The sequence below is a fragment of the Acinetobacter bouvetii DSM 14964 = CIP 107468 genome (assembly GCF_000368865.1).
GTDB lineage: Bacteria > Pseudomonadota > Gammaproteobacteria > Pseudomonadales > Moraxellaceae > Acinetobacter > Acinetobacter bouvetii.
Genome location: NZ_KB849725.1, coordinates 1 through 48727, shown reverse-complemented (window position 1 = coordinate 48727; position 48727 = coordinate 1). Strand labels below are relative to the sequence as shown.

At 45.5% G+C, this 48727-nt stretch carries 43 protein-coding genes and 1 pseudogene; 20 read left to right on the top strand and 24 right to left on the bottom strand.

The genetic code is table 11. The features are described from left to right. Positions 1-1763: 1763 nt before the first annotated feature. Together F941_RS16655 and tyrS are read right to left on the bottom strand one after the other, a co-directional pair. A pseudogene (locus F941_RS16655) lies at positions 1764-1953 on the bottom strand (tyrosine--tRNA ligase); the annotation flags it as partial. A gap of 32 nt (positions 1954-1985) precedes the next feature. Then, positions 1986-3422, bottom strand: coding sequence for a tyrosine--tRNA ligase (tyrS, locus tag F941_RS00225; protein WP_005006529.1), 1437 nt, complete (start codon positions 3420-3422; stop codon positions 1986-1988). Positions 3423-3485: 63 nt separating this feature from the next. Here tyrS and F941_RS00220 point away from each other — a divergent pair, with 63 nt between their 5' ends. Further along, positions 3486-4613 (top strand): anhydro-N-acetylmuramic acid kinase, encoded by a 1128-nt coding sequence (locus F941_RS00220; RefSeq protein ID WP_005006528.1) that lies wholly within the window; start codon positions 3486-3488, stop codon positions 4611-4613. A gap of 74 nt (positions 4614-4687) precedes the next feature. Here the strand turns inward: F941_RS00220 and F941_RS00215 are convergent, their stop codons facing one another. From F941_RS00215 to F941_RS00195, 4 genes are all read right to left on the bottom strand, one after another. Further along, positions 4688-5971 (bottom strand): lytic murein transglycosylase, encoded by a 1284-nt coding sequence (locus F941_RS00215; protein WP_005006527.1) that lies wholly within the window; start codon positions 5969-5971, stop codon positions 4688-4690. Between the two features lie 793 nt (positions 5972-6764). Continuing rightward, positions 6765-7886 (bottom strand): 5-(carboxyamino)imidazole ribonucleotide synthase, encoded by a 1122-nt coding sequence (locus F941_RS00210; protein ID WP_005006526.1) that lies wholly within the window; start codon positions 7884-7886, stop codon positions 6765-6767. 15 nt (positions 7887-7901) lie between these two features. Next, positions 7902-8414, bottom strand: coding sequence for a 5-(carboxyamino)imidazole ribonucleotide mutase (gene purE / locus F941_RS00205; RefSeq protein ID WP_018572700.1), 513 nt, complete (start codon positions 8412-8414; stop codon positions 7902-7904). A 295-nt stretch (positions 8415-8709) separates the two neighbouring features. Further along, positions 8710-9048: a DMT family protein gene (locus tag F941_RS00195; protein ID WP_005006524.1), complete on the bottom strand. Its 339-nt coding sequence runs from the start codon at positions 9046-9048 to the stop codon at positions 8710-8712. 253 nt (positions 9049-9301) lie between these two features. On the opposite strand from F941_RS00195, the gene mpl reads away from it, so the two are divergent. Continuing rightward, entirely contained in the window at positions 9302-10669 is a 1368-nt protein-coding gene (gene mpl / locus F941_RS00190; RefSeq protein WP_005006522.1) for a UDP-N-acetylmuramate:L-alanyl-gamma-D-glutamyl-meso-diaminopimelate ligase, read from the top strand. Between the two features lie 59 nt (positions 10670-10728). Here mpl and F941_RS00185 read toward each other — a convergent pair whose 3' ends face one another. From F941_RS00185 to F941_RS00175, 3 genes are all read right to left on the bottom strand, one after another. Further along, on the bottom strand, positions 10729-11085 hold the full coding sequence (locus F941_RS00185) for a hypothetical protein (protein WP_005006520.1): 357 nt from the start codon (positions 11083-11085) through the stop codon (positions 10729-10731). 111 nt (positions 11086-11196) lie between these two features. Then, positions 11197-11481: a GNAT family N-acetyltransferase gene (locus F941_RS00180; protein ID WP_005006517.1), complete on the bottom strand. Its 285-nt coding sequence runs from the start codon at positions 11479-11481 to the stop codon at positions 11197-11199. Between the two features lie 344 nt (positions 11482-11825). Continuing rightward, the gene (locus tag F941_RS00175; RefSeq protein WP_005006515.1) at positions 11826-12107 is read right to left on the bottom strand and encodes a GNAT family N-acetyltransferase; all 282 of its coding nucleotides are present in this window, start codon (positions 12105-12107) and stop codon (positions 11826-11828) included. Positions 12108-12236: 129 nt separating this feature from the next. On the opposite strand from F941_RS00175, the gene F941_RS00170 reads away from it, so the two are divergent. Both F941_RS00170 and F941_RS00165 read left to right on the top strand, forming a co-directional pair. After that, positions 12237-13445: a sugar transporter gene (locus F941_RS00170; protein ID WP_005006513.1), complete on the top strand. Its 1209-nt coding sequence runs from the start codon at positions 12237-12239 to the stop codon at positions 13443-13445. Positions 13446-13759: 314 nt separating this feature from the next. Further along, a complete protein-coding gene (locus F941_RS00165) occupies positions 13760-14725 on the top strand; it encodes a TerC family protein (RefSeq protein WP_005006510.1) in 966 nt (321 codons plus the stop codon). 78 nt (positions 14726-14803) lie between these two features. On the opposite strand, the gene F941_RS00160 is transcribed toward F941_RS00165, so the two are convergent. Then, positions 14804-15388 carry a nucleotidyltransferase family protein gene (locus tag F941_RS00160; RefSeq protein WP_005006508.1) on the bottom strand — a complete coding sequence of 195 codons (585 nt, stop codon included), beginning with the start codon at positions 15386-15388 and terminating at the stop codon, positions 14804-14806. Between the two features lie 103 nt (positions 15389-15491). Here F941_RS00160 and guaD point away from each other — a divergent pair, with 103 nt between their 5' ends. The 3 genes from guaD to F941_RS00145 all read left to right on the top strand — a co-directional run bounded on the left by guaD (position 15492) and on the right by F941_RS00145 (position 18000). Then, positions 15492-16817, top strand: a complete 1326-nt coding sequence (guaD, locus tag F941_RS00155) for a guanine deaminase (RefSeq protein WP_005006505.1) — start codon at positions 15492-15494, stop codon at positions 16815-16817. Positions 16818-17035: 218 nt separating this feature from the next. Further along, a complete protein-coding gene (gene hpt, locus F941_RS00150; RefSeq protein WP_005006503.1) occupies positions 17036-17563 on the top strand; it encodes a hypoxanthine phosphoribosyltransferase in 528 nt (175 codons plus the stop codon). A 179-nt stretch (positions 17564-17742) separates the two neighbouring features. Continuing rightward, positions 17743-18000, top strand: a complete 258-nt coding sequence (locus tag F941_RS00145) for a GlsB/YeaQ/YmgE family stress response membrane protein (protein WP_005006500.1) — start codon at positions 17743-17745, stop codon at positions 17998-18000. A 94-nt stretch (positions 18001-18094) separates the two neighbouring features. Here the strand turns inward: F941_RS00145 and F941_RS00140 are convergent, their stop codons facing one another. Then, positions 18095-18796 carry a DsbC family protein gene (locus tag F941_RS00140; RefSeq protein ID WP_026253375.1) on the bottom strand — a complete coding sequence of 234 codons (702 nt, stop codon included), beginning with the start codon at positions 18794-18796 and terminating at the stop codon, positions 18095-18097. 126 nt (positions 18797-18922) lie between these two features. Continuing rightward, positions 18923-19912 carry a CDF family Co(II)/Ni(II) efflux transporter DmeF gene (gene dmeF / locus F941_RS00135; RefSeq protein ID WP_005006496.1) on the bottom strand — a complete coding sequence of 330 codons (990 nt, stop codon included), beginning with the start codon at positions 19910-19912 and terminating at the stop codon, positions 18923-18925. 54 nt (positions 19913-19966) lie between these two features. Here dmeF and F941_RS00130 point away from each other — a divergent pair, with 54 nt between their 5' ends. Both F941_RS00130 and F941_RS00125 read left to right on the top strand, forming a co-directional pair. Further along, positions 19967-20233: a metal/formaldehyde-sensitive transcriptional repressor gene (locus F941_RS00130; RefSeq protein WP_005006494.1), complete on the top strand. Its 267-nt coding sequence runs from the start codon at positions 19967-19969 to the stop codon at positions 20231-20233. Positions 20234-20357: 124 nt separating this feature from the next. Then, entirely contained in the window at positions 20358-21539 is a 1182-nt protein-coding gene (locus F941_RS00125) for an MFS transporter (RefSeq protein WP_026253374.1), read from the top strand. A 57-nt stretch (positions 21540-21596) separates the two neighbouring features. On the opposite strand, the gene mnmE is transcribed toward F941_RS00125, so the two are convergent. From mnmE to rpmH, 5 genes are all read right to left on the bottom strand, one after another. Then, complete coding sequence (mnmE, locus tag F941_RS00120; protein ID WP_005006489.1) at positions 21597-22952, bottom strand: tRNA uridine-5-carboxymethylaminomethyl(34) synthesis GTPase MnmE; 1356 nt, start codon at positions 22950-22952, stop codon at positions 21597-21599. Between the two features lie 103 nt (positions 22953-23055). Continuing rightward, positions 23056-24819 carry a membrane protein insertase YidC gene (yidC, locus tag F941_RS00115; protein ID WP_005006486.1) on the bottom strand — a complete coding sequence of 588 codons (1764 nt, stop codon included), beginning with the start codon at positions 24817-24819 and terminating at the stop codon, positions 23056-23058. A 2-nt stretch (positions 24820-24821) separates the two neighbouring features. Beyond that, positions 24822-25148, bottom strand: coding sequence for a membrane protein insertion efficiency factor YidD (gene yidD, locus F941_RS00110; protein WP_005006484.1), 327 nt, complete (start codon positions 25146-25148; stop codon positions 24822-24824). 9 nt (positions 25149-25157) lie between these two features. Then, a complete protein-coding gene (gene rnpA / locus F941_RS00105) occupies positions 25158-25550 on the bottom strand; it encodes a ribonuclease P protein component (RefSeq protein WP_005006481.1) in 393 nt (130 codons plus the stop codon). Between the two features lie 34 nt (positions 25551-25584). After that, positions 25585-25719 (bottom strand): 50S ribosomal protein L34, encoded by a 135-nt coding sequence (rpmH, locus tag F941_RS00100; protein ID WP_000831329.1) that lies wholly within the window; start codon positions 25717-25719, stop codon positions 25585-25587. A 649-nt stretch (positions 25720-26368) separates the two neighbouring features. On the opposite strand from rpmH, the gene dnaA reads away from it, so the two are divergent. The 5 genes from dnaA (at position 26369) to F941_RS00075 (ending at position 33168) form a co-directional block, all read left to right on the top strand. After that, positions 26369-27748 (top strand): chromosomal replication initiator protein DnaA, encoded by a 1380-nt coding sequence (gene dnaA, locus F941_RS00095; protein ID WP_005006478.1) that lies wholly within the window; start codon positions 26369-26371, stop codon positions 27746-27748. A 111-nt stretch (positions 27749-27859) separates the two neighbouring features. Then, on the top strand, positions 27860-29008 hold the full coding sequence (dnaN, locus tag F941_RS00090) for a DNA polymerase III subunit beta (protein ID WP_005006477.1): 1149 nt from the start codon (positions 27860-27862) through the stop codon (positions 29006-29008). Positions 29009-29025: 17 nt separating this feature from the next. Next, positions 29026-30108, top strand: coding sequence for a DNA replication/repair protein RecF (gene recF, locus F941_RS00085; RefSeq protein ID WP_005006475.1), 1083 nt, complete (start codon positions 29026-29028; stop codon positions 30106-30108). Between the two features lie 53 nt (positions 30109-30161). Then, positions 30162-32633: a DNA topoisomerase (ATP-hydrolyzing) subunit B gene (gyrB, locus tag F941_RS00080; protein WP_005006472.1), complete on the top strand. Its 2472-nt coding sequence runs from the start codon at positions 30162-30164 to the stop codon at positions 32631-32633. Between the two features lie 166 nt (positions 32634-32799). Then, positions 32800-33168, top strand: coding sequence for a hypothetical protein (locus F941_RS00075; protein WP_018572694.1), 369 nt, complete (start codon positions 32800-32802; stop codon positions 33166-33168). A 679-nt stretch (positions 33169-33847) separates the two neighbouring features. On the opposite strand, the gene F941_RS00065 is transcribed toward F941_RS00075, so the two are convergent. Beyond that, positions 33848-35782, bottom strand: a complete 1935-nt coding sequence (locus F941_RS00065; protein WP_018572692.1) for an ATP-binding cassette domain-containing protein — start codon at positions 35780-35782, stop codon at positions 33848-33850. 223 nt (positions 35783-36005) lie between these two features. Between F941_RS00065 and F941_RS00060 the strand changes: the two genes are divergently transcribed. The 4 genes from F941_RS00060 (at position 36006) to erpA (ending at position 39979) form a co-directional block, all read left to right on the top strand. Then, the gene (locus F941_RS00060; RefSeq protein ID WP_005006468.1) at positions 36006-37013 is read left to right on the top strand and encodes a putative solute-binding protein; all 1008 of its coding nucleotides are present in this window, start codon (positions 36006-36008) and stop codon (positions 37011-37013) included. Positions 37014-37271: 258 nt separating this feature from the next. Continuing rightward, complete coding sequence (locus tag F941_RS00055; protein ID WP_005006466.1) at positions 37272-38282, top strand: putative solute-binding protein; 1011 nt, start codon at positions 37272-37274, stop codon at positions 38280-38282. Positions 38283-38530: 248 nt separating this feature from the next. Then, positions 38531-39532 carry a putative solute-binding protein gene (locus F941_RS00050; RefSeq protein WP_167571623.1) on the top strand — a complete coding sequence of 334 codons (1002 nt, stop codon included), beginning with the start codon at positions 38531-38533 and terminating at the stop codon, positions 39530-39532. A 111-nt stretch (positions 39533-39643) separates the two neighbouring features. Further along, positions 39644-39979 (top strand): iron-sulfur cluster insertion protein ErpA, encoded by a 336-nt coding sequence (gene erpA, locus F941_RS00045; protein ID WP_005006462.1) that lies wholly within the window; start codon positions 39644-39646, stop codon positions 39977-39979. A gap of 89 nt (positions 39980-40068) precedes the next feature. Here erpA and F941_RS00040 read toward each other — a convergent pair whose 3' ends face one another. The 5 genes from F941_RS00040 to F941_RS00020 form a co-directional block, all read right to left on the bottom strand. Next, positions 40069-40452: a hypothetical protein gene (locus F941_RS00040; protein WP_171065485.1), complete on the bottom strand. Its 384-nt coding sequence runs from the start codon at positions 40450-40452 to the stop codon at positions 40069-40071. Positions 40453-40566: 114 nt separating this feature from the next. Continuing rightward, positions 40567-41481, bottom strand: a complete 915-nt coding sequence (locus F941_RS00035) for a matrixin family metalloprotease (protein WP_005006458.1) — start codon at positions 41479-41481, stop codon at positions 40567-40569. A 133-nt stretch (positions 41482-41614) separates the two neighbouring features. Continuing rightward, positions 41615-43555, bottom strand: coding sequence for a molecular chaperone DnaK (gene dnaK / locus F941_RS00030; RefSeq protein WP_005006456.1), 1941 nt, complete (start codon positions 43553-43555; stop codon positions 41615-41617). Positions 43556-43676: 121 nt separating this feature from the next. After that, a complete protein-coding gene (gene grpE, locus F941_RS00025) occupies positions 43677-44219 on the bottom strand; it encodes a nucleotide exchange factor GrpE (protein WP_005006455.1) in 543 nt (180 codons plus the stop codon). 1042 nt (positions 44220-45261) lie between these two features. Further along, a complete protein-coding gene (locus tag F941_RS00020; protein WP_005006451.1) occupies positions 45262-45738 on the bottom strand; it encodes a cell envelope integrity TolA family protein in 477 nt (158 codons plus the stop codon). Positions 45739-45935: 197 nt separating this feature from the next. On the opposite strand from F941_RS00020, the gene F941_RS00015 reads away from it, so the two are divergent. Continuing rightward, on the top strand, positions 45936-47009 hold the full coding sequence (locus F941_RS00015; protein ID WP_005006447.1) for an alpha/beta hydrolase: 1074 nt from the start codon (positions 45936-45938) through the stop codon (positions 47007-47009). 33 nt (positions 47010-47042) lie between these two features. Here the strand turns inward: F941_RS00015 and F941_RS00010 are convergent, their stop codons facing one another. Beyond that, on the bottom strand, positions 47043-47714 hold the full coding sequence (locus F941_RS00010; protein ID WP_005006446.1) for an acetoacetate decarboxylase family protein: 672 nt from the start codon (positions 47712-47714) through the stop codon (positions 47043-47045). Positions 47715-47815: 101 nt separating this feature from the next. Between F941_RS00010 and F941_RS00005 the strand changes: the two genes are divergently transcribed. After that, positions 47816-48391, top strand: a complete 576-nt coding sequence (locus F941_RS00005; protein ID WP_005006444.1) for a peptidylprolyl isomerase — start codon at positions 47816-47818, stop codon at positions 48389-48391. The last annotated feature ends 336 nt before the right edge of the window (positions 48392-48727 follow it).

Sequence of the window (48727 nt, the reverse complement as noted above, 5' to 3'; positions counted from 1 at the left end):
GTAATTTCTACCATCAATCAATGAAAATAATTTCGATCAATCAACCAGTAAAAATCCACACAAGTTGTTCTTCATAATCTCTTAATGATCTTCTTAATACTTCGTCAGTATTAAGCGCTGGACTTCGATATACTCAACAACTCAGCGCTTCGCGCTTCGTTCGTTTCCGTCTATCTCGTCGGTATGGGGTGCATTCTAGAGCATTTCTGAATCTTTGCAAGCGCTAATTAACGATATTGTTCACGTGTGTCTTTTTTTTCTACAAATTTGGCAAAAAAATCGCTTTTTCACCTATTTTTTAATCATTTTAAGCAGATAAAGTTTATTTATTTGAAATTATTTTTATAAATTCTGCGATGGGTGCAAAAAAATTCCAAGGCTATTTCTTCAAAATAGCCTGAAATTTTTAAAGGCTTTGTTTAAAGGAGCATAAATGTCCGTGAATAAAAAAATGCACGCTGCTAAAATCGCATGACGCTAATCAGCACTTGCCTGCCTCGAGCATTTGCAGCAGGCAAAGATCAAAATCAATGACACAGCCGTGCCGTCAATACTTTAATTCTTATGGATTGCAAGCCAAGGCCTTATTTTCACGGTCACTGGCTTACAGTGCACAATGCTATTTTCTAAATATCATTTTTATTACAGCGCTGTTTTTATCCTTTAGGCGCATAGAGCGGCCATGCTCTTTCTCATACACTGCATTTTTGTTCCAAAACTTGACTGATATGCCTGCGCATTTTATTTCCCGCTTCGCACTGCTGATTTCTGACCTGGCACTGATGGCTTTTGGCGTGGTGCTGTCTATACATTCAAATTGAGGAACATCACCTGTTTCATCTATGCCTTACAGCTGCAGTTTTATTTTAGATAGATCGATCGGAACACTGACTGTTCTGATACATATTCTTATGAATGCGCTGCACATGATTTCGCTGGGAAAAAATTTTCAATAGCATCAATAATAGCTGCAGCTACCTGCAGGAATGGTCTTTGGCGCCCTGATAGACAGCCTGATGTATTACACAAGACTGGAACATTCATCACTATGCCCTGTAAATAGTAGCATGCCTATTCAGCGGCCTCATGACCGCTGCGGGCGTTTGCCTAATTATGAAAGTCAATTTGGTATTTTTAGCGGGTGAAGGCTTGTATGCGGCAGTGTCATAGCGATTTGATGCAGATTTCGGCAGCTGCAAAACCTATAGCGATATGGTCTTAGTCAGCATTGCTATGATTTCATCATAGCTTGCATTAGGAGACATTATCGGCATTCGTAAGGGATACAGCTCTGGTGAAGCAGCCGCTGCCCAAAGTCAGCTTTATTCGGTTCGCCACCAAATAATGCCTGCCTCAGCCATTTGCTGAAAGATCGGTTTGATAGATCCACTTATATATAAATGCAGGCAATAAAAAAGGAAGAGATCTCTCCCAAAATCTCTTCCTTGGAGTTGAATCTTTACTCGATCCATCGCTGTTATTATAGTTATTTTTAAAATTCACAAAAAAGAGTCCCTTGGGGAAGAGACTGAAAAACTTGTGGAGTTTTTTTGTTATTTCTACCCTCTAGATATGTTTTTATACACATTCTCTAGATGGATAAATCTTATACATAACCAAAATAAAATGCAAGCTGATTGGCAAAATTTAACTCTTGTTTTTATAAGGTTTTTTTTGAATTTACTTATTTGATTTATTAATATAATAATTTTAATAAAAAAACAGGCCGAAGCCTGCTTTTTTATCAATAACTTAAATAAAAACTAATCAACAAAAATAACTTTTGCAATCGCTTTTTTACTCGCCTGAACAATCAAAGTTTTATTTTCAGCAACTGAGAAACCGGCATCTACCTACTCCCAATCCACTTTAACCGCATCTTTCGCTTGTGCAGCATTTTTTCACAAGGCCCGCTGCCCGTAAAATAGAGACAATAAAATTTTTATCCGTAAAAAGCCTAAACGGTCAGGTGACGTAAACTAATTTTATTGAGGTCTACTTGTGAAACTGATCTGATCTTTCACCTTTTTATTAAACCATTTCCCTCTACTATCATCAGATAATAATTCATCAAACTCTAATTTTAAATTAGGAGAAATAATATATGTATAGATTAAATTTGATTTTTCAAAAATCACATCCAACTCGAAACACTCACCTACCTCAGAGACACTCATATGTTGAATAAAACTGGATTGTATAATGCGAACCTTTTTAATTGCTTTTTTCCCAACCTGAATAATATATTCATTACCATGAAGAAGCTCTATTTGAGGATTATTTACAACATCCCCATTAACCCTAACAGCACCACGTTTTAATGCATCTTTCGTTTGAGCTGAGCTTTTCGTTAACCTTGCTCTATTAATGACTGAAACTAAATAAGGAACATCCACGATAAAATTAACATCAACAGTCTCTATATCTTCAGGTATCTCACCCTCAATAATACGATTCCCTGCACCTTTATGTGCATTTTTTGCAGCTTCTGCACCGTGAAAACGCTCTACCAACTCAAGTGCTAGAATTTTCTTCACTTCTTGCGGGTTGCGGCCCTCTGCCACTTCTTTTAACAGCTGCTGAATCTCTTCAATTGATTTAAAGCTTAAAAGCTCAAAATAACGCTCAATCAAAGCATCCGGCATAGACAGCACTTTTTGGTACATTGCGCCTGGCGCATCAAATACCCCAATATAGTTACCTAAAGACTTAGACATTTTATTCACACCGTCTAAGCCCTCAAGGATGGGCACCGTAATGCAGACCTGCGCTTCCTGATCATAGCGGCCCTGAAGTGTACGCCCCATCAATAAGTTAAAGGTTTGGTCTGTGCCGCCCAACTCAACATCCGCCTCAAGGGCAATCGAGTCATAGCCTTGAACCAATGGATACAAAAACTCATGAATTGCAATCGGCTGATGGCTGTTATAACGCTTGGTGAAGTCATCGCGTTCCAGCATGCGCGCCACGGTCTGCTGAGATGCCAGCTGAATAAGGTCTGCCGCTGTTTTCTCTGCAAACCATTCAGAGTTAAAACGCACTTTGGTTTTATTCGGATCAAGAATTTTAAAGACCTGTTCTTGATAAGTTTTGGCATTTTCCAGCACCTGTTCACGCGACAAAGGCGGACGTGTCGCGCTCTTGCCTGTCGGGTCGCCGATCATTGCGGTATAGTCACCGATCAGGAAGGTCACATCATGACCTAAGTCTTGAAAAACTTTAAGTTTATTAATTAAAACTGTATGCCCCAAGTGCAAGTCAGGCGCAGTCGGGTCAAAGCCCGCTTTAATTTTTAAAGGACGATTTTCTTTTAATTTCTTCAGAAGATCTTCTTCAGAAATAATTTCATGCGTGCCTCGTTGAATGAGAGCAAGTTGTTCTTCAGCCGGCAGGAAATTTGACATCACAAAACCCAAACACATCAGTTATTCAATTTGTGCGATATACTAACACTTTTTCAGCACATTGCAGGCTTAAGAATAATCATGACCGCGATCTATATTGGCGTGATGACCGGCACCAGCATGGATGGTGTCGATATTGCCGCTGCTTCCTTTAACCCTTTGCAGCTTCATGCAACCCTCACGCTCGAATTTGATCCCGATCTGCGCGATGAACTGATGGCCTTGACCTTGCCTGGCGATAATGAAATTGACCGCATGGGGCAAGCCGATGTTGCACTGGCAAAAATGATTGGTGAAGGCATTAACCGCCTCATTAAAGAAAATCAGCTAGACCGCAGTCAAATCAAAGCGGTCGGTTCGCATGGTCAAACCATCCGCCACCGTCCGGAACATGGCTTTACCCTGCAAATTGGCGATCCGAATATCATTACTGAAATCACCCAAATCCCTGTGATTTCAGACTTCCGCCGCCGCGATATGGCTGCCGGCGGTCAAGGCGCGCCGCTGGTTCCTGCGTTTCACCAAGATATGTTCCAGCATGAAAGCATTCATCGCGTCATCTTGAACCTAGGCGGCATCGCCAATGTCAGCTTATTGCCAGCAGGCAATCCTGAAGGTGTTTACGGCTTTGACACAGGCCCTGCCAATATTTTGATGGATGCATGGTGCCACCGCTATACAGGCCAGCCTTATGATGAAAATGGCAATTGGGCCGCGTATGGCACCCCCATCCGCAGCTTATTAGACCGCCTGCAGGCGCATGAATTCTTCTCAAAAGAACCTCCGAAAAGCACCGGCCGTGAAGATTTCAATTTAGAATGGCTGGATGAACAGATTTTAGACTGGCATAACGACTCGGAATATGACGAGCTGGAAGATACGCCGGAAAACATTCAAGCGACCTTAATGAAGCTGACCACCCGCGCCATTAAAAAAGCCATTTACCGCTCAGGCATGCCAACCGGTGAAGTCTATGTCTGCGGCGGCGGCGCTTACAATTCACATTTGCTGGAGCAGCTGCGCTGGCGCCTGCGCAAACATCAATGGACCGTGCAAAGCACAGCAGATTTAGGCCTGAGCCCAACTTGGGTTGAAGCCGCGGCTTTTGCATGGCTGGCCATGCGTTTCATGCATCAGCTGGCGGGCAACTTGCCTGCCGTCACAGGCGCTGAAGGCTACCGCATCCTAGGAACCATCACTGCCGTCTAAGCACTATGGCAATTTAAAGCAAAAGGCCTGCTGTTCAGCAGGCCTTTTTCACACAAATCACTTTAACTTTATAATCAGTGCATCATTGTTCTGGCATTTTCGCTGCGGATCACACGCAGAATCTGCTGTCCGGCCCGCCCTGTTGGGCTTAAACCAAACTTTACCTGCTCTTGACGGATTGCCTGACGGGTTTTGTCGCCGATTAAGCCATCCACAGCGCCAATATCATAGCCTTTATTCAATAAATACTGCTGAATTTCACGGCGCTCTGCGCGTGAAGTGCCCGCATCATCCGTAGGCCATGGTGTACTGAAAGCGCCTTGCCCCTGTAAACGGTCAGATAAATGCGCAATCGCCAAGGCATAACTTTCCGCTGCGTTATAACTGTAGATCGCATCAAAATTTTTAAAGACTAGAAACAGCGGGCCATTGGCGCCTGCAGGCGCCATCAGCCCCGCTTGTGAGCTAGAGGATAAACCGCCTTGAATTAACGCTGAGCCATCTGTACGCACCAAGCCATTTTGCATCCAGTAAGACAGCGGCTTTTTATTGCGGCGGCTTTCACCGCTGAGAGAAGCCGCTTGCGGATTTTTCACTTCAAATCCCCACGGCTGTCCGGATTGCCAGCCGCGCTTTTTGAGGAAATTGGCAGTCGATGCCAAAGCATCAGCGGTGCTCGACACCAAATCACGGCGTCCATCGCCATCAAAATCTACCGCCAGCTCTTCATACGTCGATGGCATAAACTGGGTATGGCCAAACGCGCCTGCCCATGAGCCTTTGAGCTGTGATTCAGTTAAATCGCCACGCTGCAAAATGCGCATCGCAGCAAAAAACTCACCGCGGAAATAGCTTTGGCGGCGTCCTTCACAGCTCAACGTTCCCAAAGACTGCAGTAAAGGATAAGAACCTGAAATAGCGCCAAAATTGCTTTCCACACCCCATACCGCAACCACGGTTTCCGCAGGCACACCGTAAATTGATGCTACACGATTCAGCACTTCACGATGCTGCGCCAATTTTTGCTGACCCACTGCAACACGCTCATCATCCACCAAGCCTGACAAATAATCCCAAATCGGCGTGGAAAATTCCGGCTGGTAATTTAATTTTTCAATCACAGAATAATCAGGCGTTAAATTTTGCGTGTAGCGGTCATAAGTGGACGCAGACACGCCATTCGCCATCGCTTGGCTTTTTAAATTGGCAATACAGCCTTGAAATGAATTCTGAGGGCTATAATCGGAGGTTGCAACATTTGAACTGCCCGCAACTTTTTGACCATTAATAATGAGCTCAGCATTCGCCTGAGTCGCCGCTAAAAAAACTGAACCGAAAAGAAAAGCAAAACGGTGCATAAAATCCCTAATGATTCTTGATATCTAAACTATGCTTTTTACCTTAACACTTTCAATTCCGCTTTTCTGAATCAAAGCGTAAATGAATATTCATTCTGGTTTAAATTCAAAAGCATCTTTTAAATTTAAAACCACTTATCCACAGCGCTGCGCATTTCAGATTTTGAATTCAAAAAGCATCTCTGGCTCAGCAAACACTTTAAATTCAACAAAGCCCTTTTAAATTCATTTATCCACAATTGTTCTTTAGCTTTAACAATCAACGCCATATAAAATCACAAGCATCAAAACTCAAGCTCGGTATTTTTTAAATTCAAAACTTTGAATTCATTTATTTACCTTTAAATTTATTGTTTTTGAATTTAAATTCAAACGGCGCCAAAACTTTTAAATTCATTTTAAATTTAAACATCCGATTTAAATTTAAAATTGGCTTTTGAATTCAAACTTTTTACTTCTATTTTTAAATTCAAAACACGCCCAAAAAGATATCCACAGCCCAAGCTGACTGAGATCTCTGCTGTTTCAGTTTTTTTAGGTCAAAATCAGCGCCGCATTCAATTGCGGGCCATATTTTAAAAGTCGTATTCTTGCGAAAAATTCGCTTTATTTTGCTTTCCGTTTATTTTTCTATGCTCCGATTTTATCTAAACGGATAAAAAGCAGGCAATTTATTTTCATTCTGATCCGATTAACGGCCACTTTTTTGCAAAGTGGCGCCATCATGCCTGAATGAATCCAAATAAAAAAGCGACCACTCTTGTGATCGCTTTTTTTAACAGCAACTACAGCTTTAGATGGTCATATCTTCGCTCAGCGCCAATGGATTCGGCAGAATTTTCGCCAATTGGCGGCATAAAGCCGTTAATTCGGCACTGTCATTCGGCATCAGCGTAATGTGGCCAATTTTACGGCCTTCACGCTCAGACTTGTTATATAAATGCAAATGCGCGCCTTCCAAAGCCAGCACATCTGCAGTTTTTGGATGCAGTCCAATAATGTTCACCATTACTGTCGGGCGTACAACAGCTGTTGAGCCTAACGGCAAACCCGCCACGGCGCGGATGTGGTTTTCAAACTGTGAACAAACCGCGCCTTCAATCGACCAATGGCCGGAGTTATGCACGCGCGGCGCCATCTCATTGGCATAGAGACCTTTGTCTGTGACAAACAGTTCTAAAGTCAGCACACCGATATAATTCAAATGATTGAGCAGGCGGGTAATGTAGTCTTGCGCAACCGGCTGTAAATCTGCACTGTTGGGCGCAGGGACAATGGAATGCGACAAGATGCCATTATGATGATGGTTTTCAGCCAATGACCACGTTTTCACATCGCCGTTTTGACCGCGCACGGCAATAATCGACACTTCACGCGAGAAGGTCACAAAACTTTCTGCAATCAATTCGCCAGCAGGGCCGAGTTCAGCCCACGCCTGATCCATCTGATCTTCGCTGCGTAAAACAAACTGTCCTTTGCCGTCATAGCCGCCGCGAGAGGTTTTTAAAACCAGCGGCAAGCCTAATTCAGCGGCAGCGCTTTTCAGCTGCTCAAGTGAAGTCACGGCTTTATACGGCGCAACAGGAATCGCCAGCTCATCAAATAACGCTTTTTCTGACAAACGATGCTGCGCAATGGCTAAAGCCTGACGCGGCGGATGCAGCGTTTTGTTTTTAGTTAGCACATCGACATCAGCCAATGGCGTATTTTCAAATTCTAAGCTGAACACGTCTGCGCTTGCGATAAATTCGCTTAAGCCATTTTCCGCTTTGGCTGAATAGACTGGACCTAAAGCTGCCGAAGGGCAGTCTGTATTGGCTTCAAAGAAGGTGCATTGAATATTCAGCGGCAATGCTGCCTGCGCCATCATGCGGCCCAGCTGGCCGCCGCCAAAAATACCGATGGTTTTATCCATGATGTATGTCCCGTTTTAAGCTTGGCCCGGAATATTATTGCCGGCAACTTTTTCAGTTTGCGCAGCGCGGAAATCAGCCACATTTTTTGCAATGTCTGGACGCGTTAAACCTAAAATTTGCGCCGCCATGATGGCTGCATTGGTTGCGCCGGCAGGGCCAATGGCTAAAGTGCCTACTGCAATGCCTGCAGGCATCTGCACGATAGACAGCAATGAATCTACACCGTTTAAAATAGATGATTTGACTGGAACACCCAGTACAGGCAGGTCAGTCTTCGCTGCGCACATGCCCGGCAAATGCGCAGCGCCGCCTGCACCGGCAATAATCACCTGAATGCCGCGGTCACGCGCGGTTTCCGCATATTCAAATAAACGGTCTGGAGTACGGTGCGCTGACACAACCTCCGCTTCAAATGGAACGCCAAGCTGTTTCAGCATATTGGCAGTGTTTTCTAAAGTTGCCCAATCAGATTGAGAACCCATGATAATTCCAACGAGAGGAGTGTCTTGTGAAGCGGCCGCATTCATTGCAATGTTTCCAGAGATAATTAAGAGAGATAAATCTCGACTAGAGCCAAGCTTTAATAAGAGCCCCGTATTATAGACTGAATTTTCATCTCGCCAAAATTTTACCTTCACCATCAACACGCATTTTTATTCTTTTTTAATGAAATGAAGCCGAAATTCTGATGATTGGAATAATTGCCGGCTGTTTTGCAGATTGCACGGCGGCTTTTACAGCCTTGCATCCAATCTGAAGACCGCCTTGCGATCAGCGCTGACGGATTTTTTTCAGCCTTGCGCTTAAATGCTTCGTGCCCAGTCATTGGCTTCTGAACACAAAATAAATACAGCCTAAAAGGCAGCCGCCCGCCCATAAATAATCCAGCTTAAACGGCTGCTTAAACAGAAAAATCATAAAAGGCACAAACACCAGCAGCGTGACCGCTTCCTGCGTGATTTTCATCTGTCCCATCGACCAGCCGTGCTGCGCCAACAGGCGTGTCGCAGGAATCATAAAGCTGTATTCCAGCAGGGCAATCACCCAGCCAAATAAAATCGCTTGCCACAGCGGCGCGCCGTGCAGAAATTTTAAATGGCCATACCAAGCCAAGGTCATAAAGCAGTTTGAAATGATCAGCAATAAAAGGGGAAGGGCCATAATTAAGCATCCGAAATTACCGCCTCATAGTTTACGTTGTTCTGCCAAAAATGCATGCGTTTTACATGCAGCGCCAATGCGGAAAAACCGGTAGAAATGGCAGATTTAAAAATGCTTTTAAAAACGCCTGAATAGATACAAGAAAAACTATCTTTTCACTAAAACCCTTGCTATCGTTGCCTTCAAATCGAATTAATCACGACAACACCACAATAATGAAGTGATGTGTCTATAGAGCAGTGGAGTTAAGCATATGCATCTGCATATTTTGGGTATTTGCGGCACCTTTATGGGCTCGCTGGCACTTTTGGCGCGGGATTTAGGCCATAAAGTCACGGGTTCTGATGCGAATGTTTATCCGCCAATGTCTACCCAGCTTGAAAATGCAGGCATTACCTTAATGCAAGGCTACGACCGCAGCCATTTGCAGCCGCATCCGGATTTAGTCATTGTCGGCAACGCCATGAAACGCGGCATTGATGCCGTGGAATATATGCTGAATGAAGGCCTGCCTTACATTTCCGGCCCGCAGTTTTTGGCCGATCATGTGCTGCAAGGCAAGCATGTTTTAGGCGTTGCAGGCACGCATGGCAAAACCACCACCACCACCATGCTGGCCTGGGTGCTGGATCAAGCGGGCTTAAACCCAGGGTTCTTAATTGGCGGAGTGCCTTTAGGTTTCAGCGAAAGCGCACGCTTAGGCGGCGGCAAATACTTCTGTGTCGAAGCCGATGAATACGACTCTGCATTTTTTGATAAGCGTTCGAAATTCGTGCATTACCATCCTAAAACCGCGATTTTGAATAACCTTGAATTTGACCATGCCGATATTTTTGATGACTTGGCTGCCATCCAAAAACAATTCCATCATCTGGTGCGCACCATCCCAAGCGAAGGCCGGATTATTACGCCGATTACGGAAAGCAATATTGATGAAGTGCTGGAAATGGGCTGCTGGACACCTGTAGTGCGCACGTCGCTGGATGCCAATGACAAATCTGAACTGTATGCAGAACAGCTGTCTGCGGACGGTTCACACTTTAAAGTGCTGCAGCACGATGCCGTAAAAGGCGAAGTGAAATGGAATATGACCGGCCAGCACAGCGTGGCCAATGCTTTGGCGACGATTGCCGCAGCAGAACATGTGGGTGTATCGATTGAAACTGCCTGTGAAGCGCTGTCAAACTTTGGCGGCGTCAAGCGCCGTATGGAGCTTTTAGGCACGGTGCGTGGTGTTGAAGTGTATGATGACTTTGCCCATCACCCAACCGCAATTGATACTACGCTGGAAGGCGCACGCAAGCGTTTAGGCGAGCGTAAGTTGTGGGCGATTATTGAACCGCGTTCAAACACTATGCGCATGGGCAGCCACAAAGATAGTTTGGCGCATTCTGCCCGCTTGGCCGATGAAGTGATCTGGTACCAGCCTGAAGGTTTGGACTGGGACTTGCAGCCTGTGATTGAGGCTGCGCCAAACAAAGCTGTGGTCGCGCGCTCATTGGATGACATCATTCAAACTGTGACTGCAGAAGCAGGCGAGGGTGATGCAGTGGTGATCATGTCGAACGGCGGCTTTGGCGGACTGCATCAGAAGCTGATCAATGCTTTAAACGCAAAATAAGCGGGTACCGCTTGTAAAAAAACCCGCATATAGCGGGTTTTTTTTACAAGCTTATTCAATTAAAAACCAGACATAGTACCGGTATATTCAAAGTCTTTCAGTTTTGCCCAGCCTTGAACCGTGTCTCCCAAGCGCTTGCTGAAATACATGATCGAAACCCACTGTTCTTGACCATCATCATAAGTGCTATAAGCAGTGATATGGTCATTTTTAATCATGAACAGATCTCTGATTTTACACGCATTGCTCGGTGCAGAATGGAAATACACTCTGGTTGGAGCAATCACTTTCATACCCCAGCGCGGAATGATCTGAACTTCTTTTTGTTCGGCCTTTTCCTCAATTTTTACACAATCTTCAGCATGCAATAAAGGGAAAACTGAGCAGAATAGGGCAATCAATAAAAGCGTCTTCATATACTTTAATTCCACTATCTTCAGCGCTGCAACGTCCAAATTAGAACTGCAATGGCGCGGTATCGGTCTCATTTTAGCTTAATAGTTAGAACCGCGATGAATATCGAATACTTAAGCCGCAACATCCTCAAAACTTTTCTCACGGCGAAACATCACATCAACATAAGAGCAGGTCGGGATAATTTTAAGGTTATTCTCACGTGAAAAATCGACCAGAGTATCCAACAGCAAACGCGCCACGCCTTGCCCGCGCAGTGAATCATCCACCCATGTATGGTTGGCATCAATGGTTGTGCCATCCCGCCAAATATAGCTGATTTCCGCAATATGCTGACCCGCCTCATTGCTGATAAAAAATTCGCCTTTTATACCGTTATCAATATGCTGTATTTGCATGATTCTATGAAACCTCAAGATTTAAAAATTTGAAATATTAGACGTTTTCCCTGATTAACGCTTAAAAATACCCAATTTCAGGGATATAAAATTGAATGGCCCGACCTTAAAGTATGTTTGCAAAATTATGATTTATTTTTAAATTTTTCAAGGGTGCCATGTATGGATATTTATCTGATTGCTGTCCTGTTTCTATTGCTGATTGCCTTGCTGCTGGGCATTTCGATGTACAAATCGCGTTTCTAAAGCCGATACAGCATGATGCCAGCCGCAGCTGTACGGCATCAAAAGTTTTCAAAAAACCTTCAATCTGCCCCCTATACAGACTGGAGGTTTTTTGGATTTTAAAGCAGTACATCCCGTATCGATGGATCTTTAGCAAAAACCGACTTGGCAAAAGGGCAGAGCGGCATAATTTTGATTTGGCGGTCTCGGGCAAACTGTACAGCCGCATCCAGCAAATGGCGCCCAACGCCTTGTCCGCGCAGCGTATCGCTGACATCCGTATGATCAATAATCAATTTATCTGCGCCTGCCCATGAATAGGTCATTTCAGCTAAGCGCTGATGATTTTGCTCTATAAAGAATGCGCCTTTTTTTCCATTATCATCCTGCTGCACAATCATTGTTTACTTTTCCTCAGTCTGGCTATTCCGTCTTTTGTTGTATTCAAATCCGCCCGCCAATTCAATAGCGCTTAACAATTCAAAACCATCTCCTTAAAATAAGCGGATATTTTTTTGGATGCATAATTCATGTCATCTGCTGCATCTCCCAGTGACCAACCCAATGAATTCCGTCAATGGATCAGCGTAATTACGCTTGCCTTTGCGGCTTTTATTTTCAATACCACCGAATTTATTCCAGTCGCCTTGCTCAGCGACATTGGCCAAAGTTTTGATATGGCGGCGACAGATGCCGGCATTATGATCACGCTGTATGCATGGATTGTCGCGCCGATTTCATTGCCCATTATGCTGCTGACCAAAAACATTGAACGGCGTTTCCTATTGATTGGCCTGTTTGCCATATTTATTGCCAGCCATGTGCTGTCTTATGCGGCATGGAGTTTCAATGTGCTGCTGATCAGCCGGATTGGGATCGCGTTTTCACATGCGCTGTTTTGGGCCATTACCGCCTCTTTGGCCGTCCGTGTCGCGCCGAAAGGCAAAGAGTTTCAAGCTTTAGGCTTATTGGCCACCGGCACAGCGCTGGCCATGGTGCTGGGCATTCCTTTTGGCCGCTTGATTGGTGAAAGCTATGGCTGGCGCAATACTTTCGCTTTAATTGCCTTCGGCGCCTTAGCCGTTTGCCTGACTTTAGCCAAAACATTGCCCAAGCTGCCCAGCCAAAATTCAGGCTCACTCAGCAGTTTAAAAGATTTTGTCAAACGGCCCAGCCTGATGATGGTCTTTGCCTTAACCGCGATTGTGATTACAGCGCAATTTACCGCTTACAGCTATATTGAGCCGTTTGCGCTGAATATCGCCGCGTTCAGCTCTGCTGAAACCACCGCCTTGCTGCTGATATACGGCGGAGCAGGCTTTATCGGCTCTTATTTATTCAGCAAATTCGGCGCAAAATTTCCACGCTTGGCGATTCCGCTATTTACCGCTTTTTTGGCAGTGTCCATGCTGCTCATGCTTTCCCTTTCCCACAGCTTCGGTACTTTCAGTGTTTTGTGCCTCATCTGGGGAGTCGGCATCATTGGCTTCAGTTTAGCCCTGCAGGCTAAAACGCTGAATCTGGCCTCCGATGCCACTGATGTCGCCATGGCGATCTATTCAGGCTTGTACAATATCGGCATCGGCGGCGGAGCCTTGCTGGGCGGCATGGTCTCGATCCATTCCAGCCTGTCCAATATTGGCATGGCCGGCGGCCTTATTGCGGTATTTGGCACATTATTGGCAATCGTGCTGGTGCAGCGCCGTGACTTTAGCGCGCCCGCAGCTCCACACCGATAAAGCTGCAGAAATTTAGACGGCAAAATTTGCTTATTGCTTAAAAATCTGCCATCATTTAGCCAAATTTGGACGCTGTCCAAAAACAGAATTTAGCTGAACAAGGGGAGTAGCCTCCTCCAAACGCTTTACTCTTTTGAGTGGATGCGTGTCAGAATATCGTCATTACACTTTGCAAAAAGTCGGTATCTGAGCATTGATCATTTTCAAGATGACAATGTAGGCAAGACCTTGATCATGTTGTCACAGATGTTTTTATTCATCTGGCAGCAGGTCAAGGTTTTTTTATGGCCGATTGTCAGATGTGGAGGATTCACATGGAAACGATCGGCACTTTGTGGCTGTATCTGGCATTTTTCGGCCTAGTGGCTGTCATGCTTATCATCGACTTTTTAGGCTTTAGAAACAGTCAGGGCCAAGAAGTCAAAGTCAAAACCGCAGCCTGCTGGAGCATTGCCTGGGTATCTGTGGCTGCGCTGTTCGGCGGCGGACTCTGGCTGTATCTGCAGCAGACTGCAGGCATCGCCATAGCCAATACCAAGGTGATGGAATATTTTGCCGGCTACCTTTTAGAAAAATCCCTCGCGGTCGATAACGTTTTTGTCTGGCTGATGATTTTCGCCGCCTTTGCCATTCCGCCTGCGCTGCAGCGAAAGCTTTTACTCTACGGGGTCTTAGGCGCCATTGTCCTGCGCACGGTCTTTATTTTTATTGGCGCATGGTTCGTTCAGGAATTCTCCTGGGTGCTGTATATCTTCGGCGCATTCCTGGTATACACCGGCTTCAAATTCCTGAAAGGGCAGGATGATGAAGAGAAAAATATTGAAGATATGGCCATTTTAAAATGGCTGCGCAAGCACCTGCGCATTACGCCGCAAATGCAAGGCGATAAATTCTTTGTCCGCCAAAATGGCATGCTCTGGGCAACCCCCTTATTTTTAGTGCTGATTTTAGTGGAAGCATCCGATGTCATTTTTGCGGTTGATTCCATTCCGGCCATCTTTGCCGTTACCACCGATCCGTTTATTGTCTTAACCGCAAACTTGATGGCGATTTTAGGCCTGCGCGCCATGTTCTTCCTGCTGTCCGGCGCAGCATCCAAAATGCATTACCTGCCGTATGGCTTGGGCCTGATTCTGCTCTTTATCGGCTTTAAAATGCTGATGCTGGATGTATTCCATATGCCAATCTGGATTTCACTCGGATTTATCGTCATCACGCTTGGCATTACGGCATGGCTATCGATCCGCCACAGCAAGAAACACAATGAAACAACGCTGTAATGCTTAACTGCTGTTCAGCCATGAGCTGCTGAATAAGTCAAAAAAAGCCTTCCGCAAGGAGGGCTTTCTCATCTCCGCTTAGCTAGAAATCAGCTGCAATTCAGGCCATCTCGTTAAAAATGCTTTATCGTTCAGCCTGCGCTGAAATACGGCATAGCTGACCATAGCGGGATTCCATCTTAACTTCAGTTCAAATAAATCCTGCAGCCCTAAGGGCGCGATGATTTTAAGCTGCCCCGAAGCATCCAGCTGCACTGCAACAGCCGTTGCTGTTTCAGGCCACACCGCCAAAGCCTGAGCCAAAGAAGAAAAGGGCGCAATGCTATTGCCATTGTCCATGCGGTACCAATGGTGCACCCGAGCCTGATTGACAACATCCCACAGCATGTCAGGAAATGCTGTTTCCAGCTTGTTACGGATCTGCTGTTCACCTGTTCCATTCTCCTGCGCATCAAAATACACCACATCAATTTCAGTCTGATGCAGCGGATAAGCCTGTTCATGCAGCTGCGCCCAAATGCTGTTGCGGATCACCCCAGCCGCCAAATAGGCCTGAGCTTCAATTTCACGCAAAGCCTGCAGGATCTGCATGAGTTCATGATGCGCTGCAATAAACGCTTTGAGCTGCGCGGTATAGGATGATTTAGAAAAAGGCTGCGGCATGATTTTGATCGGTACCCTGCATAGTTTGAAACAGCAATAGAAGCGAAGTGAAGCCCATTTTACGGTACAATCAACCGAAAAAATTCAAAAACGCAGGTTATCAATGTCTTCTGTAATTGCAACGACGGCGGTTCGCGGCCGCTTCCTCGATATTCAGAATACGGTTGCCCAAGCGCGTGAAATTCACGACCAAGTGCGATATGTAGAAGATGGTTTACTTCTCAGTGAAAATGGCATCATCCAATGGTTTGGCCCATGGGATAAAGGGCAGCGCCTGATCCCTGAACAGGTTCAGGTGCAGCACTATCCCGATCAGCTGATTGTTCCGGGCTTTATCGACACCCACATCCATTTCCCGCAAACTGAAATGATCGGCGCATACGGCGAACAGCTGCTGGAATGGCTGAATACCTATACTTTTCCGACCGAAATGCAGTTTTCTGACCCAGCCTATGCACAGAAAATCGCTGCATTTTTTGTGCAGGAGCTGCTGAAAAACGGCACCACCACCGCGCTGGTGTTCTGCACCGTGCATCCGCAATCGGTTGATGCACTCTTTGCAGCTGCAGAACAGCATCAAATGCGTTTAATTGCCGGTAAAGTCATGATGGACCGCCATGCGCCAGACGCGCTTTGTGATACTGCAGATGGCGCTTACAGCGATTCAAAAGCCTTAATTGAAAAATGGCACGGCAAAGGCCGGAATCTGTATGCCATCACGCCGCGCTTTGCGCCAACCTCAACCCCCAAACAGCTGGCGCGGGCAGGGGAGCTCAAAGCCGAATACCCGGATGTGTATGTGCATACCCATTTAAGTGAAAATAAGAATGAAATTGCCTGGGTGAAAGAACTGTATCCAGAACAAAATGGCTATTTAGATGTATACCGTCACTATGGCTTAACAGGTTCGCGTTCTGTATTTGCACACTGCGTGCATTTAGAAGAGCATGAGTGGGACTGCATGCATCAGACAGATTCTGCGATTGCCTTCTGCCCAACCTCCAACCTGTTCTTGGGCAGCGGCCTATTTCCCTTAAAGAAAACGTGGGACAAGCAGGTCAAAGTCGGGCTGGGCACAGATATTGGCGCAGGCACATCCTTCAATCAGCTGCAGACCATTCAAGAAGCCTATAAAGTCCAGCAGCTGCAGGGCGATAAGCTCTCTGCATTTGAAGCGCTGTATCATGCGACGCTGGGCGGCGCCAAAGCGCTGGATTTAGCGGAGAAGCTGGGCAATTTCAATCTAGGCAAAGAAGCGGACTTTGCGGTGCTGGACCTTCAGCCGACAGCTTTGCAGCAGCTGCGCCAATCACGCGCCAAAGGTCTGGAAGACAGCCTGTTTGCCCTGATGATGATGGGCGATGACCGCAATATACATGCAACGTATATTTACGGACAGCGCGCTTATCTCAAAACAGCAACAGCCTGAACAGCAATCTGAATATGAGCCCAGCCGCGCTATTCTGCGGCTGGGCAGGCTGCAAACTCTAAAGCTCGGCACCGCTGCTGCGCCGCAGCGATTACATTTTCATCGGCAAAAAAGATGCATCCCCCCTGAAGTTGTATTAAAATCAGGGCATCTTTAGAGGTGTTGCTGGTCAACGCCTTTTTTATTTTGATGTTTTTGATTTTTTTAGGTATCTACCCATGACTGTTCAAATGAGCGTATTGATTTCCACTGAAGAAATTCAAGCTAAAGTCAAAGAGCTTGGCGCTATCATTGATGCACATTATGCCAACAGCAGCAAAGAACTGGTATTGATTGGCCTGCTGCGCGGCTCTGTCATTTTTATGGCGGATTTATGCCGCGCAATTGCCAAGCCGCATGAACTCGACTTTATGACAGTCTCGAGCTATGGCAGCGGAACCGCCTCTACCCGCGATGTGAAAATTTTAAAAGATTTAGACGGCGATATCCGGGGCAAAGATGTTTTGGTGGTCGAAGATATTATCGATTCAGGCAATACCTTAAGCAAAGTTCTGGAAATTTTACAAACCCGCGGTCCGAATTCTATTGAACTCTGCACACTGGTCAGCAAGCCGTCACGCCGTGAAATTGACTTAGACGTGCGTTTCCTCGGCTTTGAAGTGGAAGACAAATTTATTGTCGGCTATGGATTAGACTTTGATCAAAAATACCGTCATATTCCATTTATTGGCGAGATTGGCCTGTAATACAGACTATTCGGATGCGAAAAAGCGGCCGTTGGCTGCTTTTTTTATATTTAAAAAACACCGAACAAAAAAACAACAGTTCTTAGCTGAACCTGCCTTTTCCTTCATGTCTATCTATTCCAAGATAAAAGCATGTGCATGATGCAATAACAAAGGCATGATAAAAAAGGAGAATACTCATGTGGTCACTTATTGTGGCAATCGTTGTCGGCTTTGTTGCCGGTTTAATTGCCCGCGCCATTCACCCTGGAGACGATAAAGCCGGGTTTATTGTGACAACATTGCTGGGTATTGCCGGTTCGCTGCTCGCCACTTACGGCGGCCGCTTGCTGGGATGGTATGGTGAAAATTCTGCAGCCGGCTTTATCGCTTCGGTCATTGGCGCGCTGGTGATTCTGTTTATTTACAATACGGTTTCCAAAAAAACTTCTGCTTGAACTGAAATCAGTCAGTCTGAAATTCACCTATAAAAAAATCCCCCGTCAGCAGCAGGGGATTTTTTATAGAAAATAAAGCGGTTCCGCTTTTATTTTATAAGCCCAATTCTTGCCAGATTTTTTCAATTTCAGCAGCCGGGTAGGCGCCCATCAGCTTGGTGCCGTTTGAAAAAATAATCGCCGGCGTGCCATTCACGCCTAAATTTTTCGCCAGCTGAATATTGCGCTCGATCGGGTTCGCGCAGCTTTTTTGGCTGCTGGGCTGAACGCCTTTAGAGATCAAATTTGTCCATGCATAAGCCTGATCTTTCTCACAAAACAGCTGCTTGGACGGCGCAACTGACTGCGCTTTCAGCGGCAGGACAAAAGTATAAAGGGTGACATCATTCAGCTTGCTCAGCTCTACTTCAAGCTGTTTGCAATACGGGCAATTTGGGTCAGAAAAGACCGCGAGCTGGCGTTTGCCATTTCCTCGCACGCTTTTAATCGCATCTTTTAACGGCAATTTTTTCCAATCCGCCTGATTTTGCGACAGCATCAGCGTATTGGTTAAATTTTTCTGATCTTTCAGCCGGATCATGGAACCCACTAAAATATGCTCAGCGCCCTCACCGGTATAGATAATCTGATCACCGACTGAACCGCTGTAAATGCCGGGCATCTCAGTGGTTTTAATATTTTCAATTTTCAATGAAGGATAGTTTTTCTGCAGCTGGCTTTGCACCGATGCAGCATCCGCCATTGCCCACTGTGACAGCATGCCTGCTAAAAACAGCGCACCCATTTTTTTCATCATGACATACACCATGTAAGTTTCTTGCGCCAAAGTGTACTTGGAATATCGCCAATCACACAGATTTTTTTCCAAGGCTTACGGAAAGACAACAGCAGCGCTGTTTCACGTGGAACAGCGCTGCTCTGATTAAAGCGGATTAATCTCGACCGAAACATGCACAATTTCATCATGGACCGTCAAGGCATGACGGACTTGATCTGCAGTCAGTTCCTCCGCTGTTTCCAGCGCTAAAATACAGGAAAACTTGCCTTTTGCGACTTTCCAAACATGCAAATCGGTAATTTTGGCTGCAACAGGCAAGTCTTCAATCACCTCACGGATTTCTTCCACAACAGGATGATCCATTTCTGCATCCAGCAAGGTTTTTCCAGTTTCCTGAATTAGGCCAACCGCCCAGCGCGCCACCAATACCGCGCCGGCAATCCCCAGCAGCGCATCCAGAAAGCTCCAGCCCATATATTTTCCGGCAATCAGCGCAATAATCGCTAAAACTGACGTCACGGCATCTGCAACCACATGTAAAAAGGCAGCTTTTTGATTCAAATCATAATGATGGCCATGATGGGCGCCGTGATCCTGCCCATGCTCGTGCTCGTGCTCGTGCTCGTGCTCGTGCTCGTGATGGTGATGATGATGGTGATGGTGATGGTGATGGTGATGGTGATGGTGATCATGCAGCAGCCACGCACACACCAGATTCACAATTAAGCCCAATACCGCAATAGGAATCGCTTCGTCATAATGTATCGGCACAGGGAACATCAGCCGTTCTGCAGAATGAAAGGCCATAAAAATAGCCACGACAATTAATAAAATCGCACTGCTGTAGCCTGCGAGAATTTCAATTTTCCATGTACCGAAACTGAAGCGCGCATCCCGCGCATAATGCCGCGCTGCGCGGTATGCCATATAGGCCAATCCCAGCGCCAGCATGTGCGAGCTCATATGCCAGCCATCCGCCAGCAAGGCCATGGAATTGAAAATCCATCCGCCCGCCACTTCTAACAGCATCATGACTGCCGTTAGAATAGCGGCCAGCAGAATGCGTTTCTGCGCCAGCGGATTGCCTTCATCAAACTGATGAGTGTGAATTCGTGAAGATGGGGAAATATTCATTTTCAATCACTTAACCTATACTCCCCAATAGTATATTTGTTTTTGGAGCCGCATGTGAGCCATTTGCATCAGGATAAAAAAATATTAAACCGCGTAAAGCGCCTGCAGGGTCAGCTGAATGCTGTTGAACAGTCTTTGCAGCAGCCCCATGCGGAATGCATTGCCGTACTGCAGCAGGCTGCCGCAATTAAAGGGGCTGTGAACGGCCTAATGAATGAATTGATTGAAGCGCATTTGCGCCATCATGTCATCGGCGCCGATGCGGCCGTCAATGAAGCGGAACTGGCCGAATTTATGAAACTGCTGAAAAGGTATGGCTAAGTTTTTTGCAGGATAAATTGACCCGGGAAGCCGATCGCCAGTACACTGCTTAAATAATCCTCTCCTTTCTCACTGCTTGCATTTTTAGCTCAGCTGAATGCAATATCCTGCGGCTTTCTTCATGATGAATTCTCAATCCTGGCGCCCATTCATTATGGTCAGCCTTGCCCTGATTATGGGGACCATCGGTACGGCGCTGGCCAGTCCGCTGTACCCGATTTATCAGGAACTGTGGCAGCTGCTGCCCAGCCATATCACTTATATTTTTGTGGCTTATATGTTCGGCTGCATGGCTACGCTGCTGTTTCTGGGCCGGGCCAGCAACAGCTTCGGCTTTTTAAGAACGCTGCAGGCCGGCATGCTGTTTGTGATTGCAGGCCTGGCATTGTCCGCTATTTCTCCCAATGCGCTGAGCCTGTCTTTTGCCCGCTTTCTGATCGGCATTGCTTCAGGCTTAATCAGCACATCTGCAATGCTCGGGCTGATTTACACCATTCCAGACAGCCATAAGCAGAGCGCGCCGCAGCTCAGTTCCATTATTACCGTTATCGGCTTTGGCTTAGGGCCTTTGATTGGCGGCATCATTGCGCAATTTTCAGCAAGGCCATTAATGACCCCGTATTTGCCCGTTATTGCTGGGGCTATTGTCTGTTTAGTCAGCCTATTTTCCGTCAAACATGTGCCGACGCAGAAACAGCCTTTTTCCATCGCGCCGCATTTGCAGCTGCCTGAAGCCCAATATCATGGCCTGTTCTATATTGCAGGCTTTACCGCTTTCAGCGCTTTTGCATCATTCAGCTTATTTGCATCACTGGCGCCCTCTTTTGTGAAGGATATTATTCCCTGGCATGGGCCCATGGTCAGCGGGACTGCAATTGCCAGCATTTTACTGGTGTCTGCGCTGTCTCAGTTTACCGCCAAGAAAATGAATCCGCGCAAAGCATTAAATACCGGCCTGCTCTCATTGATTATAGGCTGCATGCTGCTGTCACTTTGTGTTTACATGCATTGGAGCATACTGTTTTTCATCAGTGTTTTTGCCGCCGGCATGGGCCATGGCTTAGGGCTGCTGGGCGCTTTCGGCATGATTCACGGCATGACCCAGCCAGAAAACCGCGCAGCCGTTATGTCGACGTACTTATTTGTCGCCTATTTAGGCACAATTCTGCCGATTATCGGGGTAGGCTATCTCTCCGACCATTTCGGTTTTGCCGCCGGCATTTTAGGCTTCTGCACAGCGGTTGGGGCGCTGTGTTTCATTTTGCTGATTTTTCAGCGCAGGCTGCAGGCCCCTTTGCAGCATTAAGCTGATTTTCAGCCATAAAAAATGCCCTCATCCGAGGGCTTTTCTATGCTTGGAATTTTACTTTCCAATACAGAATGAACCGAAGATCTTGCCCAACAAATCATCTGCGCTGAAATCACCGGTAATCTCGCCCAGCGCATTTTGAGCAAGGCGCAGGGATTCAGCCACCAATTCACCAGCATGATAAACCGTCAGCTGTTCACGCGCTTCAGCAAGATAGTGCTGAGTGCGCTTCATTGCGTCCAAATGGCGCGTACGGGCAATAAAGGTGTCTTCTTCTGGCTGGAAGCCTGCATGCGCTGTAATCGCATCTACCAGCGCCTGAACACCTGTTTCCAGCTTGGCTGACACCGTAATACTGCGGAAGCCCTGATAATCGGCTAACGCGGGCGCGGCACCCGTTAAATCACATTTGTTGCCTATCAGCATCAACCGTTTAGGTTCAATATGTTCCGCAAAATAGTTTTTAGCCAGTTCAAGCGGGTCTTCCCCCTGACTCAGGTCATACACCAGCAGCAGCAAATCAGCCTGTTCAATTTCTTTAATGGCGCGGCGGATGCCTTCTTTTTCCACCACATCGCCCGTTTCGCGCAAGCCAGCAGTATCGGTCAGGGTAATCGGCAAGCCATTTAAAGTGATTTTCTCATGCAGCACATCACGTGTAGTACCTGCAATATCCGTCACAATAGCGCGTTCCACACCGGCCAAGGTATTCAGCAGTGAGGATTTTCCGGCATTCGGCTTGCCGGCAATCACCACCTGCAGGCCTTCCCGCAGCAATTGCCCTTGCCGCGCAGACTGCTGCACCGCAGTCACTGAGTCACGCACGTCATCCAGCAATTTTAAAATTTTACCATCGGCCAAAAAGTCGATTTCTTCTTCAGGAAAATCAATAGCCGCTTCCACATGCAGGCGCAGATGAATTAAGTTTTCCAGCACCGTATTGACTTTGCTGGAAAATGCGCCTTGCAAAGAACGTACGGCCGAACGGGCAGCCGCCTGAGAGGTCGCATCAATCAAATCAGCAATCGCTTCCGCCTGCACCAAATCCATCTTGCCATTTTCAAAAGCGCGCATCGAAAATTCGCCCGCTTTGGCTGCTGTTGCGCCCAATTCCAATAAGCGCGCCAGCAAAGCATTTTGAATCACAGGCCCGCCATGCCCCTGCAGCTCCACCACATCTTCACCGGTAAATGAGTGCGGATTTGGAAAGCAAATTACCAAGCCTTCATCCATCACTTCTCCGCGCTCATCCAAAAACTTGCGGAAACCGGCATAGCGCGCTTTCGGCAGCGCCGTTTGGCTCAGCGCTTCTGCAATGGCATAAGATTTTGGCCCAGACAGGCGAATCACCCCGACGCCGCCACGTCCTGGCGGAGTTGCAATTGCAGCAATCGTGGTTCGGTTTTGCATGGTACTCACCTAAATATCTACCTCAAAATCTAAAATGACAGGCAAAGAAAAATCCGCCTAAGATTACCATCTTAAGCGGATTTATTCAGCTCATCAGCAACACTTAGTTTGCTGGAGTCGCTCCGTCACGCTTTTCACGCTCTTTTGCAACACTCTTGTTAATCAGAGTCTGCTGCAAAATGGTGATGCTGTTGTTGCAGATCCAGTACAGAACCAAGCCTGCTGGGAAGAACAGCATAAAGACGGTGAAGATAATCGGCATAACCTTGAAGACTTTCGCCTGCATCGGGTCCGCCGGCTGCGGGTTCAAGCTTTGCTGGATGAACATGGTGGCGCCCATCAGCAATGGCAGGATAAACCATGGGTCCATTGCAGATAAATCCTGAATCCAGCCTAACCATGGCGCATGACGCAGTTCAACGGACTCCATCAACACCCAGTACAGCGCAAGGAAAATCGGCATTTGCAGCAATAATGGCAAGCAGCCCGACAGCGGGTTCACTTGTTCACGCTTATACAGCGCCATCATTTCTTGCGAGAAACGCATGCGGTCTTCACCGAACTCTTCTTTCATGCGCTGCATTTCTGGCGCAATCACCCGCATTTTCGCCATCGAGCGGTAGCTCTTAGACGACAGCGGCCAAAGAATCAATTTCACCAGAACTGTCAATAGAATAATGGACCAGCCCCAGTTGCCCACTAAGCCATGGAAGAATTGCAAGCCAATGAACAGCAGCTTCGCAATCGGCCACAGCCAGCCATAATCAACAGTCTGGTTTAAGCCTGCAGCAAGATCTTTCAATTCAGATTGAATTTTTGGACCCGAATAGAACGTTGCATCCACTTCCGCTGCCGTGCCGGCAGGCACATTAATTGCCGGAGAGGTAAAGCCAATGATGTTCATGCCATCATTTGATTTACGTGACTCTAATTTCGCAGCAAAAGGCTGGCCATCCGCCTGAGTCAATTTTAACTCACCCGGAATCCATGCGCTGACAAAGTAATGCTGCACTATCGCAACCCAGCCGCCTTTAGCGTCAACATTCAATTTTTCATCATTGAAGTTGGCAAATTTCAGCTTGTTGTAGTTCTCATCCGGTGTGCCCCAAGCGCCCCCTAAGAAAGTACCCAAAGTGAAAATACCTTGGTCTGATTTTCCAGGATCTTCCGAGTTATCGCGCTTCAGCTGGCCAAACATCTGGCCCTGCCAATTTTGGCTGCTGCGGTTCACAATTTTGTAGCTGACGACAATCGGATATTCGCCTTGCTTAAAGGTGAAAGTTTTAATGATTTCTACGCCGTCAGCTGTTTTCAGCAGCATCGGCACAGTTAAAACTTTTTCAGCTTTACCGTCTTTACTTTGAGCAGACTTCGCATCAGCCAGGCTGTAAGAAGCTTTTTCAACTTCATACGTTGGACGGCCAGTGCGCGCACTGTCTGGGCCATTCAAGCCAATCAGGCCCGATTGAGCGACATAGGTGCGCTTGGCATCGCTTTCCAGCATGACAAAAGGTTCATCACTGTCTTTATTTTTGTCATGATTGAGTAATTCAACACGAACAATATCGCCGCCTTTCGGATTAATCCAAAGGTGGTAAAGGTCAGTTTTCACTGAAACTAGCTGTTGACTTACAGGTGCAGTGGCGTCTGCTGTCTGCTGCGCTGCAATATTTGCCTGCGGCACATCGGATGATGCTGCGGCAGTTTGGCTGTTCGGCAAATCTGCAGATACTTCATGTGACACAACAGCAGCGGTTTGCTGCGGTTTGCTGTCTGCATGACCGTAATCTTTTTGCCAAGCCAAAATGAGCAAATATGCGACAACAAACATGGCCCCGAGAATAGCAATCCTGGCCCATTGTTGCATATCTAATACCCCAAGTGGTTAGAGTGATTTTGGTTCAATAAACGATCACGAAAGGGTACAGCAACGTGAAGCGTTTGAGAATCTATTTGCTGAAATGAAATAAAACGGACAGCTTTTTTGCTCGGCACAGGATCATAGCCCGATCCGCCCCAGGGATGGCAGCGGCAAATGCGCTTAACAGATAGCCAAGTTCCACGCGCAGCGCCATGCAAATGGACTGCTTCCAATGAATATTGTGAGCACGTAGGAATATAGCGGCAGCGGGGCCCGAGCAGCGGACTAATCGCAATCTGATAAAAACGGATCAACCAATGCAGTAAATGTACCATTGGCCATCTCTACTTTTGCGGGGAGGGAGCTATTTTTGAATGCTTTTTGGCAAGGCGGTTCAGCTTTTGCCAAGCAAATTGTAATTGCTGATGCAATTCGGCATTAGGTACTGCATCAATGCCAGCTTTGGGCATGACGACAATATCCAATTCACTTAATTGCTGCTGATGCAGGCGAAAACTTTCGCGAGCAAGGCGTTTTACTCGATTTCGTTCGTGTGCGCGGCGCACTTTTTTCTTGGCAACAACAATACCCAAACGGCTATTCTGCAGTTCGGAATGTTTTGCAAGAAATAAGAAATGGGGCTGATGCACTTTAAAAAGCGCACCATCGAAGACACTTTTATAATCGGCAGCACAGTGTATGCGTACATCTGTGCTGAAACCATAAAGTGCTGTCATAACGCCCAAGTCGCTATAGCGCTAACTGATTAAATTAAACAGTTAAGCTATGACGGCCTTTAGCACGGCGGCGAGCCAATACTTGACGGCCAGCTTTTGTAGCCATACGGGCACGGAAACCGTGAACACGTTTACGTTTCAATTCAGAAGGCTGGAAAGTACGTTTCATGTCGAAACTCCAAAAGTGATCTTTCTATAAAGGTTCGCGATTTTAGTGCTCATTGCTTGAGCTGTCAATGAAAAACAAGTTTTCTTGCAAAATTAAGCCTAAATTGTAATTTATGTCTTTCTATACCAATTAAACCCAAAAAAGTTACACACAAAGTAAGATGCTGTTTATAATAAGTTAATAACTTATCATCAAGTTTACCAACAAGGTTATCCACAACGGGTGTCTGATTTTAAATTTACACTCCGGTTTAAATTTGAATTTAATCTGTATCTCGAGTTATCCCCAAAAACAGCCGCTGTTATTATTAAATTCAAATTTAAAAATTTAAATTTATTATTATTAGGAGGCTTATTTTCTGTGGAAATCGGCAATAAACCAATAAATAACAAAATAATACATTGTGAATAACTCTGTTTTTATAATTTTGATACATTGTGGATAACTTTATGGTATATTTTATCCACAGCCTGTGGGTAAGGTTATCCACACTGGGTTTTAAATTTAAATTTAGACTGAATTGCGATTTTTTAGCCAAAAAGCACTGAATTAATCATGACAGATGTGGATAACTTGGTTAGAATGGCGGCCCGCTTGGGCGGGCAGAACATATTTTTTTATGCACAATGGATTGAAATAGGGGTTTCACATGCTTTGGACAGATTGCTTAACTCGTTTGCGCCAAGAGTTATCCGGCAATGTCTTTACAATGTGGATCCGGCCATTAGTGGCAGAAGAAGCAGAAGACACGTTACGTCTATTTGCGCCGAATCCTTATTGGACACGCTATATTCAAGAGCATCATTTAGAGCTGATTTCAATTTTAGCGGAACAGCTGTCTGAAGGCCGCGTGCGCAAAGTTGAAATTTTGGTCGATTCAAGGCCGGGCGCAATTTTGTCTGCAAATGAACAGCCTGCAACCACCACTGCTGCATTGGAATCTGTTCCTGCACCTATGGCGAAGCCTAGAAAAGAGAAAGAGGAAACAGCAGGAAAAAATAGCCGTAAGCGCCAGCTGAATCCTTTATTTACCTTCTCTTTATTTGTTGAAGGCCGTTCTAACCAAATGGCTGCTGAAACTTGCCGAAAAGTGCTTACTCAGCTAGGCGCATCACAGCATAATCCGCTGTTTTTGTATGGTCCAACAGGCTTAGGTAAAACACATTTAATGCAGGCTGTCGGAAATGCCCTGCTGCAGGCAAAACCTAATGCCCGCGTGATGTACATGACTGCAGAAAGCTTTGTTCAAGACTTTGTCAGTTCGCTTCAGCAGGGGAAAGTTGAGGAATTCAAGAAAAATTGCCGCTCATTGGATTTGCTTTTGGTCGATGATATTCACTTGCTTGCCGGCAAAGAGGCAAGCTTGGTTGAGTTTTTCTATACGTTCAATGCGCTGCTCGATGAATCAAAGCAAATTATTTTGACTTCAGACCGTTATCCAAAGGAATTGACTGAACTTGACCCGCGTTTGGTGTCCCGTTTTTCATGGGGCTTGTCGGTAGGTGTGGAACCTCCTGATATTGAAACCCGGATTGAAATTTTACTGAAGAAAGCTGAAAGCAATAATGTGGAATTGCCGCGCAACTGCGCGCTGTTTATTGCGCAGCAAGTGGTTGCAAACGTCCGTGAATTGGAAGGCGCGCTCAATAAAGTTGTTGCGATTTCGCGTTTCAAAGGCACACCGATTGATTTAGAAGTGGTGCGTGAGTCTTTGAAGGATGTTTTGGCGATCCGCGCGCGCACAATCAGTACGGAGAATATCCAGCGTGTGGTCAGCGAATACTTTAGAATTCCTTTAAAAGAACTGATTGGCCCGAAACGCACCCGCATTTATGCCCGTCCGCGCCAGCTCGCTATGGGGCTTGCCCGTGAACTGACCGGTGACAGTTTTCCTGAAATCGGCATGGCATTTGGCGGACGCGATCACAGTACGGTCATGCATGCCTGTGAAAAAGTGCAGAGCTTGCGTGAAGAGGATCCGATCTTCAATGAAGACTACAAAAACCTGCTCCGTTTACTGCAAAGCTGATAGTATTTTTGCTTAAATTCTGTTCTTGCAATGCGGCATATTCTGCCGCATAGTACACTGTTAAAAAATCAATTTATCTGTTCATAATCTTCATTTTTAGAGGAAAGTATCGTGCGTTTAAAAATCGCGAAAGAAAACTTACTGAATGTTCTATCACATGTCGTAGGAGCGGTTGAACGTCGCCATACCTTAAACATTTTATCTAACGTGAAGGTTCAGGTTACTGAGCAGGCGCTGACCATTACCGGTTCAGATTTGGAAGTTGAATTGGTTGCCAGCACACCGCTTGCAGAAGGCGCTTGCCTGCAGGCTGGCGAAACGACTGTACCTGCGCGGAAACTAATGGATATTTGCAAATCTTTGCCTTCAGCAGCGCTGATTGATTTGCAGATTACTGAAGATATGCGCTGTATCTTAAAGTCAGGCAATAGCCGTTTTGTTTTAGGCACTTTACCGGCAGAAGATTACCCTTTGCTGAATACAGAAAATACGCAGGGCACGCAGGTAACTGTGACGCAGCGTGAATTAAAGCGTTTATTTGAAAAAACCTCTTTTGCTATGGCTGTGCAGGATGTGCGTTTCTACCTCACGGGCACTTTGCTGGAAATTGATCAAAATCAGCTGCGCGCAGTGACGACTGATGGCCACCGTTTGGCGCTGTGTGAAACCGCCGCATATTCCAATTCCGCTCAGCTGGTGCAAGCGATTGCGCCGCGTAAGGCGGTGGGTGAGCTGCAGCGCTTGCTCAGTGTTGAAGATGAACAGTTGTCTTTGCTGATTGGCCGTGAACTGCTGAATGTGACCATCCGCATTCCAAACCGTGATAAAGAGCAGGGTGACATTACTGTGCGTTTCACGACTAAATTGATTGACGGAAAATTCCCGGATTACCGCCGTGTTATTCCCCGCGGCGGCGACAAAAATGTGGTGATTGCGCATGACGTGTTTAAGCAGTCTTTGCAGCGCGTGGCGATTCTGAGTAATGAAAAATTGCGCGGCGTGTTTCTGAATTTTGATGCAGATACATTGCAGTTGCGCGCCAATAACCCTGAACAAGATGAGGCGATTGAAGATTTGGCGATCCAATACGCTGATGCGCCAATGGAAATGTCATTCAATGCGCAATATCTGCTGGATGTGCTGAGCGTGCTGGATGGCGATGATGTTTCAATGACCATGACGGAAGCCAACCAGTCAGTCTTGGTGCAGGATCCGACAAAGCCGGATCAAACTTATGTTGTGATGCCGATGCGCGTTTAATTTTTTTATAAAATATTATGCATATTGCGCGTTTACATGTAGAACGTGTTCGTAATTTAAAAACGGTTGCACTCTCTGAGCTGCAGCCGTTTAATGTCTTTTACGGGCAAAACGGTTCAGGCAAGACTTCTATTCTTGAGGCGGTGCATTTACTGGCGACAGGGCGTTCTTTCCGGACGCACATTCCGAAGCATTATATTCAAACTGATGCAGCGGATGCGATTGTATTTGCCCAGTCTGCAACTGACAAAATCGGCATGCAGAAAATGCAGTCTGGCGAACAGCTGATTAAAGTGAACGGCGATTTGGTCGCGACACAGGGGCAGCTGGCAAAAATCCTTCCCCTGCAGCTGATTGATCCGCAAAGCACAGATATTATCGACCATGGCGCAAAGCCGCGGAGGCAGATGCTGGATTGGATGATGTTCCACGTGGAACCGGAGTTCTATCATGCCTGGCAGTATTATTCACGGGCATTAAAGCAGCGCAACAGCCTGCTGAAAACACGCCGAAATCTCAGCCTGTCAGATTTGGAGCCGTGGAACAAAATGCTCAGTGATTATGGCGAGGTGCTGCATATGCAGCGCGCCGGCGCTGTTGAGCAATGGAAGGTTTTTTTTGAACAGGATTTAAAGCGGCTTTTGCCGGATTTGGCAATTGCTTTAGAATACAGCCCAGGCTTTCACAGTGGCACAGGTTTGCTGAATGATCTTACCAATAGCCATTATAAGGACATCGAGCGGCGCTACACTGAATATGGCCCTCACCGTGCAGACCTGCGCTTAAAAACCCCTCTGGGTGACGCCGAAGCCGTGCTTTCCCGCGGTCAGAAAAAGCTCTTGATTATGGCCTTAAAACTGTCACAGATTGCAATGCTGCATGCGTGCAACAGGGAAACTGTGGTATTATTAGATGATCTGACAGCAGAATTAGATTTAACCGCACAACAACGTTTAATTGATCGCTTGAGCCAACTTGGCAGCCAGGTTTTTGTAACCACTTTAGACCGTGAATCTGTACAGAATCACTTGCGTGATTTGTCTATTTCCTATCAATTATTCAAAGTCGAAAACGGTCAAATTCAGGCTGTCGCACAATGATTTTAGATTTTACCCGTCTTGGGATAGACCTATTTTTCCACTAGGGAGAAACCATGAGTTCAGAAGATCAACAAGCTGCTTCTCAAACAGAACAAACCACTGAAAAAGCTTATGATTCCTCTAGCATCAAAGTATTGCGTGGTTTGGATGCAGTTCGTAAGCGTCCAGGCATGTATATTGGCGATACGGATGATGGTTCAGGCTTGCACCACATGGTGTTTGAGGTGGTGGATAATGCCATCGATGAAGCGCTTGCAGGCCACTGTGATGAAATTTTGGTGACTATTCACGAAGATGAGTCGGTCAGTGTTTCAGATAATGGCCGCGGTATTCCAACCGATATTCACCCGGAAGAAGGTGTGTCCGCAGCGGAAGTGATTCTGACCATTCTGCATGCCGGCGGCAAGTTTGACGACAACAGCTATAAAGTATCCGGCGGCTTGCATGGTGTGGGCGTGTCGGTTGTAAACGCGCTTTCAAGCAAACTGGAACTGACTATTCAGCGCGCCGGGCATATCCATCAGCAGGAATATAAGCACGGCGATCCTGTGTATCCGCTGAAAATTGTGGGCACTACTGATGAAACCGGAACGACTGTCCGTTTCTGGCCAAGTGCGGAAACTTTCAGCCAGACCATTTTCAACGTGGACATTTTGGCGCGCCGCTTGCGTGAGCTTTCATTCCTGAATGCCGGCGTACGCATTGTTTTGCGCGATGAGCGCATTAATGCAGAACATGTCTTTGATTATGAAGGCGGTTTATCTGAGTTTGTAAAATACATCAATCAGGGCAAAACGCATCTGAATGAAATTTTCCATTTTACAACCCAGGCTGAAAACGGAATCGGCGTTGAAGTGGCGCTGCAATGGAATGATACCTATCAGGAAAATGTCCGCTGCTTTACCAACAATATTCCGCAAAAAGATGGCGGCACGCATTTGGCCGGATTCCGCGCAGCGTTGACCCGCGGTTTAAACAATTACATGGAAAGCGAAAACCTGCTCAAAAAAGAGAAAGTGGCGGTTTCCGGTGATGATGCCCGTGAAGGCTTAACTGCAATTGTCTCGGTAAAAGTGCCCGATCCTAAATTCTCTTCGCAAACCAAAGAAAAACTGGTGTCCAGCGAAGTGAAGCCTGCTGTTGAGCAGGCCATGAATAAAGCGTTCTCTGAGTATTTATTGGAGAATCCGGCCGCTGCCAAGTCTATCGCAGGCAAGATCATTGATGCCGCGCGTGCCCGTGATGCAGCGCGCAAGGCGCGTGAAATGACCCGCCGCAAAAGCGCCTTGGACATTGCAGGCCTGCCGGGCAAGCTGGCGGACTGCCAGGAAAAAGATCCTGCACTGTCTGAATTGTATCTGGTCGAAGGTGACTCTGCTGGCGGTTCTGCAAAACAGGGCCGTAACCGCAAGATGCAGGCAATTTTGCCGCTGAAAGGCAAAATCCTGAACGTGGAGCGTGCGCGCTTTGACAAAATGATTTCTTCACAGGAAGTTGGCACCTTAATTACAGCTTTGGGCTGCGGTATTGGCCGTGAAGAGTACAATCCGGACAAACTGCGTTATCACAAAATCATCATCATGACCGATGCTGACGTGGATGGTTCGCATATCCGTACCCTGCTGCTGACTTTCTTCTTCCGTCAAATGCCTGAGCTGGTGGAACGCGGCTATATCTATATTGCCCAGCCGCCGCTGTACAAGCTGAAAAAGGGCAAGCAGGAACAGTACATCAAAGACAATGACGCATTGGAAACGTACCTGATTTCAAATGCGATTGATGAGCTGGAATTGCATATCAGTGCGGAAGCGCCGGCTATCCGCGGTGACGCTTTAGCGAAAGTCATTGCTGATTACCAGACGTCACAGAAAAGCCTGCACCGTTTAACGCTGCGCTATCCTGCTAGCCTATTGGATGCGTTGCTTGCGGTTGACGGCTTTAAGCTGGATCAAATTGCAGATCAGGCTTATGTGCAGCAATGGGGTGAGCAAGTTTGCGCATCCATTGCGAAAACGCAGCCGAGCTTGCGTCCAGAATTATCTTTGGAAATTTTAGATAAAGAAACTGCAGACGGTCATAAAATTCAGACTTATCTGCCCCGCATTACGATCTATGTGCATAATTTGCCGCACAATTACTTGCTGGATTCAGGCTTGCTGGGTTCGGGCGAATATGCGCGCCTGCTGAAAAATTCAAGAAGCTGGTTTACGCTGCTTGAAGACGGCGCTTACTTGCAAAAGGGCGAGCGTAAAATTCCGGTCAGCACCTTCCATCAAGTCTGGCAGCACATTTTGCAGGATTCACGCCGCGGCATGATGATTCAGCGTTATAAAGGTCTGGGTGAAATGAATGCGGAACAGCTCTGGGAAACCACCATGGATCCTGAAAACCGCAACATGCTGCAGGTAACAGTTCAGGATGCGATAGAAGCAGACCGCATGTTTGCCTGCTTAATGGGTGATGATGTGGAACCGCGCCGCGCATTCATTGAAGAGAATGCATTAAATGCTGATATTGATGCCTAATTTGCTTACAGATTAGCCTTAAAAAATCGCCCTTCGGGGCGTTTTTTTTGTGCTATGGTAAATAAATTGATTGAATTATAATCAGTTCGACTGTTATTAAACTGACTTATACACGTGTCATGATGCTGAAAACGGCTATTTTTGATGCGGTAAAAGCGAGGTCATTATGATGGATAATCAATTGGAAAAAGTTCGTGATATCTGGGTCAATGCTTTTTTTACGGGAAATTATGAAGTATTGGCGCAGTATGAGGATGAGCATTTTAAGGCTATTTATGAGCAGGATGGCCGTGTGGAAAGCAATTATACCCGCTATGACCGCATTGCGCATGCGGTAAAAAATGGCGTATGGAAGCCTAAAAAGCCTGATGTGGAATATGAAGAATATGAGTTCAATCATGATCAGACTGAATGTTGTGTGCTGATTGGCTTAGAAGAAAATCAGCAGCAAATTAAAGAAATTTGGGTCTTTGACGGCACGTGGAAAATTCGAGAATTAAGGTTTTTGAAGGCCAAAAAAGTTGTGCTTCATTAACTTGTCCACATGCTGAAAAAGCTGGAAGCCTGACCAAAAATGCATGCGATTTGGGTGGTTAAACCGCAGTAGCTGTGGATAAATTTTAAATTTAAACTACAAAATTGAGCGCAGTCATCGTATAATTTTATCCACAGCTGTAGATAAGTAAACGAATGAATTTAAAAATAAATGCTGTATTTGAATTTAAAAACAAGAATGCCTTTTGAATTTATTTGCACTGATTCTCTTTGAATTTAAATGGCTGTGCGTCGCTTGGGTGGAGCAATGTCTTGTTTTATTTAAGGCTGAGAAGATTTTTTCGGTCTTTGCTGAGTGAAGTGCTGCTATTTTTCGGCTTTTGTAGGGCTGATGTATTAGTTTGGACGAGAATTCCATAAAAATGCACTAGTTAAGGCATTCTTAAGAATAGATATTTTGTATTTTGAAGAAAAACTTAATAATTAAAATTTTTATTTTAAGTATCTGATTTTTAAATATTTAATTTTTTAAAAGCGTTTCTTTCGATTGCATGGAACTTTTTTCTGCATCATTTTGGCTGTAAAAATCAGCTTTTATTGTGTTTCGTATGATTTTGCAGAAAAATGCGATGAAACTGTTTTGGATATTTATGTGTTCAATAAAAAAGCCCTGCAGAGCAGGGCTTTTAATCGTGTCCTTAAACATTCAGGCGAGCATATTAATCAAAAGAAGCTTCGAGCTCTTCCAGCTCCATCATCAGTTCAAGCATCTGTTCTTCAGACTGCGCTAATCGGCCTTTCAGTTCAGTCTGCTCATTCATCAGCTTCAGCAAATCATCTTTACGGCCGGCATCATAAAGGGCGCTGTCACCCAGCAGATTCTCAATTTCCGCCAAGCGGGGCTGCATTTTTTCAACCTGCTGTTCACATTTTTCAATGTTTTTTCGGATCGGCCGGCTGGCTTCACGGCGCCGCGCTGCTTCTTTGCGCTGCGCTTCTTTATCCAGCTTAGAAATAACGGGTTTAGCCTCAACTAATGATTTTACTGGTGCGGCCGGCTTTTGGCCATTTTTCATCATGTCGATACGCGCTTGACGCAGCCAGTCAGCATAAGCGACTAAGTCGCCATCAAACTCGCGGCTTTGACCGCCATGCACCAAAATCAATTCATCACAGACGCTGGCCACCAATTGACGCTCATGTGATACCAAAACCACGGCGCCTTCAAAATCCTGCAGCGCCATTGTTAAAGCATGGCGCATATCTAAGTCTAAATGGTTGGTTGGCTCATCCAGAATCAGCACGTTCGGACGCTGCCAAACAATCAGCGCCAAGGCTAAGCGGGCGCGTTCGCCGCCAGAAAAGCTTTCACTTGGTGTGTCCATGCGTTCGCCGCTGAAGCCAAAACTGCCTAAAAATGAGCGCAGGCTGGCTTCACTGATTTTTTTATCGGCAATCCGCGCCAATTGAAGCATAGGGCTTGCGTTGCCGTCCAAGGCATCCATTTGGTGCTGGGCGAAATAGCCGATGTTCAGCAGTTCAGAATCTTTGCGCAGGCCTTGCAGCAACGGCAAATCGCCGACTAAGGATTTGATCAGTGTCGACTTGCCGGCGCCGTTCATGCCCAGTAAGCCAATACGGCTGGTGGGGGTGATTTGCAGATTCACATTGGTGACAATTAATTTATCGCCATAGCCAATGTCTGCATTTTCCAGTTCCAGCAATGGTGAACTCATTTTAGTCGGTTCACGGAAGCTGAAGGTAAATGGCGTATCGACATGGGCTGCGGAAAGCTCCTGCATGCGTTCCAATTGCTTAATCCGGCTTTGCGCCTGTTTTGCTTTGGTGGCTTGCGCTTTAAAACGGTCAATATATTTTTGCAAATGCGCGCGCGTTTCCAGCTGCTTTTCATAAGCTTGCTGCTGCTGCGCCAGGCGTTCACTGCGGGTGCGCTCAAAGGTTGAATAGTTGCCCGTATACATAATCAATTCTTGATTTTCAATATGCAGAATATGATCGGTAATGGCGTCCAAAAAGTCACGGTCATGTGAAATCAGCACCAGAGTGCCTTCATATGCTTTAAGCCAGTCTTCCAGCCATAAAATGGCATCTAAGTCTAAATGGTTGGTCGGTTCATCCAGCAGCAGCAGATCTGAACGGCTCATTAATGTACGCGCCAGGTTGAGGCGCATGCGCCAGCCGCCTGAAAAACTGGAGACATCTAATTGAGACTGGTGCTCAAAAAAGCCTAAACCCGCCATCAATTGTGAGGCTTTGGCTGGGGCAGAGTAGCCGTTGATTTCATCAAAGCGGCCATAAAGATGCGCCAAGGCATCATTGTCGAGCTGTTCCGGATGTTCGAGCTGGTGCTGAATTTCCCAGTATTCTTCATCGCCGGATAAAACGAAATCAATAGCCTTCATATTTAAGGCTTTAATTTCTTGCGCCATGTGCGCCACAGTCCATACCGCAGGCCGGGTGAGTGACCCGCTGTCCGATTCGATACCGCCCAATAAAGCCGAGAACAGTGTGGACTTGCCAGCACCATTTACACCGGTTAAGCCAATTTTCCATCCTGGATGCAACTGCATGGACGCTTTTTGAAATAAAACACGCCCACCGCGACGTATAGAAAGCTGATCTAACTGAATCATGAAACTGTCAAAGCACACACAAAAGATGCGCCTATTCTAAAGGAAGCTGGCCTAAAAATGGAAAATGCGCCTGTTTTATTTTTGCACGGCAGAAAGCAGCGGATAAAACTTGAGTGTGATTGATTTCGCATTTGTCGGAAAGTTCTGTTTGGCTCTATGCGCTATTGGAAAATCTGCCTATATTCAAAGACTAAAATAAGTAAACTGCACAAGGTTAGGAAAAATGAAAAAAGGAATTTTAATTTTATCCGCACTGGGGATGTGGGCCTGCTCCATGCAAATTCAAGCTAAAGTGAATATTTGTGTCTTTGATTTGTTGGGGAAGGCAGGTGAGTCTTATAAAATGATGGAAGAGTGGGCGCTGCTGAGCAAAACATGGGGGACTGAAGTCAATTTATTGCCTTATCAGGATGAAGCCAAAGTTGAAAAAGATTTTAAAGAGGGGGTCTGCGGCGGATTTTACATGACCTCTATGCGCGCCAGAGCCTATAACAAATTTGCGGGTTCAATTGATGCATTAGGCGGCGTGCCAAGCAATGAAATTGCGCAAAAAGCCATTGCCTATGTGCTGGATAGCCGGAACAACAAGCGTCTTGTGACTAAAATGGGCAATGATGCTTATGAAGTGGCAGGCATTGGCCAGATCGGTTCGGCCTATATTTTTGTGAAAGACCGCAGTTTGAATACTATTGAAAAAGCCAAAGGAAAGAAATTTGCCATTTTGCATTATGACCGTGCGCAGAAGCAGATGGTCGAACGGATTGGCGCTATACCGGTGATGTCTGACATTTCAAATTTTATCCGAAAATTTAATCAAAATGAGGTAGATATTGTCGCTGCGCCGGCTTATGCATTCAAGCCATTGGAAATATACAAAGGCCTTGGCAGCAAAGGCGGCATGATCGATTTTCCTGTCGTGAATGTCACCGCTGATTTGGTGCTGCGTCAAAGTGAATTTCCTGAAGGCTATGCAGTCAAGTCCCGCGCTTGGTTTGTGAAGCAGCTTCCTAAAAGTTTTGCGATGGTGAAACGTATGGAAGCTGAGATTCCATCCAAATATAGAATACAGCTGACGAAAGAGGAGAAAGCAGCGTATCAAAAACTGCTGCGCGACGGCCGTATGGATTTAACAGCTCAGGGAACTTATGACGCTGTGATGATGACGGTGCTGAAAAAAGCGCGCTGCACCGTAGAAAGAACCAATTTTGAATGCTCCCTCAGCGGCGAATAAGCAGCATATATTTTATAAGTTTGTAAAAATAAGCACATTAAGCGTGATTATTGATCTGAGTTAAATTTAGTATAAGTGATTAATAAATAATTAAAATTTAATAAATACCTTAAATTTAATGAAGCTGGATTGGCAGAATAGACTGAAATGACATAAATAAATGGAGCAAATGCTCTATTTTTTTGAAAATAACTTGCTTAATATTTGCAGTGTGTACGGACACCCTTGAAACAAAAAGATTCTAAAAGGATAAATACAATGAAAAAAACACTCCTCTCATTGGCGGCATTTTCTGCAATTGGACTTGCAGGAACTGCACAGGCAGCAAAAGTCGATGTCTGCGTATTTGATTTGCTGGGTAAATCCGGTGAATCTTTTCAGATGGCTCAGGAATGGGCATTGGCGGCAAAAGGCTGGGGTGCTGAAGTAAATTTGATTCCGCGTCAGGATGAAGCTGTTGCGGATAATGATTTTAAAGCTGGAAAATGTGACGGTGTATTTATGACGGCCATGCGCGCGCGTCAATACAATAAATTTGCCGGCTCTATTGATGCATTAGGCGGTGCGCCAAGCAATGAAATTGCCAAGCGTGCGATTACCTTTGCATTGGACAAGCGCAATGAAAGCAAAATGGTCAGCAATTTAGGCGGTAAAAAATACGAAGTGGCCGGCATTGCGCCTTTAGGTTCAGCTTTCATTTTTGTCCGGGATAAAAAAATCGACTCAATTGAAAAAGCGGCCGGTAAAAAATTTGCTGTTCTCGGCTATGACGAAGCGCAAAAAATCATGGTGCAGCGTGTAGGTGCGCAGGCGGTGATTTCAGATGTTTCCAACTTTGTGGCGAAGTTCAATAATGGGCAGGTCGATATGGTTGGCGCGCCAGCATATGCTTATAAGCCGTTGGAAATTTACAAAGGTTTAGGCAGCAATGGCGCAATGTTCAATTTTCCTGTACTGCAGGTGACCGCTGACTTTATTGTGCGTCCAGATCAGTTTCCAGCAGGCTTTGGCCAAAAGTCACGGGACTGGTTTGTGAAAAACCTGCCGAAGAGTTTTGCTATGATCAGCCGTTTAGAAGCCGGCATTCCAGCAAAATATAAGCTGAATCTGACAGCGGAAGATAAAACCAAATATCAAAAACTGCTGCGTGAAGGCCGCATGGATATGACCAAGCGTGGCATTTATGATCCGGGCATGATGTCAGTGCTGAAAAAAGCGCGCTGTTCTGTCGATAAGGCAAATTTTGAATGTTCACTTGGCGGTGAATAGTTTGATTTTTAACAAAAAAAAGCCTAGATGATTCTAGGCTTTTTTTACATGATGATTTGTCAGTTTCGCCATTGAGCAGAGCGGTGAAGCGCGCAATGATATCAATGCAGAAGGTTCTTCAGCTTATGATGCGGAACAGAAAAAGCGCAGCATGCCGATAAGCAAAACAATGGGCATAAAAATAAACCCGAATATAAAAGCAAGAATAGCAGCACTCAAAAGGAAAGAAAAACATGGCGAAGCAATGGATGAAAGCATGCGCATTAAGTGCAGGATTAATGGCCGCCGCTGGCGCCGTTCAGGCGAAACAAGTGGTATGCGTATTTGACTTGGTGGGTAAGAGCGGTGATGTATATGCACTGATGAAAGACTATCAGCTGGCCGCAAAAACTTGGGGCGCTGATATAGAGCTGCGTGTGGGACAGAATGAAGCAGTGATTGCTGAAGATTTTAAAGCAGGCAAATGTGACGGCATCAGTGTAACTGGTATGCGCGGTCGTCAATTTAACTCGTTTACAGGCTCATTGGATGCAATTGGCGCAATTCCGGATTTGAAGCTTGCTGTAAAAGTGATGCAAGGGCTTGCCAATCCTGCATTTTCAAAAAGCATGGTGCATGGCAAATACGAAGTTGCTGGGGTAATTCCTGTGGGGGATGCCTATTTGCTGGTGAATGACCGCAGCATTAATACGGTCGCGAAAGCTGCAGGTAAAAAAATTGCTGTGCTGGATTATGATGAGGCGCAAAAAATTATGGTGCAGCAGGTCGGTGCGCAAGCGGTCAGCGCGGACGTGACGAACTTTGGCGCTAAATTCAATAATGGCCAGGTTGATATTATCGGCGCGCCTGCGGCTGTGTTCAAGCCCTTGGAATTGCACAAAGGCCTGGGCGCTAAAGGCGCTATCGTTAATTATCCAATCCTGCAGGTGACAGGCAATATTATTATCCGCCCAGATAAATTTCCTGAAGGCTATGGCCAAAAATCACGCGACTGGGTGAAAGGCCAGCTGCCGCGCGCCTTTTCTATTTTAGGCAAAATGAAATCAGATATTCCAAGCAAATACTGGATGGATGTGCCAGTAGCGGACCGTCCCGGTTATCAAAAAATGATGCGTGAAGCGCGGATTGATTTAACGAAGCGCGGCGTGTATGAAAAACGCATGATGAAGCTGCTGTGGCAATTCCGCTGCAAGCAGGACCCGAAAAACTTCGAATGCGCCTTACAGGATGAGAACTATAAACAATCCTGATAGAATTGCTCTGAATTGACTTTTAATCTGCAAGACTGCCCATATATCGAGTATGCTATACTTGAAATATAGTCTTTTTTTAAAGATCTGAACCGAACAGAGGAATTGACCATGAATGCCCAAACACTTGTGCTGACTGAAAATGCTGCCAATAAAGTACGTCAACTGCGTGACAGTGAAGGTAATCAGGAGTTGATGCTGCGTGTTTATGTAACAGGCGGCGGCTGTTCAGGGTTCTCTTATGGCTTCAATTTTGCAGAAAGCCAAAATGAAGATGATGCGGAATACAGTAATGGCGATGTGAAAATGCTGGTGGATTCACTGAGCTACCAATATTTAGTGGGTTCAACAGTCGATTATATCGAAGGCTTGGAAGGTTCCCGTTTTGTAGTTCAAAACCCGAATGCTTCAACCACATGCGGCTGCGGTTCATCTTTCTCTATTTAAGACTGAACAACGGTTCATAAAAAAAAGCCCTCGGAAGAGGGCTTTTTTTTATGCTGATGGCATCTTAAATTGGCATTGCCTGAAAAGAATTAGGCTTCCGGATCCAGCTTAATCGCTTCCAGCAGGTCAAAAATAATGGTGGTGACATCCTGGCTTAAATCACGGTTATTGAAAATTTCATAAGCGGTAATGGTCACATCTGTATCGCTGGGCAGCAGTTTTTGTTCTTCCTCGATTAAATCATTAATCGGCAGCAGGGTTTGCTTCACTTCCAAACGCAGCACATCTTTAAATTCTAGATTTTCATCTTCCAGCTCAATCAGCTGCTCATTAAAGAACGGGAGCAAAATTGAATGGAGATAGGGTTGAATCTCAATAATATCAAAGATTTCGATATCACGGGTTTGCTCAATCGTGCTGATGTGGTCATTCACTTCAATTAAGATATGGTAGTAACTCACATTGCTCTCCACTCAAATGTATTTAGATTTGGTTTGACTGTCCACAATAGCATGAATTCAGTTTTTTGTAGTTTAAATCCGTGATAAAGACATAGAAAAATTAAGGATTTTTACATCTGTATAGCATTACCGGCGCGCATACAGCAGGCTTTGGTCGGCAGGCTTCAGCTTAAAATGCTGCAGATCCTGTTCACCTAAAACAGGGTACATTAAGGCTTCTGGATCGGCATGATGGCCTAAGCCCAGCGCATGGCCTAATTCATGCGCCAGGGTAAGGCGCAAATCGTCTTCGGTATCAAACTGATAAATTTGGATTTGGTCGCCCATAAAGACACCTTTATGAAATTCACGCGGCGGAAACCGGTTTTTGGCCTGCATGACATTCCAGTTGTAGCGCTCAATGCTGCTGTTGTGCTGGCCCACTTGCTGATTATATTGCGCATTCATTTGATTGTAGTAGGCAATATTGCGCTGCAGCTGCTGAGCTTTTTCTCTCAGGGCTTGATATTGCGCTTCAATGCGCTGGCGGTTTTCTCCCTGCTCATTTTCAATTCGGCTCCAGCTCATGCGCTGCTGATTCAGATAATCAGCTTCAGCCCGCAGCTGGATCTGCTCTTGACGCAGGCTTTGCTGCATTTGCTCTAAACTGCTTTTAGAGACATCTAAATTGCCGGATATGCGCTGATTGCTGCTGTGTTCCTGATCCAGTTCCTGCTGGGTCTTTTTAAAGGCATTGTAGTTTTCCTGCCGCGCATCATAAATCAGCTTAATTTTCAGCTGGGCTTGGTCATCATAGACAAACAGCTGTTTTTGTGTCCCGTCATGCCAAATTTGAATGGCTTCTTTGCTGAGCTGAATCGCTTGTTCTTTACTCATGCCAAAACGCGGGTCAACTTCTGCAATCTGATAGCGCAGGCGGGTATCCAGCGGATGCATGATGCGGTCAGACCATGCGTTATAGCGCAGCTGAAAATTATTTCTCGTTTGAAAGTGAAAAAAAAGTAGAGTCAGGGTGATGAAAGCAATGATAACAATGCGCATAAGTCATTATAAATTTTAGTATTTAATGTAATTTAACTGAAAATAAGCGGTTTTAAAATCATTATGGGCATAAAAAAACCGCGCTTTCGCGCGGCTTTTTTTTAACTCTTTCGAGTCAGATCAAAGAGACAAATTATTTTTTGTCATCTTTCACTTCAGTGAACTCAGCATCTACAACGCCGTCGTCCGCTTTTTGCTGTTGACCTTCACCGCTTTGGAATGCGTTTGGATCAAAGCCTTCAGCGCCGCCTTGACCTTGCGCCGCTTCATAAGCGCGCTGCGTGATCGGCATAATGATGTTTTGAAGCGCTTCAGTTTTCGCTTTAATCGCATCTACATCATTTTCTTTTGCAGCTGCTTCCAACTCAGAAACTGCAGTGTCGATCGCAGTTTTTTCGTCAGCAGTTACTTGCTCGCCAAGATCTTTCACTGCTTTTTGAGCAGAAGATACAAGGGCATCCGCTTCGTTGCGTGCTTTTGCTAACTCTTCAAACTTACGGTCTTCTTCTGCATTCGCTTCAGCATCTTTGATCATTGCTTCGATTTCAGCATCAGACAAACCTGAGTTTGCTTTGATCTGGATTGATTGCTCTTTACCAGTGCTCTTATCTTTCGCAGATACCTTTAAGATACCGTCAGCATTGATGTCGAACGATACTTCAATTTGCGGTACACCACGTGGAGCAGGTGGGATATCGCCTAATTGGAAGTTGCCCAGCAATTTGTTTTGTTGCGCCATTTTACGTTCACCTTGGAACACTGAAATGTCTACAGCAGGCTGGTTATCAGCAGCAGTCGAGAACACTTGAGATTTCTTCGCAGGAATCGTGGTGTTTTTCTCAATGATCGCTGTTAATACGCCACCCATGGTTTCGATACCAAGTGTTAACGGTGTTACGTCTAATAAAAGTACGTCAGTTTTGTCACCAGACAATACCGCACCTTGAATCGCTGCACCAATCGCAACTGCTTCATCAGGGTTCACGTCTTTACGCGGCTCTTTGCCAAAGAATTCTTGAACTTGCTGCTGAACCATTGGCATGCGTGATTGACCGCCAACCAAAATTACGTCAGAGATGTCAGAAGTTGAAAGACCCGCATCTTTAAGCGCAATACGGCAAGGTTCAATTGTGCGAGCAACTAAGTCAGCAACAAGACCTTCTAATTTTGCACGTGTTACGTTGATCACTAAGTGTTTAGGACCAGTCGCATCAGCAGTGATGTATGGAAGGTTAATTTCAGTTGCGTTAGAAGAAGAAAGCTCGATTTTCGCTTTTTCAGCAGCTTCTTTTAAACGTTGAAGTGCAAGCGGATCTTGTTTCAGGTTTACGCTTTGTTCTTTCTTGAATTCTTCAACCAAGAATTCAATCAACGCGTTATCAAAGTCTTCACCGCCAAGGAAAGTATCACCGTTTGTAGATAACACTTCGATTTGCTGGTCGCCATCAAGGTCAGCGATTTCGATGATTGATACGTCAAAAGTACCGCCACCAAGGTCATAAACCGCGATTTTACGGTCGCCTTCTTTTTTGTCCATACCGAACGCAAGTGCAGCAGCAGTTGGTTCGTTAATGATACGTTTAACTTCTAAACCTGCAATTTTACCTGCATCCTTAGTTGCTTGACGCTGAGCATCGTTGAAGTAAGCAGGAACAGTAATTACTGCTTCAGTAACGGTTTCGCCTAGGTAATCTTCAGCTGTTTTCTTCATCTTTTTCAAGATTTCAGCAGAAATTTGCTGTGGCGCAAGCTGTTTGTCGTTGACTTCAACCCATGCATCGCCGTTACCAGCTTGAATGATTTTGTAAGGAACCAGGCCAATATCTTTTTGCACCGCTTGGTCTTGGTACTTACGGCCGATCAAACGCTTAATTGCGAATAATGTGTTTTTTGGGTTAGTCACTGCTTGACGCTTAGCAGACTGGCCTACCAGAATTTCACCATCTTTATATGCAATAATAGATGGGGTTGTGCGAGCGCCTTCAGCATTCTCGATGACTTTAACTTTGTCGCCTTCAAGTACGGCTACGCAAGAGTTTGTTGTACCTAAGTCAATACCAATGATTTTAGCCATTAGATGATTTCCTCCAAAATTTTTTTTGCAATGTTTTTGCTTGTTATCCGATATGAGAGCCGTTCAAAATTTTTCAAGTTCTTTTGATAAAATTTTTTCACAAACTCTCGAATTTAAAGGCTTATCCGCCAACCATAACCATGGCAGGGCGAAGCAGCCGGCTATTTAAGGTGTAGCCTTTTTGCAATACGGTGCCAATTTGGCCGGCTTTTGCATTTGGATCAATCCCGACTGCTTGATGCAGGTCAGCATTAAAGCCATTCGCGGTATCGGCTTCCGCCACGCCGAATTTTTCCAGTGTGGTCAGTAATGATTTCAGGGTCAGCTTGACGCCTTCAAGCACAGGCGTTTCTTCTTCGCCGGCTGCGGCAATTGCGCGTTCCAGGTTGTCGACAGAATCCAGCAATTCTTTAGCAAATTTTTCAAGCACAGTCTCTTTGTGTTTTTCTGCTTCACGCTGAATACGCTCAACACTTTTTTGCGCTTCATACACTGCGTTAGCAGTACGCGCTTTTTCAAGTTTCAAGCTTTCTTCTAAATTGGTGATTGTTGCCTGTAAATCTTCAACTGAAACTTCAGCTTGCTCGTTTTCAGCCTGAGTTTTCGCTTCAGGTTCTGCAGCCTGCTCTAGATCTTGAACGTCTTGGTTGTGCTCAGTCGCCATTGATTTACTCCGTTTAAATGGGTTCTTAAACATGTACAGTCCTGTTGGTGCCAGTTCTAACTGCGTTAATTCTGAACTGTCATGATTTGCTAAATTTCATGATTAGTAAAGAAGTCGGGGCTGGCTGTAAAAATTCAAGCGAACAGACTCATTAATTAATACTTTTTATGATAAAAGCCGGTTAAATCATGGTAAAGACAGTGAATCTTCACTTATTTTTATAAAAAATAAATTATTGTTTTAGTGGATAATAGGTTTCTATTTGTTAAAAGAGGCTTTGCTGATAATTTTCAGCTGTTTCCCTTCCAGAGAGTCAAAAGCATAATATAATCCATGGGAAGCGGCCATATCTTTGAAAAGAGGGATATGGTGACTGCCGTCAAATTTGTAAGATTCTTCAGGATCAGTGCCGCTACGGATCATTTTTTTAGTGCGATCAATGTTTGCATATAAAAGCTTTTAATAGCAGCGTAATAAAATATTTCACAAAAAATGATCAAATTTTTATGATTGCACCTAGATTCTATTGCTGTAGTTTCTTCTTGTTTTTTGAAATGTGTTTTTCATGGCTTATTCATCTTCTGAATCAGCTTTTTTTTGCTGAGCCGATATGCGTTTAACAGGCAGGCCATACCTGTGAACTTAAAATGCAGCAGTTTACTTCAGCTGCACATCAAAAGCGCATAATGCCTGCAACGGCTCAAGTGGCTTCCAGTGACAGAACAGCCTGCAGCGCAACAGAGATTTTTTTTAGTTTTCAGCATGCCTTTATGAGGGTGTTATTTAGCGAAGTAGTCAACATATAAACAGCTGCTGTTGCTAGGCTCTGAACAGTCATGCTGGATGAGCAGCCTCACACTTTTACTCAGGTAGGGCGACAGAGGCCTGGACTTGTAGTATTCAAAAGTAACAGGTGTGGCTATAAAGAGGTTCTGTCAGGTTGGGTTTTATGCATTATCCATACCCAAATGCTTAAATCAAAAAAACCTACCCATCAGGGCTTATTTGATTTTAGGCTGTTTAAAGAGAGCAAAGGGCTGGGTCAGTCATTCTGCTGGCGCCGTGAATCATTCCAGCGTTTGTTTTGCTGCTGGCGCTGGTGATCCAATTGCTTGCGCTGTTCGGGATTCTGCTGCGCTTGATCGCGTTTTTTACGGTCATATTCATTGCGTTTATCGCGGTCATGCTGCGCTTTTTGGCGCTGCTGCTCTAAGAGCTGGCGTTCAGCTGCATTTCTTTTACGTTCCCAGTCCTGCTGGTTTTTACGGTTTTGTTCCCAGTTGCGGCGTTCAATTTCCTGTCTGCGCCGCTCCTGTTCAAGGCGGCTGCGCTGCTGGTATTCCCAGCGCTGGCGGTCATATTCACGGTCATAACGGTAATCGTAGCCGCGGTCATAGCCGTATCCATAATTGCGGCCATGATCATAACGGCCATCATGGTAGCCGTCATCTGGAAAAGCGACGCAGCCAACAGCCATAAATGCTGTCGCCAAAGACAGCAGAATAATTTTTTTAGCCATGGTCTGGATCCTATGTCAAATGGAGCAGCAAAAAACTCCAGAAATTGAATGAAAATTGTCAATGACATGCTCTTGAAAGAAGCTTAGCTTAGGATGCGATAGGCTGTGTATTTGCTTGTTTAGACTTGTATAAGAAAATGGTCACACAAAGGCTGATCATGTAGAAATTATGAAGAATGGATAAAAGGATGTCCGCAATGACTGCGTTTAATCAGAAAATGCAAGGTTTTTTGGAAAAGGGCCAAGGCGCGGCAGGCCGCGCATTGGATAAGCTGCCGGGTTTTGTACAGGAGCGCTTAGCGAAAGGCTTGGGCTATCCTTATGTATTTCCAGAACTGGATCCTTTGATTAAATGCATGATGGCGGCTCAGCTTAAACAGGGGAAAATGGGTTTCATCGGCGCAGATGTGCAGCGTTCGCGCAAGGCATTTGATTTGCAGATGCAGTCGATTAAAGTCAAACCGACACCAGTCAAGCAAGTTGAAGACCTGCGTTTGCCTTTGCAAAGCGGCACCGTATTTGCCCGGCATTACCATTCTGCGCCGAATAAGAAGCTGCCGATGATTGTGTTCTATCATGGCGGCGGTTTTGTGGTGGGCAATATAGATACGCATGATGAAGTGTGCAGGCTGCTGGCTGTGCATGCCAAAGCGCAAGTGCTCAGTATTGACTATCCGCTGGCGCCTGAAGCTGGCCCGAAACAGGTGATTCAGTGCTGTGAAGATGCGCTGGCATGGGTGTATCAAAACAGCCGGCAATTGAAAATTTTAAAAGGCCGCATCGCCGTGGCTGGTGACAGCGCAGGCGGCAATATTGCAGCGGTGGTTGCGCAGCGCACAGCGCAGAAAGCCTATGCGCCGCAAGCGCAGCTGCTGCTGTACCCTGTGGTGGATTTTAAAAGCCGCCATCCTTCGTTCTTTGCATACAAAGAAGGTTTAGTGCTGACAGCGGCGGATATCGATTGCGTCACAGACTATTATGCAGAACAGCACCAAGTAGCGCTGGATGATCCGCTGATTTCGCCGACATACGGCAAATTTGAAAAATTAGCGCCGGCTTACATCATTACAGCGGGTCATGATGTACTGCATGATGAGGCGGAGATTTATTCGCATAAACTGCGTCAGCATGGCATCAAGGTGCATTATCAGGAATATGCCGATCAGACGCATGGCTTTATCAATTTAACGCCTGTTTCTTTCCGCGCTAAAAAATACGTGATTGAGATCAGCAAAAACTTCCGCAAATTTTGGGATAAAAAAGGCAGTTAAGCATCGGAAGGTGTTTCACGTGAAACACCTTTCTTATTTCTGCTGTATTTGCGCTTCTGGAAAAATCAACTCAAATTCTGAAACATAAAAACTCTGCAAATAGCGCGCTTGAGAAAAATCAGGAAACATATCCTGCGTTTCTGTCCACTGTGCTGAATGAAGTTTAGCTAAATGTCCACGAAATTGGGGTGAAAACTGATAACGCTTCCCTTGCCATGCCTGGTGAATTCTTAAAGCGGCTGTTGGAAGGCGGTCACTGCGAATTGAAAAGCTATGCGGCTTTTTTGATTTTTTTAAATGCAATTGCATGCTTTGCTGCGCAAAATGGATTGTGCAGCAAGTTTCCTGCCCTTGTTCCTGCCCTTTAAATTCCGCCAGTTCTTTAGGAATCCCCCAAAGCTGCTGGCCATGCTGTACAGAAGCTTCAGTCGATACAAAAATTTTGGGAATAGAATTGAGGCGCAATTTGGAGATCAAAGGATGATCGAGAATGAGCAGCTCATCATAAGGCCCAATGGGTGAACTGTGATAGCGCACCAGCAAAACTTGAACCATGCGGCCAAGGGGTGATGCAGCCTGACGGAAATGCCTGCATTTCTGTATAAAGGAAGGCGTTAGCCAGTAGTTTAAAATAAAAGCCTCTCCTTGGAGGCGCCAGGGAGGGGGATGGGTCAGCGTCCGGCTGCTCCGTAAATGCTGCTTCATTATTTTTCTCATTTATATAGAGCAAAGCTACTGCTTTATTCTGTATGAGAGGCTAAAATATCGCCAGCAATAAATACAACTTTAAAGAGATGAGTCAACGCATGTTAAAACAAGCACTTTTTGCCACGGTTGCTGCTATAAGCCTTAATGCATGGGCCGATAATAGTATTGTAGAAATGAAGACCAATCAGGGCACTATTGAAATAGAGCTTTACAATGACAAAGCGCCAATTTCTGCAAAAAACTTTGAAGACTATATTAAGGCGGACTTTTACCGGGGCACGATTTTCCATCGTGTGATTCCTGGCTTTATGATCCAGGGCGGAGGTATGGATGCGCAGATGGCAGAAAAGCAAACGCGCGCGCCCATTAAGAATGAATCTTACAACGGTTTGAAGAATGCGCGGGGCACTTTGGCAATGGCCCGCACCAATGACCCAAATTCTGCAAGCAGTCAATTTTTCATTAATACGGTAGACAATGACTTTTTGAATAAAAGTGCAATGAATGCAGGATATGCGGTCTTCGGTAAAGTGATTAAAGGCATGGACGTGGTCGATAAGATTGAAAAAGTGCCCACTGTTAATCGTGGCGTGCATCAAAATGTACCGCAAAGCCTTGTGCTGATTCAAAGTGTGAAGATAAAAGCACCAGCAGCGCAAAAAAATGAAAAATAAAGTAAAAAATAAAATATTTATATTTATGATTTAAAATCATTGCCTTAGGGTTTTAATTGCTTTTTTATGCGCCATTTTGGCGCATAAAAAAGAAACACACAGTAAAACAAGCTGTTAAAAGAGCTTGCAAAGATTCAGAAATGCTCTAGAATGCACCCCATACCGACGAGATAGACGGAAACGAACGAAGCGCGAAGCGCTGAGTTGTTGAGTATATCGAAGTCCAGCGCTTAATACTGACGAAGTATTAAGAAGATCATTAAGAGATTATGAAGAACAACTTGTGTGGATTTTTACTGGTTGATTGATCGAAATTATTTTCATTGATTGATGGTA

Coding starts and splice junctions, on each gene's coding strand:
- tyrS (WP_005006529.1), bottom strand. CDS start 3,422: ATGTGTTTGGGTTTTGTGATGTCAAATTTCCTGCCGGCTGAAGAACAA.
- F941_RS00220 (WP_005006528.1), top strand. CDS start 3,486: ATGACCGCGATCTATATTGGCGTGATGACCGGCACCAGCATGGATGGT.
- F941_RS00215 (WP_005006527.1), bottom strand. CDS start 5,971: ATGCACCGTTTTGCTTTTCTTTTCGGTTCAGTTTTTTTAGCGGCGACT.
- F941_RS00210 (WP_005006526.1), bottom strand. CDS start 7,886: ATGGATAAAACCATCGGTATTTTTGGCGGCGGCCAGCTGGGCCGCATG.
- purE (WP_018572700.1), bottom strand. CDS start 8,414: ATGAATGCGGCCGCTTCACAAGACACTCCTCTCGTTGGAATTATCATG.
- F941_RS00195 (WP_005006524.1), bottom strand. CDS start 9,048: ATGGCCCTTCCCCTTTTATTGCTGATCATTTCAAACTGCTTTATGACC.
- mpl (WP_005006522.1), top strand. CDS start 9,302: ATGCATCTGCATATTTTGGGTATTTGCGGCACCTTTATGGGCTCGCTG.
- F941_RS00185 (WP_005006520.1), bottom strand. CDS start 11,085: ATGAAGACGCTTTTATTGATTGCCCTATTCTGCTCAGTTTTCCCTTTA.
- F941_RS00180 (WP_005006517.1), bottom strand. CDS start 11,481: ATGCAAATACAGCATATTGATAACGGTATAAAAGGCGAATTTTTTATC.
- F941_RS00175 (WP_005006515.1), bottom strand. CDS start 12,107: ATGATTGTGCAGCAGGATGATAATGGAAAAAAAGGCGCATTCTTTATA.
- F941_RS00170 (WP_005006513.1), top strand. CDS start 12,237: ATGTCATCTGCTGCATCTCCCAGTGACCAACCCAATGAATTCCGTCAA.
- F941_RS00165 (WP_005006510.1), top strand. CDS start 13,760: ATGGAAACGATCGGCACTTTGTGGCTGTATCTGGCATTTTTCGGCCTA.
- F941_RS00160 (WP_005006508.1), bottom strand. CDS start 15,388: ATGCCGCAGCCTTTTTCTAAATCATCCTATACCGCGCAGCTCAAAGCG.
- guaD (WP_005006505.1), top strand. CDS start 15,492: ATGTCTTCTGTAATTGCAACGACGGCGGTTCGCGGCCGCTTCCTCGAT.
- hpt (WP_005006503.1), top strand. CDS start 17,036: ATGACTGTTCAAATGAGCGTATTGATTTCCACTGAAGAAATTCAAGCT.
- F941_RS00145 (WP_005006500.1), top strand. CDS start 17,743: ATGTGGTCACTTATTGTGGCAATCGTTGTCGGCTTTGTTGCCGGTTTA.
- F941_RS00140 (WP_026253375.1), bottom strand. CDS start 18,796: ATGATGAAAAAAATGGGTGCGCTGTTTTTAGCAGGCATGCTGTCACAG.
- dmeF (WP_005006496.1), bottom strand. CDS start 19,912: ATGAATATTTCCCCATCTTCACGAATTCACACTCATCAGTTTGATGAA.
- F941_RS00125 (WP_026253374.1), top strand. CDS start 20,358: ATGAATTCTCAATCCTGGCGCCCATTCATTATGGTCAGCCTTGCCCTG.
- mnmE (WP_005006489.1), bottom strand. CDS start 22,952: ATGCAAAACCGAACCACGATTGCTGCAATTGCAACTCCGCCAGGACGT.
- yidC (WP_005006486.1), bottom strand. CDS start 24,819: ATGCAACAATGGGCCAGGATTGCTATTCTCGGGGCCATGTTTGTTGTC.
- yidD (WP_005006484.1), bottom strand. CDS start 25,148: ATGGTACATTTACTGCATTGGTTGATCCGTTTTTATCAGATTGCGATT.
- rnpA (WP_005006481.1), bottom strand. CDS start 25,550: ATGACAGCACTTTATGGTTTCAGCACAGATGTACGCATACACTGTGCT.
- rpmH (WP_000831329.1), bottom strand. CDS start 25,719: ATGAAACGTACTTTCCAGCCTTCTGAATTGAAACGTAAACGTGTTCAC.
- dnaA (WP_005006478.1), top strand. CDS start 26,369: ATGCTTTGGACAGATTGCTTAACTCGTTTGCGCCAAGAGTTATCCGGC.
- recF (WP_005006475.1), top strand. CDS start 29,026: ATGCATATTGCGCGTTTACATGTAGAACGTGTTCGTAATTTAAAAACG.
- gyrB (WP_005006472.1), top strand. CDS start 30,162: ATGAGTTCAGAAGATCAACAAGCTGCTTCTCAAACAGAACAAACCACT.
- F941_RS00075 (WP_018572694.1), top strand. CDS start 32,800: ATGATGGATAATCAATTGGAAAAAGTTCGTGATATCTGGGTCAATGCT.
- F941_RS00065 (WP_018572692.1), bottom strand. CDS start 35,782: ATGATTCAGTTAGATCAGCTTTCTATACGTCGCGGTGGGCGTGTTTTA.
- F941_RS00060 (WP_005006468.1), top strand. CDS start 36,006: ATGAAAAAAGGAATTTTAATTTTATCCGCACTGGGGATGTGGGCCTGC.
- F941_RS00055 (WP_005006466.1), top strand. CDS start 37,272: ATGAAAAAAACACTCCTCTCATTGGCGGCATTTTCTGCAATTGGACTT.
- F941_RS00050 (WP_167571623.1), top strand. CDS start 38,531: ATGAAAGCATGCGCATTAAGTGCAGGATTAATGGCCGCCGCTGGCGCC.
- erpA (WP_005006462.1), top strand. CDS start 39,644: ATGAATGCCCAAACACTTGTGCTGACTGAAAATGCTGCCAATAAAGTA.
- F941_RS00035 (WP_005006458.1), bottom strand. CDS start 41,481: ATGCGCATTGTTATCATTGCTTTCATCACCCTGACTCTACTTTTTTTT.
- dnaK (WP_005006456.1), bottom strand. CDS start 43,555: ATGGCTAAAATCATTGGTATTGACTTAGGTACAACAAACTCTTGCGTA.
- grpE (WP_005006455.1), bottom strand. CDS start 44,219: ATGGCGACTGAGCACAACCAAGACGTTCAAGATCTAGAGCAGGCTGCA.
- F941_RS00020 (WP_005006451.1), bottom strand. CDS start 45,738: ATGGCTAAAAAAATTATTCTGCTGTCTTTGGCGACAGCATTTATGGCT.
- F941_RS00015 (WP_005006447.1), top strand. CDS start 45,936: ATGACTGCGTTTAATCAGAAAATGCAAGGTTTTTTGGAAAAGGGCCAA.
- F941_RS00010 (WP_005006446.1), bottom strand. CDS start 47,714: ATGAAGCAGCATTTACGGAGCAGCCGGACGCTGACCCATCCCCCTCCC.
- F941_RS00005 (WP_005006444.1), top strand. CDS start 47,816: ATGTTAAAACAAGCACTTTTTGCCACGGTTGCTGCTATAAGCCTTAAT.